Annotated in this window: 60 protein-coding genes (1 of these 60 running past the window's edge); 52 read left to right on the forward strand and 8 right to left on the reverse strand. The window is 69.6% G+C overall.

The features are described 5' to 3' along the window. Position 1: 1 nt before the first annotated feature. The 30 genes from tuf (at position 2) to G545_RS0109340 (ending at position 17,443) form a co-directional block, all read left to right on the forward strand. Positions 2 to 1,192, forward strand: a complete 1,191-nt coding sequence (gene tuf, locus G545_RS0109195) for an elongation factor Tu (RefSeq protein WP_027070118.1) — start codon at positions 2 to 4, stop codon at positions 1,190 to 1,192. A gap of 325 nt (positions 1,193 to 1,517) precedes the next feature. Next, positions 1,518 to 1,829: a 30S ribosomal protein S10 gene (rpsJ, locus tag G545_RS0109200; protein ID WP_027070119.1), complete on the forward strand. Its 312-nt coding sequence runs from the start codon at positions 1,518 to 1,520 to the stop codon at positions 1,827 to 1,829. An 11-nt stretch (positions 1,830 to 1,840) separates the two neighbouring features. Continuing rightward, entirely contained in the window at positions 1,841 to 2,497 is a 657-nt protein-coding gene (gene rplC, locus G545_RS0109205; RefSeq protein ID WP_027070120.1) for a 50S ribosomal protein L3, read from the forward strand. Then, on the forward strand, positions 2,494 to 3,105 hold the full coding sequence (gene rplD, locus G545_RS0109210; RefSeq protein WP_425477185.1) for a 50S ribosomal protein L4: 612 nt from the start codon (positions 2,494 to 2,496) through the stop codon (positions 3,103 to 3,105). Before rplC ends, rplD begins: the two co-directional genes overlap by 4 nt. Beyond that, positions 3,102 to 3,398, forward strand: a complete 297-nt coding sequence (gene rplW, locus G545_RS0109215; RefSeq protein ID WP_027070122.1) for a 50S ribosomal protein L23 — start codon at positions 3,102 to 3,104, stop codon at positions 3,396 to 3,398. Before rplD ends, rplW begins: the two co-directional genes overlap by 4 nt. Before the next feature lie 10 nt (positions 3,399 to 3,408). Then, on the forward strand, positions 3,409 to 4,236 hold the full coding sequence (gene rplB / locus G545_RS0109220) for a 50S ribosomal protein L2 (RefSeq protein ID WP_027070123.1): 828 nt from the start codon (positions 3,409 to 3,411) through the stop codon (positions 4,234 to 4,236). A 6-nt stretch (positions 4,237 to 4,242) separates the two neighbouring features. After that, positions 4,243 to 4,509: a 30S ribosomal protein S19 gene (gene rpsS / locus G545_RS0109225; RefSeq protein WP_027070124.1), complete on the forward strand. Its 267-nt coding sequence runs from the start codon at positions 4,243 to 4,245 to the stop codon at positions 4,507 to 4,509. 13 nt (positions 4,510 to 4,522) lie between these two features. After that, on the forward strand, positions 4,523 to 4,870 hold the full coding sequence (gene rplV / locus G545_RS0109230) for a 50S ribosomal protein L22 (RefSeq protein WP_027070125.1): 348 nt from the start codon (positions 4,523 to 4,525) through the stop codon (positions 4,868 to 4,870). A 15-nt stretch (positions 4,871 to 4,885) separates the two neighbouring features. Next, the gene (gene rpsC, locus G545_RS0109235) at positions 4,886 to 5,611 is read left to right on the forward strand and encodes a 30S ribosomal protein S3 (protein ID WP_027070126.1); all 726 of its coding nucleotides are present in this window, start codon (positions 4,886 to 4,888) and stop codon (positions 5,609 to 5,611) included. A 6-nt stretch (positions 5,612 to 5,617) separates the two neighbouring features. Next, positions 5,618 to 6,031, forward strand: coding sequence for a 50S ribosomal protein L16 (gene rplP, locus G545_RS0109240; RefSeq protein ID WP_027070127.1), 414 nt, complete (start codon positions 5,618 to 5,620; stop codon positions 6,029 to 6,031). Beyond that, on the forward strand, positions 6,031 to 6,216 hold the full coding sequence (rpmC, locus tag G545_RS0109245; RefSeq protein WP_027070128.1) for a 50S ribosomal protein L29: 186 nt from the start codon (positions 6,031 to 6,033) through the stop codon (positions 6,214 to 6,216). Before rplP ends, rpmC begins: the two co-directional genes overlap by 1 nt. Positions 6,217 to 6,226: 10 nt before the next feature. Continuing rightward, positions 6,227 to 6,496 carry a 30S ribosomal protein S17 gene (gene rpsQ, locus G545_RS0109250; RefSeq protein WP_027070129.1) on the forward strand — a complete coding sequence of 90 codons (270 nt, stop codon included), beginning with the start codon at positions 6,227 to 6,229 and terminating at the stop codon, positions 6,494 to 6,496. 14 nt (positions 6,497 to 6,510) lie between these two features. Next, a complete protein-coding gene (gene rplN, locus G545_RS0109255) occupies positions 6,511 to 6,879 on the forward strand; it encodes a 50S ribosomal protein L14 (RefSeq protein WP_027070130.1) in 369 nt (122 codons plus the stop codon). Between the two features lie 17 nt (positions 6,880 to 6,896). Continuing rightward, on the forward strand, positions 6,897 to 7,211 hold the full coding sequence (gene rplX, locus G545_RS0109260; protein WP_027070131.1) for a 50S ribosomal protein L24: 315 nt from the start codon (positions 6,897 to 6,899) through the stop codon (positions 7,209 to 7,211). A gap of 11 nt (positions 7,212 to 7,222) precedes the next feature. Then, positions 7,223 to 7,765, forward strand: coding sequence for a 50S ribosomal protein L5 (gene rplE / locus G545_RS0109265; protein ID WP_027070132.1), 543 nt, complete (start codon positions 7,223 to 7,225; stop codon positions 7,763 to 7,765). A 17-nt stretch (positions 7,766 to 7,782) separates the two neighbouring features. Beyond that, positions 7,783 to 8,088 (forward strand): 30S ribosomal protein S14, encoded by a 306-nt coding sequence (gene rpsN, locus G545_RS0109270; RefSeq protein ID WP_027070133.1) that lies wholly within the window; start codon positions 7,783 to 7,785, stop codon positions 8,086 to 8,088. 133 nt (positions 8,089 to 8,221) lie between these two features. Next, positions 8,222 to 8,620 (forward strand): 30S ribosomal protein S8, encoded by a 399-nt coding sequence (gene rpsH, locus G545_RS0109275; RefSeq protein ID WP_027070134.1) that lies wholly within the window; start codon positions 8,222 to 8,224, stop codon positions 8,618 to 8,620. A gap of 16 nt (positions 8,621 to 8,636) precedes the next feature. Beyond that, complete coding sequence (gene rplF / locus G545_RS0109280; protein ID WP_027070135.1) at positions 8,637 to 9,164, forward strand: 50S ribosomal protein L6; 528 nt, start codon at positions 8,637 to 8,639, stop codon at positions 9,162 to 9,164. 32 nt (positions 9,165 to 9,196) lie between these two features. Continuing rightward, positions 9,197 to 9,550, forward strand: coding sequence for a 50S ribosomal protein L18 (gene rplR, locus G545_RS0109285; RefSeq protein ID WP_027070136.1), 354 nt, complete (start codon positions 9,197 to 9,199; stop codon positions 9,548 to 9,550). A 62-nt stretch (positions 9,551 to 9,612) separates the two neighbouring features. Then, positions 9,613 to 10,143 (forward strand): 30S ribosomal protein S5, encoded by a 531-nt coding sequence (gene rpsE / locus G545_RS0109290; RefSeq protein WP_036136373.1) that lies wholly within the window; start codon positions 9,613 to 9,615, stop codon positions 10,141 to 10,143. Next, positions 10,136 to 10,330 carry a 50S ribosomal protein L30 gene (gene rpmD, locus G545_RS0109295; RefSeq protein ID WP_027070138.1) on the forward strand — a complete coding sequence of 65 codons (195 nt, stop codon included), beginning with the start codon at positions 10,136 to 10,138 and terminating at the stop codon, positions 10,328 to 10,330. Before rpsE ends, rpmD begins: the two co-directional genes overlap by 8 nt. A gap of 6 nt (positions 10,331 to 10,336) precedes the next feature. Further along, a complete protein-coding gene (gene rplO, locus G545_RS0109300) occupies positions 10,337 to 10,774 on the forward strand; it encodes a 50S ribosomal protein L15 (protein WP_027070139.1) in 438 nt (145 codons plus the stop codon). Between the two features lie 7 nt (positions 10,775 to 10,781). Continuing rightward, a complete protein-coding gene (secY, locus tag G545_RS0109305; protein ID WP_027070140.1) occupies positions 10,782 to 12,140 on the forward strand; it encodes a preprotein translocase subunit SecY in 1,359 nt (452 codons plus the stop codon). 332 nt (positions 12,141 to 12,472) lie between these two features. Continuing rightward, on the forward strand, positions 12,473 to 12,829 hold the full coding sequence (rpsM, locus tag G545_RS0109310) for a 30S ribosomal protein S13 (RefSeq protein ID WP_027070141.1): 357 nt from the start codon (positions 12,473 to 12,475) through the stop codon (positions 12,827 to 12,829). A gap of 12 nt (positions 12,830 to 12,841) precedes the next feature. Next, positions 12,842 to 13,234 carry a 30S ribosomal protein S11 gene (gene rpsK, locus G545_RS0109315; RefSeq protein ID WP_027070142.1) on the forward strand — a complete coding sequence of 131 codons (393 nt, stop codon included), beginning with the start codon at positions 12,842 to 12,844 and terminating at the stop codon, positions 13,232 to 13,234. Positions 13,235 to 13,248: 14 nt separating this feature from the next. Next, on the forward strand, positions 13,249 to 13,878 hold the full coding sequence (rpsD, locus tag G545_RS0109320) for a 30S ribosomal protein S4 (protein ID WP_027070143.1): 630 nt from the start codon (positions 13,249 to 13,251) through the stop codon (positions 13,876 to 13,878). Positions 13,879 to 13,938: 60 nt separating this feature from the next. Continuing rightward, the gene (locus G545_RS0109325; RefSeq protein WP_027070144.1) at positions 13,939 to 14,937 is read left to right on the forward strand and encodes a DNA-directed RNA polymerase subunit alpha; all 999 of its coding nucleotides are present in this window, start codon (positions 13,939 to 13,941) and stop codon (positions 14,935 to 14,937) included. Positions 14,938 to 14,952: 15 nt separating this feature from the next. Next, positions 14,953 to 15,327 (forward strand): 50S ribosomal protein L17, encoded by a 375-nt coding sequence (rplQ, locus tag G545_RS0109330; protein ID WP_027070145.1) that lies wholly within the window; start codon positions 14,953 to 14,955, stop codon positions 15,325 to 15,327. Between the two features lie 141 nt (positions 15,328 to 15,468). Beyond that, complete coding sequence (locus G545_RS0109335; RefSeq protein WP_027070146.1) at positions 15,469 to 15,972, forward strand: disulfide bond formation protein B; 504 nt, start codon at positions 15,469 to 15,471, stop codon at positions 15,970 to 15,972. Positions 15,973 to 16,063: 91 nt separating this feature from the next. Then, entirely contained in the window at positions 16,064 to 17,443 is a 1,380-nt protein-coding gene (locus G545_RS0109340) for a class II 3-deoxy-7-phosphoheptulonate synthase (protein WP_052106590.1), read from the forward strand. Positions 17,444 to 17,482: 39 nt separating this feature from the next. Here the strand turns inward: G545_RS0109340 and typA are convergent, their stop codons facing one another. Beyond that, positions 17,483 to 19,342, reverse strand: a complete 1,860-nt coding sequence (gene typA / locus G545_RS0109345; RefSeq protein ID WP_027070148.1) for a translational GTPase TypA — start codon at positions 19,340 to 19,342, stop codon at positions 17,483 to 17,485. Positions 19,343 to 19,464: 122 nt separating this feature from the next. Here typA and G545_RS0109350 point away from each other — a divergent pair, with 122 nt between their 5' ends. From G545_RS0109350 to prpC, 5 genes are all read left to right on the forward strand, one after another. Continuing rightward, positions 19,465 to 19,959, forward strand: a complete 495-nt coding sequence (locus G545_RS0109350) for a peptidylprolyl isomerase (RefSeq protein ID WP_027070149.1) — start codon at positions 19,465 to 19,467, stop codon at positions 19,957 to 19,959. A gap of 126 nt (positions 19,960 to 20,085) precedes the next feature. After that, positions 20,086 to 21,291 carry an aminotransferase class I/II-fold pyridoxal phosphate-dependent enzyme gene (locus G545_RS0109355; protein WP_027070150.1) on the forward strand — a complete coding sequence of 402 codons (1,206 nt, stop codon included), beginning with the start codon at positions 20,086 to 20,088 and terminating at the stop codon, positions 21,289 to 21,291. A 16-nt stretch (positions 21,292 to 21,307) separates the two neighbouring features. Further along, positions 21,308 to 22,291, forward strand: a complete 984-nt coding sequence (locus G545_RS0109360; RefSeq protein ID WP_027070151.1) for a malate dehydrogenase — start codon at positions 21,308 to 21,310, stop codon at positions 22,289 to 22,291. A gap of 143 nt (positions 22,292 to 22,434) precedes the next feature. Further along, on the forward strand, positions 22,435 to 23,322 hold the full coding sequence (gene prpB / locus G545_RS0109365; protein WP_027070152.1) for a methylisocitrate lyase: 888 nt from the start codon (positions 22,435 to 22,437) through the stop codon (positions 23,320 to 23,322). A gap of 293 nt (positions 23,323 to 23,615) precedes the next feature. Beyond that, on the forward strand, positions 23,616 to 24,764 hold the full coding sequence (prpC, locus tag G545_RS0109370) for a bifunctional 2-methylcitrate synthase/citrate synthase (RefSeq protein WP_027070153.1): 1,149 nt from the start codon (positions 23,616 to 23,618) through the stop codon (positions 24,762 to 24,764). 112 nt (positions 24,765 to 24,876) lie between these two features. Here the strand turns inward: prpC and G545_RS0109375 are convergent, their stop codons facing one another. Next, positions 24,877 to 25,335 carry a cell wall hydrolase gene (locus G545_RS0109375; protein WP_027070154.1) on the reverse strand — a complete coding sequence of 153 codons (459 nt, stop codon included), beginning with the start codon at positions 25,333 to 25,335 and terminating at the stop codon, positions 24,877 to 24,879. Positions 25,336 to 25,766: 431 nt separating this feature from the next. On the opposite strand from G545_RS0109375, the gene G545_RS0109380 reads away from it, so the two are divergent. From G545_RS0109380 to G545_RS0109390, 3 genes are all read left to right on the forward strand, one after another. Further along, positions 25,767 to 26,903, forward strand: coding sequence for an OmpA family protein (locus G545_RS0109380; protein ID WP_027070155.1), 1,137 nt, complete (start codon positions 25,767 to 25,769; stop codon positions 26,901 to 26,903). Between the two features lie 177 nt (positions 26,904 to 27,080). Then, complete coding sequence (locus G545_RS0109385; protein WP_027070156.1) at positions 27,081 to 28,166, forward strand: OmpA family protein; 1,086 nt, start codon at positions 27,081 to 27,083, stop codon at positions 28,164 to 28,166. A gap of 187 nt (positions 28,167 to 28,353) precedes the next feature. Continuing rightward, positions 28,354 to 28,971, forward strand: a complete 618-nt coding sequence (locus tag G545_RS0109390) for a hypothetical protein (RefSeq protein WP_027070157.1) — start codon at positions 28,354 to 28,356, stop codon at positions 28,969 to 28,971. Positions 28,972 to 29,073: 102 nt separating this feature from the next. On the opposite strand, the gene kbl is transcribed toward G545_RS0109390, so the two are convergent. Genes kbl through tdh form a run of 3 tightly spaced genes read right to left on the reverse strand, consistent with a single transcriptional unit; the run spans position 29,074 to position 32,366 of the window. After that, positions 29,074 to 30,267 carry a glycine C-acetyltransferase gene (kbl, locus tag G545_RS0109395; RefSeq protein ID WP_027070158.1) on the reverse strand — a complete coding sequence of 398 codons (1,194 nt, stop codon included), beginning with the start codon at positions 30,265 to 30,267 and terminating at the stop codon, positions 29,074 to 29,076. 25 nt (positions 30,268 to 30,292) lie between these two features. Further along, positions 30,293 to 31,285 (reverse strand): hypothetical protein, encoded by a 993-nt coding sequence (locus G545_RS0109400; RefSeq protein WP_027070159.1) that lies wholly within the window; start codon positions 31,283 to 31,285, stop codon positions 30,293 to 30,295. A 46-nt stretch (positions 31,286 to 31,331) separates the two neighbouring features. Beyond that, positions 31,332 to 32,366 carry an L-threonine 3-dehydrogenase gene (tdh, locus tag G545_RS0109405; protein WP_197050204.1) on the reverse strand — a complete coding sequence of 345 codons (1,035 nt, stop codon included), beginning with the start codon at positions 32,364 to 32,366 and terminating at the stop codon, positions 31,332 to 31,334. Positions 32,367 to 32,536: 170 nt separating this feature from the next. On the opposite strand from tdh, the gene G545_RS0109410 reads away from it, so the two are divergent. The 10 genes from G545_RS0109410 (at position 32,537) to G545_RS0109455 (ending at position 46,938) form a co-directional block, all read left to right on the forward strand. After that, positions 32,537 to 34,732, forward strand: coding sequence for a S46 family peptidase (locus G545_RS0109410; RefSeq protein WP_027070161.1), 2,196 nt, complete (start codon positions 32,537 to 32,539; stop codon positions 34,730 to 34,732). Beyond that, positions 34,725 to 36,896 (forward strand): S46 family peptidase, encoded by a 2,172-nt coding sequence (locus tag G545_RS0109415; RefSeq protein ID WP_043711624.1) that lies wholly within the window; start codon positions 34,725 to 34,727, stop codon positions 36,894 to 36,896. Before G545_RS0109410 ends, G545_RS0109415 begins: the two co-directional genes overlap by 8 nt. Positions 36,897 to 37,007: 111 nt before the next feature. Beyond that, on the forward strand, positions 37,008 to 39,167 hold the full coding sequence (locus G545_RS0109420; protein WP_027070163.1) for a S46 family peptidase: 2,160 nt from the start codon (positions 37,008 to 37,010) through the stop codon (positions 39,165 to 39,167). Positions 39,168 to 39,410: 243 nt separating this feature from the next. Beyond that, entirely contained in the window at positions 39,411 to 40,973 is a 1,563-nt protein-coding gene (serA, locus tag G545_RS0109425) for a phosphoglycerate dehydrogenase (RefSeq protein ID WP_052106676.1), read from the forward strand. Between the two features lie 8 nt (positions 40,974 to 40,981). After that, positions 40,982 to 41,623: a histidine phosphatase family protein gene (locus G545_RS0109430; RefSeq protein ID WP_027070165.1), complete on the forward strand. Its 642-nt coding sequence runs from the start codon at positions 40,982 to 40,984 to the stop codon at positions 41,621 to 41,623. Between the two features lie 39 nt (positions 41,624 to 41,662). Continuing rightward, entirely contained in the window at positions 41,663 to 42,952 is a 1,290-nt protein-coding gene (gene folC / locus G545_RS0109435) for a bifunctional tetrahydrofolate synthase/dihydrofolate synthase (protein WP_043711627.1), read from the forward strand. 76 nt (positions 42,953 to 43,028) lie between these two features. Further along, the gene (locus tag G545_RS0109440; RefSeq protein WP_027070167.1) at positions 43,029 to 44,018 is read left to right on the forward strand and encodes an SPOR domain-containing protein; all 990 of its coding nucleotides are present in this window, start codon (positions 43,029 to 43,031) and stop codon (positions 44,016 to 44,018) included. 16 nt (positions 44,019 to 44,034) lie between these two features. Beyond that, on the forward strand, positions 44,035 to 44,580 hold the full coding sequence (locus tag G545_RS14305; protein WP_052106700.1) for a CvpA family protein: 546 nt from the start codon (positions 44,035 to 44,037) through the stop codon (positions 44,578 to 44,580). Positions 44,581 to 44,617: 37 nt separating this feature from the next. Continuing rightward, on the forward strand, positions 44,618 to 46,090 hold the full coding sequence (gene purF, locus G545_RS0109450) for an amidophosphoribosyltransferase (protein WP_027070168.1): 1,473 nt from the start codon (positions 44,618 to 44,620) through the stop codon (positions 46,088 to 46,090). A 32-nt stretch (positions 46,091 to 46,122) separates the two neighbouring features. Then, positions 46,123 to 46,938, forward strand: a complete 816-nt coding sequence (locus G545_RS0109455) for a ferritin-like domain-containing protein (RefSeq protein ID WP_036136852.1) — start codon at positions 46,123 to 46,125, stop codon at positions 46,936 to 46,938. A 7-nt stretch (positions 46,939 to 46,945) separates the two neighbouring features. Here G545_RS0109455 and lpxH read toward each other — a convergent pair whose 3' ends face one another. Then, complete coding sequence (gene lpxH / locus G545_RS0109460) at positions 46,946 to 47,680, reverse strand: UDP-2,3-diacylglucosamine diphosphatase (RefSeq protein WP_027070170.1); 735 nt, start codon at positions 47,678 to 47,680, stop codon at positions 46,946 to 46,948. A 74-nt stretch (positions 47,681 to 47,754) separates the two neighbouring features. On the opposite strand from lpxH, the gene gltX reads away from it, so the two are divergent. Both gltX and G545_RS0109470 read left to right on the forward strand, forming a co-directional pair. Further along, positions 47,755 to 49,158: a glutamate--tRNA ligase gene (gene gltX / locus G545_RS0109465; RefSeq protein ID WP_027070171.1), complete on the forward strand. Its 1,404-nt coding sequence runs from the start codon at positions 47,755 to 47,757 to the stop codon at positions 49,156 to 49,158. 104 nt (positions 49,159 to 49,262) lie between these two features. Then, entirely contained in the window at positions 49,263 to 49,751 is a 489-nt protein-coding gene (locus tag G545_RS0109470; protein ID WP_027070172.1) for a transcriptional repressor, read from the forward strand. Between the two features lie 18 nt (positions 49,752 to 49,769). Here G545_RS0109470 and G545_RS0109475 read toward each other — a convergent pair whose 3' ends face one another. Further along, the gene (locus G545_RS0109475) at positions 49,770 to 52,004 is read right to left on the reverse strand and encodes a TonB-dependent receptor (RefSeq protein ID WP_231553188.1); all 2,235 of its coding nucleotides are present in this window, start codon (positions 52,002 to 52,004) and stop codon (positions 49,770 to 49,772) included. A gap of 45 nt (positions 52,005 to 52,049) precedes the next feature. On the opposite strand from G545_RS0109475, the gene G545_RS14310 reads away from it, so the two are divergent. After that, on the forward strand, positions 52,050 to 52,460 hold the full coding sequence (locus tag G545_RS14310) for a MerC domain-containing protein (protein ID WP_036136851.1): 411 nt from the start codon (positions 52,050 to 52,052) through the stop codon (positions 52,458 to 52,460). A gap of 119 nt (positions 52,461 to 52,579) precedes the next feature. Further along, the gene (locus G545_RS15385; protein ID WP_081677832.1) at positions 52,580 to 52,756 is read left to right on the forward strand and encodes a 30S ribosomal protein THX; all 177 of its coding nucleotides are present in this window, start codon (positions 52,580 to 52,582) and stop codon (positions 52,754 to 52,756) included. Between the two features lie 77 nt (positions 52,757 to 52,833). Here G545_RS15385 and hutI read toward each other — a convergent pair whose 3' ends face one another. Beyond that, positions 52,834 to 54,059: the 3' portion of an imidazolonepropionase gene (gene hutI / locus G545_RS0109490; protein ID WP_027070174.1), read on the reverse strand. The gene runs 10 nt beyond the window's last position; only the last 1,226 of its 1,236 coding nucleotides appear in the window; its start codon lies off the right edge, out of view; the stop codon is at positions 52,834 to 52,836.

Here is a 54,059-nt window from a genome sequence, read left to right on the forward strand (position 1 = left end):
CATGGCCAAGGGTAAGTTCGAGCGCACCAAGCCGCACGTGAACGTGGGCACCATCGGTCACGTCGACCACGGCAAGACCACGCTGACCGCGGCGCTGACCAAGGTGGGCGCGGAGCGTTTCGGCGGCGAGTTCAGCGCCTACGACGCGATCGACCGTGCGCCGGAAGAGAAGGCGCGTGGCATCACGATCTCGACCTCGCACGTGGAGTACGAGTCCGAGACCCGCCACTATGCGCACGTGGACTGCCCGGGCCACGCCGACTACGTGAAGAACATGATCACCGGTGCGGCACAGATGGACGGCGCGATCCTGGTGTGCTCGGCCGCGGACGGCCCGATGCCGCAGACGCGCGAGCACATCCTGCTGGCGCGCCAGGTCGGTGTCCCGTACATCGTGGTGTTCCTCAACAAGGCCGACATGGTCGACGACGAGGAGCTGCTGGAGCTGGTGGAGATGGAAGTGCGCGAGCTTCTGTCCAAGTACGAGTTCCCGGGCGACGACACCCCGATCATCAAGGGCTCGGCGCTGAAGGCGCTGGAAGGCGACCAGAGCGACATCGGCGTGCCGGCGATCATGAAGCTGGTGGACGCGCTCGACGAGTGGATCCCGACCCCGGAGCGCGACGTCGACAAGACCTTCCTGATGCCGGTCGAGGACGTGTTCTCGATCTCCGGCCGCGGGACCGTTGTGACCGGCCGCATCGAGCGCGGGATCATCAAGGTGGGTGACGAGGTGGAGATCGTCGGCATCCGTCCGACCACCAAGACCACGGTCACCGGCGTGGAGATGTTCCGCAAGCTGCTGGACCAGGGCCAGGCGGGCGACAACGCGGGCCTGCTGCTGCGCGGCACCAAGCGTGACGACGTGGAGCGCGGCCAGGTGCTGGCCAAGCCCGGTTCGATCACCCCGCACACCCAGTTCGAGGCCGAGGTGTACGTGCTGAGCAAGGACGAGGGCGGCCGCCACACCCCGTTCTTCAAGGGCTACCGTCCGCAGTTCTACTTCCGCACCACCGACATCACCGGCGCGGTGACGCTGCCGGAGGGCGTGGAGATGGTGATGCCGGGCGACAACGTGAAGATGGCCGTCGAGCTGATCAACCCGATCGCGATGGACGAGGGCCTGCGCTTCGCGATCCGCGAGGGTGGCCGCACCGTCGGCGCCGGCGTGGTGGCGAAGATCATCAAGTAATACCCCGGTTGCGCATTCCGGCGGAAACCCGTTAGAATGCGCGACCACCGCGGCAGGCGCACGTCGCCTGCCGCCACCAGCGAAATGAGGGGCAGGACGCACCTCGTATTCGCCAGACAGGGACAGGTCGCATGGTGTCGCCCGCCCGGGATTCCCGGACGAGGCCGGCGCATGCGTTCACGCGTTTCCGTCTGGGGCGGGCCGGCAACAACCGGCCTGCCTTAGTTTTTGCAGTACACATGTGGCCCCGCGAGGGGCCGCGGACCACCGGGGTCCGGCGCATGACGCCGCCGTACCCGTCGCTCTTTAACCAGGGAATACCGTCATGGCGGACCAGAAGATCCGGATTCGGCTCAAGGCGTACGATCACCGTCTGATCGACCGCTCGGCCAGCGAGATCGTCGAAACGGCCAAGAGGACCGGCGCGCAGGTGCGCGGCCCGATCCCGCTGCCGACCAAGATCGAGCGCTACACCATCCTCGTCTCCCCGCACGTCGACAAGGACGCGCGTGACCAGTACGAGACCCGCACGCACAAGCGCGTGCTCGACATCGTCGACCCCAACGACAAGACCGTGGACGCGCTCATGAAGCTCGAACTCGCGGCTGGCGTCGACGTCCAGATCAAGCTGACCTGAGGGCCCGGGCCATGACGACGAAGAAGCACTCGTTGGGCATCGTCGGCCGCAAGGCCGGCATGAGCCGGTACTTCACCGAGGACGGCAAGTCCATCCCGGTGACGCTGATCGAGGCGACCCCCAACCGCATCACCCAGATCAAGACCGTCGAGACCGACGGCTACTCCGCGGTCCAGGTGACCGCCGGCGTGCGCCGCGCCTCGCTGCTCAACAAGCCGCAGGCCGGGCACCTGGCCAAGGCCAAGGTCGAGGCCGGCCGTGGGCTGTGGGAGTTCCGCGTCGACGACGGCAAGGTCGGCGACTTCGAGCTGGGCGGCGAGATCCGCGCCGACATCTTCGAGGTCGGCCAGAAGGTCGACGTCCAGGGCGTGACCAAGGGCAAGGGCTTCCAGGGCACGATCAAGCGCTGGAACTTCACCATGGGCGACGCGACGCACGGCAACTCGCTGTCGCACCGTTCGCCGGGTTCGCTGGGCCAGCGCCAGACGCCGGGCCGCGTGTTCCCGGGCAAGAAGATGGCGGGCCACATGGGTGCCGTCCGCCAGAGCACCCAGGGCCTGGAGATCGTGAAGGTCGACGCCGAGCGCGGCCTGATCGCCGTCCGCGGCGCAGTGCCGGGTGCGCCGGGTGGCGACGTGATCGTCCGCCCGACGAGCAAGGGAGCATGACGATGGAACTGGCCATCAACAACAGCAGCAAGACCGTGTCGGTCTCCGAAGAGATCTTCGGGCGCGAGTTCAACCAGGACCTGGTCCACCAGGTCGTGGTCGCCTACCGCAATGCCGGCCGTGCCGGCACCAAGGCGCAGAAGACCCGCTCGGAAGTCGCCGGCACCACCAAGAAGTCCAAGAAGCAGAAGGGTGGTGGCGCCCGCCACGGCGCGCTGACCGCCCCGATCTTCACCGGCGGTGGCGTGACCTTCGCGGCCAAGCCGCGCAGCTTCGAGCAGAAGGTCAACCGCAAGATGTACCGCGCCGCGGTCTCGGCGATCCTGTCCGAGCTCAACCGCCAGGGCCGCCTGACCGTGGTCGAGAGCCTGGACGCCGACGCGCCCAAGACCTCCGCCATGGTCGCGCGCCTGAAGGAGCTCGGCTGCGGGCGCCGCCCGCTGCTGGTGACCGAGGACGCGTCCGAAAACCTGTACCTGTCGGCCCGCAACCTGCCCTACGTCGAGGTCCGTGACGTCCAGGGCCTGGACCCGGTGTCGCTGGTCGGCGCCGACTCGGTGGTGATCACCGCCGATGCGGTCAAGAAGATCGAGGAGTGGCTGGCATGAACGACGCCAAGCTCTACAACGTGATCCGTGCGCCGCGCGTGTCCGAGAAGACCGCGCGCCTGCAGGAAGTCTCCAACCAATACGTCTTCGAAGTGGCGACGACCGCGACCAAGGCCGACATCAAGGCCGCCGTCGAGAAGGTCTTCGACGTCAAGGTCGAGGCGGTCAACGTGGTGAACGTGAAGGGCAAGTCCAAGGCCTTCCGTTTCCGCATGGGCCGTCGTCCCGACTGGCGCAAGGCGTACGTGACGCTGGCCGATGGCCAGTCGATCGACGTGATGGCCACGGCCTGAGGATCGATCCATGCCTTTGATGACTTTCAAGCCCACCACCCCCGGCCGCCGCAACGCGGTCCGCGTGGTCCATCCGGACCTGCACAAGGGTGCCCCGCACGCCGCCCTGGTCGAGAAGAAGACCAAGACCGGCGGCCGCAACCACCATGGCCGGATCACCACCCGGCACATCGGTGGCGGCCACAAGCAGCACTACCGCATCATCGACTTCAAGCGCAACAAGGAGGGCATCCCCGCCCGCGTGGAGCGGATCGAGTACGACCCGAACCGCACCGCCCACATCGCGCTGCTGGTGTACGTCGACGGCGAGCGTCGCTACATCATCGCCCCCAAGGGGCTGAAGACCGGTGACCAGGTGATCGCCGGCCGCGATGCGCCCATCCGCACCGGCAACACGCTGCCGCTGACCAACATCCCGGTCGGCTCCACCGTGCACTGCATCGAGATGAAGCCGGGCAAGGGTGCCCAGCTGGCCCGCGCCGCCGGCGCCGGCGTGCAGCTGGTCGCCCGCGACCAGGGCTACGCCACCCTGCGCCTGCGCTCGGGCGAGATGCGCCGCGTCCCGGCCGAGTGCCGCGCGACCATCGGCGAGGTCGGCAACGTCGAGCACAACCTGCAGAAGCTGGGCAAGGCCGGTGCCAAGCGCTGGCGCGGCATCAAGCCGACCGTCCGCGGCGCCGCCATGAACCCGGTGGACCACCCGCACGGCGGTGGTGAGGGCAAGGCCGGGCAGGGCAACCCGCACCCGGTTACCCCGTGGGGCGTCCCGACCAAGGGTTACAAGACCCGCCACAACAAGCGTACGCAGCACTTCATCGTGCGCGACCGCAGGAGCTAAACGGCCATGGCACGTTCACTCAAGAAGGGCCCGTTCGTCGACCACCACCTGCTCAAGAAGGTGGAAGCGGCGGCCAACAACAAGAAGCCGATCAAGACCTGGTCCCGCCGCTCGATGGTGCTGCCGGAGATGGTTGGCTACACCATCGCCGTGCACAACGGCCGCAACCACATCCCCGTGCTGGTCAACGAGAACATGGTTGGCCACAAGCTCGGCGAGTTCGCCCTGACCCGCACCTTCAAGGGTCACGTGGCCGACAAGAAGAGCCGCTAAGGAGATGGCCACCATGTCCAGCACCAACGAGGCGAAAGCCATCCTGCGCAGTGCGCGCATCTCGCCGCAGAAGGCGCGCCTGGTCGCGGACCAGGTCCGCGGCCTGACTGCCGAGCGCGCCGTGAACCTGCTCAAGTTCTCCGACAAGAAGGCCGCCGCGCTGATCCGCAAGGTCGTCGAGTCGGCCATCGCCAACGCGGAGAACAACCAGGGCGCCGACATCGACGAGCTCAAGGTCACCACCATCATGGTGGACGAGGGCCCGACGCTGAAGCGTTTCATGGCCCGTGCCAAGGGCCGCGGCACCCGGATCCTCAAGCGCACCAGCCACATCACCGTGGTCGTGGGCGCGGGCAAGTAAAGGCGGAGTCAGACTATGGGTCATAAAGTTCATCCGACCGGCATTCGCCTGGGGATCTCCAAGGACTGGAATTCCAAGTGGTACGCCGGCAAGAAGCAGTACGGCGAGTACCTGGTTGCCGACCTGAAGGTCCGCGACATGCTTCGCAAGAAGCTGGCGCAGGCCGGCGTGTCGAAGATCTTCATCGAGCGCCCGGCGAACAACGCCCGCGTGACGATCCACACCGCCCGCCCGGGCGTGGTGATCGGCAAGCGCGGCGAGGACATCGAGAAGCTGCGCCAGCAGGTCAGCAAGATGATGGGCGTCCCGGCGCACATCAACGTGACCGAGGTCCGCAAGCCCGAGCTCGACGCGCAGCTGGTCGCCGAGTCGATCGCGCAGCAGCTCGAGCGCCGCATCATGTTCCGCCGCGCGATGAAGCGCGCGGTCGGCAACGCGATGCGCCTGGGCGCGCTGGGCATCAAGGTCCACGTGTCCGGCCGCCTCAACGGCGCCGAGATCGCGCGCTCGGAGTGGTACCGCGAAGGCCGCGTGCCGCTGCATACCCTCCGCGCAGACATCGACTACGGCTTCGCCGAGGCCCGCACGACGTACGGGATCATCGGCATCAAGGCCTGGGTGTACAAGGGCGAGATCTTCGATTTCTCCCAGGTCGGCCAGGAGAAGCAGGACGACAGCCCGCGTGGCGATCGTGGCGAGCGGCGCGAGCGCCGCGAGCGCCAGCCGCGTGAATCGAGGTAACCGACCATGTTGCAACCAAAGCGAACCAAGTATCGCAAGATGCACAAGGGCCGCAATGACGGCCTGGCCTGGAGCGGCAACGCCGTCAGCTTCGGCGAGTTCGGCCTGAAGGCCAACGTGCACGGGCAGATCACCGCCCGGCAGATCGAGGCCGGCCGCCGGTCCATCAGCCGCTACGTCAAGCGTGGCGGGAAGATGTGGATCCGCGTGTTCCCCGACAAGCCCGTCACCAAGAAGCCCATCGAGGTCCGCATGGGCAAGGGCAAGGGCAACGTCGAGTACTGGGTCGCGCAGATCCAGCCCGGCCGCATGATCTACGAGATCGAGGGCGTCAGCGAGGAGGTGGCCCGCGAGGCCTTCCGCCTGGCCGCCGCCAAGCTCTCGGTCACCACCCAATTCGTGACCCGGACGGTGCGCTGATGGACCTCAAGCAGATGCGTGAAAAGTCGGCCGAAGAGCTGCAGGCCCACCTGGTCGAGCTGCACAAGGAGCAGTTCGCCCTGCGCATGCAGCAGGCCACCGGCCAGCTGGCCAAGACCCACGAGGCGCGCCGAGTGCGCCGCGAGATCGCCCGGGCGAACACGCTCCTGGGCGAGAAGAAGTAAGGATCACGCCATGACCGACAACAATACAGAGAAGGCGCTGCGCACGGTCGAAGGACGCGTGGTCAGCAACAAGATGGACAAGACCGTGACCGTGCTGGTGGAACGCCAGGTCAAGCACGCGCTGTACGGCAAGTACATCCGCCGCTCGACCAAGCTCCACGCCCATGACGCCGACAACTCCTGCAACGAGGGCGACGTCGTCCGCGTGAAGGAAGTCGCCCCGATGTCCAAGACCAAGAACTGGAGCGTGGTTGAGATCGTCAGCCGCGCGGCCGAGTAAGAGGAGGCTCAATCATGATCCAGATGCAGAGCTACCTCGACGTGGCCGACAACTCCGGTGCCAAGGAAGTGATGTGCATCAAGGTGCTCGGCGGCTCCAAGCGCCGGTACGCCGCGATCGGCGACATCATCAAGGTCACCGTGAAGGATGCGATCCCCCGCGGCAAGGTGAAGAAGGGCGACGTGTACGACGCCGTGGTGGTGCGTACCCGCAAGGGCGTGCGCCGTCCCGACGGCTCGCTGATCCGCTTCGACGGCAACGCCGCCGTGCTGCTCAACAACAAGCATGAGCCCATCGGCACCCGCATCTTCGGGCCAGTGACCCGCGAGCTGCGCTCCGAGAAGTTCATGAAGATCGTCTCGCTCGCACCCGAAGTGCTCTGAGCGGCGGAGGAACCGACATGAACCGAATCAAGAAGGGCGACCAGGTCGTCGTCACCGCCGGCAAGGACAAGGGCAAGAAGGGCGACGTGATCCGCGTGATGGGCGACAAGGTGGTCGTCTCGAACGTCAACATCGTCAAGCGCCATACCAAGCCGAACCCGCAGGCCGGCGTGGCTGGCGGAGTGGTCGAGCGCGAGGCGCCGATCCACGTTTCCAACGTGATGCTGTTCAACCCGGCCACCGGCAAGGGCGAGCGCATCGGATTCAAGGTGCTGGAGGATGGACGCAAACTGCGTGTGTTCCGCTCCAGCGGTGAGGCGGTCGACGCCTGAGGAATGCACAGATGACCACCCGGCTCGAAAAGTTCTACAAGGAAGAAGTCGTTCCCGCGCTGACCGCGAAGTTCGGCTACAAGAACCCGATGGAGGTGCCGCGCATCACCAAGATCACCCTGAACATGGGTGTGGGTGAGGCCGCCACCAACAAGAAGGTCCTGGAAAACGCCGTCGCCGACATGGCCAAGATCACCGGCCAGCAGCCGGTGGTGACCAAGAGCCGCGTCTCCGTCGCCTCGTTCAAGATCCGCGACGGCTGGCCGATCGGCTGCAAGGTGACGCTGCGCCGCACGCGGATGTTCGAGTTCCTGGACCGCCTGGTCAACGTCGCCCTGCCGCGCGTGCGCGACTTCCGCGGCGTGTCGGGCAAGGCCTTCGACGGCCGCGGCAACTACAACATGGGCGTGAAGGAACAGATCATCTTCCCGGAGATCGATTTCGACCAGGTCGACGCCGTTCGTGGCATGGACATCGCGATCACCACGACCGCGAAGACCGACGCCGAGGCGCGCGCCCTCCTGGAAGCGTTCCGCTTCCCGTTCCGCAACTGATACCCGAGGACAGATAGATGGCCAAGATCTCGATGGTCAACCGCGAGCTGAAGCGGGCCAAGCTGGCCGCCAAGTACGCCGAGCGCCGTGCGGAGCTGAAGAAGATCATCTCCAGCCCGACCGCCTCGTACGAGGAGAAGGAAGAGGCTGCGATCAAGCTGCAGAAGCTGCCCCGCGACTCCTCGCCGTCGCGCCAGACCACCCGCTGCGCCCTGACCGGGCGTCCGCGCGGCGTCTACCAGAAGTTCAACCTGGGCCGCAACATGCTGCGCAAGGCCACCATGAACGGCGACGTTCCGGGCCTGCGCAAGGCCAGCTGGTAAACGGCTTCACAAACTGGCAACAAGGGCCGGCGGTCTGCTAGACTTGCCGGCTCGCCTCGCCGTCGGCTCCCGCTGCCGGCCCAACAACTGAATTCGCAGCAGCGGATATCGGTGCACTCATAGGTACTCACGCATGAGCATGACTGATCCCATTGCCGACATGTTCGTCCGCATCCGGAATGCGGCCGCGGTCGGCAAGCCGACGGTAAAGATGCCGTCATCCAAGATGAAGGTCTCGATCGCGAAGGTCCTGGAAGACGAGGGCTACATCCTCGGCTCCCGGGTGACCGAAACCGGTCCGGGCAAGAAGGAGCTCGAGGTCGAGCTCAAGTATTACGAAGGCAAGCCGGTGATCGAGCAGCTGCACCGCTACTCGCGCTCGAGCCTGCGCCAGTACCGCGGCAAGAACGACCTCCCGAAGGTCATGGGCGGGCTGGGCATCGCCATCATCTCCACCTCCAAGGGCATCATGACCGATGCGCAGGCGCGCGAGCAGGGCGTCGGCGGTGAAGTCCTGTGCTTCGTGGCCTGACCGAGGAGATTACGAAATGTCCCGAGTTGCCAAGAAGCCCATCGCCCTGCCGAAGGGCGTCGAGCTGACCGTCCAGGACGGCACCGCCACCGTGAAGGGGCCCAAGGGCACCCTGTCGACCGCCATGCCGGACGACATCAAGGTCTCCATCGAGGATGGCCAGGCCGTGCTGTCGACCGAGGATCCGGGCAAGGTTCCGCTCAACGGCACCCTGCGCTCGATCGTCGCCAACATGGTGCACGGCGTTTCCACCGGGTTCGAGCGGAAGCTCGAGCTGGTCGGCGTCGGCTACCGCGCCTCCATGCAGGGTCGTGACCTGAACCTGCAGCTGGGCTATTCGCACCCGATCCTGTTCCCGGTCCCCGAGGGGATCACCGTCGCCACCCCGACCCAGACCGAGGTGGTGGTGCAGGGCGCCGACAAGCAGCTGGTCGGCCAGGTCGCGGCCAAGATCCGTGGTTTCCGTCCGCCGGAGCCCTACAAGGGCAAGGGCGTGAAGTACTCCGACGAAACCATCATCCGCAAGGAAGCAAAGAAGGCGTAACCGCGCCTTCGGCTTCTGGAGACGACAAGACCATGAACAAGAACATCGCCCGCCTGCGCCGCGCCAAGGCCACCCGTGCCCGCATCCGCGAGCTCGGCGTGCCGCGCCTGTCGGTGCTGCGCACCGGCCAGCACCTGTACGCCCAGGTCTTCACCGCCGACGGCTCGAAGGTCCTGGCCGCCGCCTCGACCACCCAGTCCGACGTGGCCGAGGGCCTGAAGAGCCGCACCAACATCGAAGCCGCCGCCCGCGTGGGCAAGGCAATCGCCGAGAAGGCGAAGGCCGCCGGCGTGGAGCAGGTTGCCTTCGACCGCTCCGGCTACCGTTACCACGGCCGCGTCAAGGCGCTGGCCGATGCCGCCCGCGAGGGTGGCCTGCAGTTCTGATCCCAAGCAGCACACAACGATAAGCGGCCAGCGGCCGTAAGAAACCGGAAGGTAAAGCAACCATGGCTAACGAACGCGATTCGCGGGGCCGCGGCAACCGCGAGGAAATCGACGACGGGATGATCGAGAAGCTGATCTCGGTCAACCGCGTCAGCAAGACCGTCAAGGGTGGTCGCCAGTTCACCTTCACCGCGCTGACGGTGGTGGGCGACGGCAACGGCAAGGTCGGCTTCGGCTACGGCAAGGCACGCGAGGTGCCGGTCGCCATCCAGAAGTCGATGGAGCAGGCCCGCAAGAACATGAACACCGTCGACCTCAACGGCGGCACCCTGTGGCACTCGGTGAAGTCCGGCCACGGCGCGGCGCGCGTGTACATGCAGCCGGCCTCCGAGGGTACCGGCGTGATCGCCGGCGGTGCCATGCGCGCCGTGCTCGAGGCGGTGGGCGTGCGCGACGTGCTGGCAAAGGCCGTCGGCTCGCGCAACCCGATCAACCTGGTGCGCGCCACCCTGCGTGGCCTGACGGAGATGCACTCCCCGTCGCGCATCGCGGCCAAGCGTGGCAAGAAGGTCGAGGAACTGATCAATGGCTAAGACCGAGAACAACGGCACCGTGAAGGTGCGGCTGGTCAAGGGCCTGCGCGGCAGCCAGGCCAAGCACCGGCTGTCGGTGCGCGCGCTGGGCCTGAACAAGCTCAACGACGTGCGTGAACTGAAGGACAGCCCGCAGGTCCGCGGCCTTATCAACAAGGTCCACTACCTGGTCCGGGTCGAGGAGTAAGCAACCATGCGTCTGAACACTCTTTCGCCCGCCGAGGGCGCACGCACCGAGCGCAAGCGCGTCGGCCGCGGCATCGGCTCCGGCCTGGGCAAGACCGCGGGCCGCGGCCACAAGGGCTCCTTCGCCCGTTCGGGCAAGGGCAAGATCAAGGCCGGCTTCGAAGGCGGCCAGATGCCCATGCACATGCGCCTGCCGAAGATCGGTTTCCGCAGCCGCACCGCGGGCGACACCGCCGAGGTCAAGCTGTACCAGCTGGAGCTGCTGGAGGCCGGCGAGGTCGATTTCGCCGCGCTGCGCGCGGCCGGCCTGGTGCCGTCCACCGCGAAGCAGGCCAAGGTCATCGCCAAGGGCGAGCTGACCAAGGCCTTCACCCTGAAGGGTCTGCTGGCTACTGCCGGCGCCAAGGCGGCCATCGAAAAGGCCGGCGGCAAGGTCGGGGAGTAAGCCGGGCATGGCGCGAAGCGGCAACGCAATGGCCGGCATGGCGGGCGGGCTCGGGAAGTTCACCGAGCTCCGCCAGCGCCTGCTGTTCGTCGTCGGCGCACTGCTGGTGTACCGGATCGGCTCCTACATCCCGGTCCCCGGGGTGAACCCGGACGCGATGCTGCGCCTGATGGAAAGCCAGCAGGGCACCATCGTGGACATGTTCAACATGTTCTCCGGTGGTGCGCTGGAGCGCTTCAGCCTTTTCGCGCTGAACGTGATGCCGTACATCTCGTCCTCGATCATCATGCAGCTGCTGGTGCAGATCGTGCCCAGCCTGAAGGCGATCCAGAAGGAGGGCGAGTCCGGCCGCCGGAAGATCAACCAGTGGTCGCGCCTGGGCGCCATCCCGCTGGCGGTGTTCCAGGCCTGGGGCATCGCCACCGCGCTGCAGGCCGGCGGCGCCAGCCAGGGCCTGTCGGTGGTTTACAACCCGGGCCCGGGCTTCGTGATGACCGCGGTGATCGCGTTGACCGCCGGCACGATGTTCCTGATGTGGCTGGGCGAGCAGGTCACCGAGCGCGGGATCGGCAACGGCGTGTCGCTCATCATCTTCGCCGGCATCGTCGCCGGGCTGCCGTCCGCGGTGATCGGCATGTTCGAGCAGGTCCGCAATGGCGAGATGAGCACCCTGATGGCGATCGGCATCGTGGTGCTGGTGGCCGCGGTGACCTACTTCGTCGTGTTCGTCGAGCGCGGGCAGCGAAGGATCACGGTCAACTACGCGCGGCGCCAGGGCGGCCGCAACGCGTACCAGAACCAGTCCTCGTTCCTGCCGCTCAAGCTCAACATGTCGGGCGTGATCCCGCCGATCTTCGCCTCCTCGATCGTCATGTTCCCGGCGACCGCGGCGGCTTGGTTCGGGCAGGGCAGCTCCTCGGGCTTCATGCTGCAGCTCAGCCAGTGGCTGAACCCGGGCGAGCCGCTGCACATGCTGCTGTATGGCGGGATGATCGCCGGGTTCACGTTCTTCTATACGGCCCTGGTCTTCAACTCGCAGGAAACCGCCGACAACCTCAAGAAGTCGGGTGCCCTGATCCCGGGGATCCGTCCCGGCAAGGCCACCGCCAACTACGTCGACGGGGTCCTGACCCGGCTGACGGCGGCGGGTGCGGCCTACCTGGTCGCGGTCTGCCTGCTGCCCGAGTTCATGCGGGCCGAGATGGGCACCTCGTTCTACTTCGGCGGCACGTCGCTGCTGATCACGGTGGTGGTGGTGATGGACTTCATCTCCCAGATCCAGGCCCACCTGATGTCGCACCAGTACGAGAGCCTGTTGAAGAAGGCGAACCTCAAGGGTTCGCGTGGCGGCACGGGCCGCCGCTGACAACCAGTCTTCAGGACCGCGGCCTCCTCGCCGCGGTCACCAGAGGGCGACCCGCGCGACGTCCCGCGCGCGGGTGGATCCACGGCCTGCCCGCGCGCCAGAGTAGCGCGCGGCGCCGGAGCCAGGGCGGCTGACACCGCCGGGGTTCCAGGCAGTCGGGATCCGTCGCCGGAGCATGGGCACACTCCCCATGCCGGGGTTCAGCCACCGCGGGTGGCCGGGCTTCCTATGACATCCGGGACATTGCTACAATTGCTGATTCACTCTTTCGAGTGCTCATCTTTGAGCCGGGTTGTCAGGCCCCGGCACGCCAACCAGTTGGAGATCGCGTTATGGCGCGTATTGCGGGCGTCAACCTGCCTGCCCAGAAGCACGTCTGGGTCGGGCTGCAAAGCATCTACGGCATCGGCCGTACCCGTTCCAAGAAGATCTGCGAATCGGCCGGCGTCGACTCGTCGACCAAGATCCGCGACCTGTCCGAGCCGGAAGTCGAGGCGCTGCGCGCCGAGGTCGGCAAGTTCGTGGTCGAGGGCGACCTGCGCCGCGAGATCGGCATGTCGATCAAGCGCCTGATGGACCTGGGCGGCTATCGCGGCCTGCGCCACCGTCGCGGCCTGCCGCTGCGTGGCCAGCGGACCAAGACCAACGCACGTACCCGGAAGGGTCCGCGCAAGCCGATTCGCAAGTAAGGGGGCAGCACGATGGCCAAGCCAACCGCCACCAAGACGAAGAAGAAGATCAAGCGCGTCGTCACCGACGGCATCGCGCACGTCCACGCTTCGTTCAACAACACCATCATCACGATCACCGACCGCCAGGGCAACGCCCTGAGCTGGGCCACCTCCGGTGGTGCCGGCTTCCGCGGCTCGCGCAAGTCGACCCCGTTCGCTGCCCAGGTCGCCGCCGAGAAGGCCGGCCGTGCCGCGCTCGACTACGGCGTGAAGTCGCTGGAAGTGCACATCAAGGGCCCGGGTCCGGGTCGGGAGTCCGCCGTTCGTTCGCTGAACAACGTCGGCTACAAGATCACCAACATCATCGACGTGACGCCGATCCCGCACAACGGGTGCCGTCCGCCGAAGAAGCGTCGCGTCTGAGGAGCTGAACAACCATGGCTCGTTACATTGGTCCCAAGTGCAAGCTCTCCCGTCGCGAAGGCGCCGACCTCGGCCTGAAGTCGCCGGCCCGTGCCCTCGACTCCAAGTGCAAGCTGGAGCAGAAGCCCGGCCAGCACGGCCCGACGGCCCGCCGTGGCAAGCTGTCCGACTACGCCAACCAGCTGCGTGAGAAGCAGAAGGTCAAGCGCATCTACGGCCTGCTGGAGCGCCAGTTCCGCAATTACTACAAGAAGGCGGCCGCCAAGCGCGGCAACACCGGCGAGATCCTCCTGCAGCTGCTGGAGACCCGCCTCGACAACGTCGTCTACCGCATGGGCTTCGCGGTGACCCGGCCGGCCGCGCGCCAGCTGGTCAGCCACCGTGGCGTCACCGTCAACGGCCAGCCGGTCAACCTGCCGTCCTACCAGGTCAAGGCGGGCGATGCGATCGCGCTGTCGGAGAAGGCCCAGAAGCAGCTGCGCGTGCAGGAGTCGATGACCGTCGCGCAGCAGATGGACCTGTCGCCTTCGTGGGTTGAGGTTGACTCGAAGAAGTTCGCCGGCGTGTTCAAGGCGGTCCCCGACCGGGCCGACCTGCCTGCCGACATCAACGAAGCGTTGATCATCGAGCTGTACTCGAAGTAATCCACCCGTTCGCGGGCCCGTGGCCACCACCGGCCACGGACCCACAGGAGACCCCCCAACATGACGGTTACCGCCAACCAGGTACTGCGTCCCCGCGGTCCCCAGATCGAGCGCCTCAACGGCAACCGGGGCAAGGTCGTGATCGAGCCGCTGGAGCGCGGCTACGGCCACACCCTCGGCAATGCCCTGCGCCGGGTGCTGCTGTCCTCGATCCCCGGCTTCGCGATCACCGAGGTCGAGATCGACGGCGTGCTGCACGAGTACACCACGGTCGAGGGCCTGCAGGAAGACGTGCTCGAGGTGCTGCTCAACCTCAAGGACGTGGCCGTGCGCCTGCACAGCGGCGAGTCGGCCACCGTGACCCTGAGCAAGCAGGGCCCGGGCACGGTCACCGCCGGTGACATCAAGACCGACCACAACGTCGAGGTGATCAACCCCGACCACGTGATCGCGCACCTCACCAAGGACACCTCGCTGGAAATGCGCATGAAGGTGGAGCACGGTTTCGGCTACCAGCCGGCCGCCGCCCGCGTGCGTCCCGACGAGGAGACCCGCGCCATCGGCCGCCTGATGCTGGATGCCAGCTTCAGCCCGATCCGCCGGGTCGCGTACTCGGTCGAGGCCGCGCGCGTCGAGCAGCGGACCGACCTGGACAAGCTGATCCTCGACATCGAGACCAACGGCACCATCGACTGCGAGGAGGCCGTGCGCACCGCCGCCGACATCCTCACCGACCAGCTGTCGGTGTTCGGCGACTTCACCCAGCGTGAGCGCGGCCCGGCCAAGCAGGCCAGCGCCGGCGTCGATCCGATCCTGCTGCGTCCGATCGACGATCTGGAGCTGACCGTGCGCTCGGCCAATTGCCTCAAGGCCGAGAGCATCTACTACGTCGGCGACCTGATCCAGAAGACCGAGGTCGAGCTGCTGAAGACCCCGAACCTCGGCAAGAAGTCGCTCACCGAGATCAAGGAAGTGCTGGCACAGCGCGGCCTGTCCCTCGGCATGAAGCTTGAGAATTGGCCGCCCGCCGGTATTGCCACGCACGGCATGATGGGCTAACCAGGAACCACGACCATGCGCCACCAGAAAGCCGGACGGAAGTTCAGCCGCACCAGCGCCCATCGCGATGCGATGTTCAGCAACATGGCTGCCTCCCTCATCAAGCACGGAGCAATCCGTACCACCCTGCCCAAGGCCAAGGAGCTGCGCCGCGTCGCGGAGCCGCTGATCACCCTGGCCAAGAACGACGGCGTCGCCAACCGCCGGCTCGCCTTCTCGCGCCTGCGCGACAAGGAAGCCGTCGGCACGCTGTTCGTCGAGCTCGGCCCGCGCTACGCGCAGCGCCCGGGCGGCTACCTGCGCATCCTCAAGTGCGGGTTCCGCGCCGGCGACAATGCGCCGATGGCGTACGTCGAGCTGGTCGACCGCCCGGAAGCGGCTGCCGAGTAAGCGGCACGCTTTGCGGCGATCGCCACGGCGATGACCCGAGACCCCGGCCCCGGCCGGGGTTTCTTTTTTGGCGGCCCAGCCCGCGGGCCGGGGTGATCCGGCGCTAGGCACGGGCCGCGACACCCCGTAATGTTGCCGCCCATGAACACGCATGCCGGTCCCACCTTCCGCACCAGCTTCCTGCTGGGTTTCCTCGCCTGCGCCGGCCTGATCGGGTTCGCGCTGTTCAGCCAGTTCCAGTGGGGGCTGGAGCCGTGCCCGCTGTGTATCTTCCAGCGCGTGGCCTTCGCCGCGCTGGGCGTGGTGTTCCTGCTCGGGGCGCTGCACGCGCCGCGTGGCCGGGCAGGGCGGATCGCCTGGGGCGTGCTCGCGCTCGCCGCGGCGCTGACGGGCATTGCTGTCGCCGGCAACCACGTCCGGCTGCAGATGCTCCCGGCCGACCAGGTGCCGGCCTGCGGGCCCGGGCTCGACTACATGATGGAGATGCTTCCGGTCACCGGGGTGATCCAGAAGGTGATGACCGGCTCGGGCGAGTGCGCGGACGTGGACTGGTCGTTCCTCGGTCTTTCCATGCCCGCCTGGAGCCTGGCCTGGTTCCTGCTCCTGGCCGCCTGGGCGGCCTGGGCGGCATTCCGCCGGCGCTGACCGCCGCCGCGACGGCCGCTCGCGCCGATTGCGCCCCCGGCCCGGGGGGCGGATGATGTGCGGTTCCCCGCCGCACTGGAAGTAGCGCCTGATGGCCAGCCCCGACCCCGACCTGCAGCCCGTGAACCTGGCCGAAGGGTGGACCCCGGGTTCGTGGCGTACGCGCGAGGCGCTGCAGTTGCCGCGCTACCCGGATCCGCGCGAGCTGGCGGCGGTCGAGGAAGAACTGCGTGCGTTGCCGCCGCTGGTGACGTCCTGGGAGATCCTGGCGCTGCGCCAGCGCATCGCCGAAGCGCAGGAGGGCCGGTGCTTCCTGCTGCAGGGCGGCGACTGTGCCGAAGCCTTCGATGGCTGCACCCCGGAGGTGATCTCCAACCGGCTCAAGGTGCTGCTGCAGATGAGCCTGGTGCTCGTGCACGGCCTTCGCAAGCCGGTGGTGCGGGTCGGCCGCTTCGCCGGCCAGTACGCCAAGCCGCGTTCGGCGGACACTGAGACCATCGACGGGGTGACCCTGCCCAGCTACCGCGGGGACATGGTCAATGCACCCGCGTTCACCGCCGCTGCCCGGACGCCGGACCCGCGCCGGATGATCAAGGCGCATGCCCGCTCGGCGATGACGATGAACTTCGTGCGTGCGCTGATCGACGGCGGCTTCGCGGACCTGCACCACCCCGAGTACTGGGACCTGGCGTGGGTCGGGCACTCGCCGCTCGCGGCAGAGTACCGGCGCATGGTGGAGCAGGTGGCCGACTCCGTGCACTTCATGGAGACGCTTTCCGGCGAGGCGGTGCACAACCTGCGCCGGGTCGACTTCTATACCTCCCACGAGGCGCTGCTGCTGCCGTACGAGGAGCCGCTCACGCGCCAGGTGCCCAGGCACTGGGGCTGGTTCAACCTCAGCACCCATTTCCCGTGGATCGGCATGCGCACGGCCGGGCTGGACGGCGCGCACGTGGAATACTTCCGCGGCATCCGCAACCCGGTGGCGGTGAAGGTCGGTCCGTCGGTCACGCCCGACGCGCTGCTGCGCCTCGTGGAGGTGCTCAACCCCGGCAACGAGCCGGGGCGCCTGACCCTGGTCCACCGGATGGGGGCGGGACGGATCGGCGAGTGCCTGCCACCGCTGCTCAAGGCGGTGCAGCGCGAAGGCGCCCGGGTGCTGTGGGTGTGCGACCCGATGCACGGCAACACCGAGAACACCTCCAACGGCTACAAGACCCGGCGCTTCGCCAACATCGCCAGCGAACTCGAGCAGGCGGCGGAGATCCACGCCGCCGCCGGCACCCGGCTGGGCGGCGTGCACCTGGAGCTGACCGGGGAGGACGTCACCGAATGCCTGGGTGGCGCGCGCGAGCTGACCGAACGCGACCTCGAGCGCGCCTACCGCTCCAGCGTCGATCCGCGCCTGAACTACGAGCAGGCGCTCGAACTGTCGATGCGGATCGTCCGCAGCCAGGGCGGGGCGCCATAGCCGCACGCGGCGGCACGGCGCGCCCGCCCGGGTGGCGGGTCAGCCCGCCGCGCGCGAGGCGCGCTTGCGGTCCACCTCGGTGCGGTGCTTCTTGCGCAGGCGGATCGCCTTCGGGGTGACCTCGACCAGCTCGTCGTCGTCGATGAACTCCAGCGCCTGCTCCAGCGAGAACTTCACCGGCGGCACCAGGCCCTCGTCGTCGTCCTTGCCCGAGGCGCGGAAGTTGGTCAGCTGCTTGCCCCGCAGTGCGTTGACGGTCAGGTCGTTGTCCTTGGCGTGGATGCCGACGATCTGCCCTTCGTAGATCTCCTGGCCGGGCTCGATCATCAGCCGGCCGCGCTCCTGCATCGCGATCTGGGCGTAGGCCGGGGAGGGGCCGGTGGCGTTGGAGATCAGCACCCCGTTCTGGCGCTGGCCCACCTCGCCGGTGGTGCGGGGGCCGAAGTGGTCGAACACGTGGAACATCATGCCGGTGCCGGCGGTCAGGGTCTTGAACTCGGTCTGGAAGCCGATCAGCCCGCGGGCGGGGATGATGAACTCCAGGCGCACGCGGCCCTTCCCGTCGGACTCCATGTTCTGGAGGATCGCCTTGCGCTCGCCCAGCCGGCCCATGACGTTGCCCTGGAACTGCTCGTCCAGGTCGACCACCAGCGCCTCGTAGGGCTCCTGCAGCACGCCGTCGATCTCGCGCATGATCACTTCCGGGCGCGACACGGCGAGCTCGTAGCCCTCGCGGCGCATGTTCTCGATCAGGATCGACAGGTGCAGCTCGCCGCGGCCGGAGACCTTGAACTTGTCGGCGTCGGCGGTGTCCTCCACGCGCAGCGCCACGTTGTGCGCGGTCTCGCGCACGAGCCGGTCGCGCAGCTGGCGGCTGGTCAGGAACTTGCCGCCGCTGTGGTCCTTGGAGCCGGCGAACGGGGAATCGTTGACCTGGAAGGTCATCGAGATGGTCGGCTCGTCGACGGTGAGCACCGGCAGCTGCTCGACCGCGGCCGGGTCGCACAGGGTGTCGGAGATGCCCAGCGGGTCGATGCCGGAGAAGGCGATGATGTCGCCTGCGCTGGCCTGCTCGACCTCCACCCGCTCCAGGCCCATGAAGCCCAGCACCTGCAGCACCTTGCCGCTGCGGGTATTGCCCTCGCGGTCGACCACGGTGACCGCCTGGTTCGGGCGGACCTTGCCGCGCTGGATGCGGCCCACGCCGATCATGCCGACGTAGCTGTTGTGGTCCAGGCTCGACACGCGCATCTGGAACGGGCCGTCGGGGTCGACGTCGGGCGCCGGGACGTGCCTGCAGATGGCCTCGAACAGCGGCGTCATGTCGCCACTGCGCGCCTCTTCGTCCAGGCTCGCGAAGCCCTGCAGGCCGGACGCGTAGACGACCGGGAAGTCGAGCTGGTCCTCGTTGGCGCCGAGGCGGTCGAACAGGTCGAAGGTCTGGTCCAGCACCCAGCCCGGGCGGGCGCCGGGCCGGTCGACCTTGTTGATGACGACGATCGGCTTGAAGCCCATCGCGAACGCCTTCTGGGTGACGAAGCGGGTCTGCGGCATGGGGCCATCCATCGCGTCGACCAGCACCAGCACCGAGTCGACCATCGACAGCACCCGCTCGACCTCACCGCCGAAGTCGGCGTGCCCCGGGGTGTCGACGATGTTGATCCGCCACTGCTCGCCCTGCGGGTCGGTCCAGCGGATCGCGGTGTTCTTGGACAGGATGGTGATCCCGCGCTCCTTTTCGATGTCACCGCTGTCCATCACCCGGTCGGGGACGGCCGAGCGCTCGTTGAGGGTCCCGGAGGACTTGAGCAGCTGGTCGACGAGGGTGGTCTTGCCATGGTCGACGTGGGCGACGATGGCAATGTTGCGCAGGCGCTGTACGGTGGGATGCGAGGACATTGGAGGAACAGCCGGGGCCGTTTTTCGGGGACAGTCGGCCAGTATATCGATGCGCGCGCCCGTCAAGTGGCGGGGCGGTGCTGCGTTATGCTTTCCGGTCACCTTCCCCACCGGAGTGTTCCATGAGCCTCACCGCCACCTTCGACACCGACCGCGGCCCGATCCGCGTCCAGCTCGAGCCCGAAAAGGCCCCGCTGACGGTCGCCAACTTCGCCAACCTGGCCGAGCGCGGCTTCTACGATGGCCTGAACTTCCACCGCGTCATCAACGACTTCATGGTCCAGGGCGGCTGCCCGCAAGGCACCGGCACCGGTGGCCCCGGCTACCGCTTCGAGGACGAGACCGACAACGGCCTGCGCCACGAGCGCGGCGTGCTCTCCATGGCCAACGCGGGCCCGGGGACCAACGGCAGCCAGTTCTTCATCACCCATGTCCCGTGCCCGTGGCTGGACGGCAAGCACACCGTGTTCGGCAAGGTCACCGACGGCATGGAAGTGGTCGACTCCATCAAGCAGGGCGACAAGATCAAGTCCGTCAAGCTGGAAGGCGACGTCGACGCGGCGCTGGCGGCGAAGGCCGACCGCGTGGCCGACTGGAACAAGACCCTCGACGCCTGACGGGGCGGGGCAGGGCGCCGCCCGCGGCGCCCGCGCCCTCCGGGCCGCAAGGGTCCGCGTGGTAGAATCGGCGGTCTTCCCGGCCGGGTTTCCCGGCCGTCCGTCACTCCCCACACGAGGTCCAAGATGCCCCAGCTTTCCCGGCGGATCGGCCGCGCCAAGCCCAGTGCGATCATGGTGATCGCCGAGAAGGCCAAGCGCCTGAAGGCCGAAGGCCGCGACGTCATCAGCTTCTCGATCGGCGTCCCGAACTTCCTTCCCGGCGAGCACGTCTACCAGGCGGTGCGCGAGGCGCTCGACAACGACAGCGGCCAGTACGGCAGCAACCGCGGCGCCGACGCGATGCTGGACGCCTTCCTGGGGCACCTCGAGGGCCTGGGGCTGACCGGGTACACCAAGGCGAACCTGGCGACGGGCGTCGGTGCCAAGCAGGTGCTGTACAACCTGGCCGAGGCGCTGCTGGACGACGGCGACACCATCGCCTTCCCGACCCCGTACTGGACCAGCTACCTGGACATCGCCGAGATCGTCGACGCGAAGGTCGAGCTGCTGCCGTGCCCGCCCGAGCAGGACTACAAGCTGACGCCGGCCCAGCTGGACGCGGCGCTGGCGAAGAAGCCGCGCGTTCTGCTGTTCAACAACCCGTCCAACCCGACCGGCATGGTCTACACCCGGGACGAGATCAGCGCGCTGGCCGACGTGATCGCGAAGTACCCGGACACCTGGGTGATCACCGACGACATCTACAACAAGATGGTGTTCGACGGCGTGGGCTACCACAACTTCGTGCACGCCCGGCCGGAGCTGCGCGACCGGGTGATCTTCGTCGACTCGCTGTCCAAGACCTACGGCATGCCGGGCTGGCGCGTCGGCTTCATGGCCGGTCCGGAGGAGGTCGCCAGGGCGGTCGTGACCCTCAACTCCAACCACATCACCAGCCTGCCGGAGATGACCAGCGCCGCCGCCGCCGCCGCGCTTGCCGGCCCGCAGGACGTGCCGGAGGCCAAGTGCGCCGAGTTCCAGGCCAAGCGCGACCAGGTCATGGACGTGCTGGCCTCGATCGAGGGCGTGGTCTGCCCGCGGCCCCAGGGCGCGTTCTACGTGTTCCCGGACGTCAGCTGCGCCTTCGGCAGGACCCATGGCCCGAGCGGCAAGGCGATCGGCAACGACGTGGAGCTGTGCAGCGTGCTGCTGGAGGAAAAGGGCGTGGCCTGCGTGCCGGGCTCGGCCTTCGGCGAGCCGCGCTCGCTGCGCATCAGCTACACCTGCCCGACGCCGCAGCTGATGCCGGGCATGGAGCGAATCCGCGAATTCTTCAACGAACTGAGCTGACAGGAGCATCCCCCGCATGAAATCCCCCGTCCGCGTTGCCGTGACCGGTGCTGCCGGCCAGATCGGATATTCCCTGCTGTTCCGCATCGCCTCCGGCGAGATGCTGGGCAAGGACCAGCCGGTGATCCTGCAGATGCTCGAACTGCCCATGGAGAAGGCGCAGGCCGCCCTCAAGGGCGTGATGATGGAGCTCGAGGACTGTGCCTTCCCGCTCCTGGCCGGCATGGTCGGCACCGACGATGCCGAGGTCGCGTTCAAGGATGCCGACATCGCGCTGCTGGTCGGTGCCCGCCCGCGCGGGCCGGGCATGGAGCGCAAGGACCTGCTGCTGGAGAACGCCAAGATCTTCACCGCCCAGGGCGCCGCGCTGAACAAGGTCGCCAGCCGCGACGTCAAGGTGCTGGTGGTCGGCAACCCGGCCAACACCAATGCCTACATCGCCATGAAGTCCGCGCCGGACCTGCCGGCGAAGAACTTCACCGCGATGCTGCGCCTGGACCACAACCGCGCCCTGAGCCAGCTGGCCAGCAAGGCCGGCGTGCCGATCGGGGACATCCGCAAGCTGGTGGTGTGGGGCAACCACAGCCCGACGATGTACCCGGACTACCGCTTCGCCACCGCCAACGGCGAGTCGCTGAAGGACAAGGTCAACGACGCGGACTGGAACGCCAACGAGTTCATCCCGCAGGTTGGCAAGCGCGGCGCGGCGATCATCGAGGCGCGTGGCCTGTCGTCGGCCGCCTCGGCGGCCAACGCCGCCATCGACCACATCCGCGACTGGGTGCTGGGCAGCAACGGTGAGTGGGTGACCATGGGCGTGCCGTCGGACGGCAGCTACGGGATCCCCGAGGGCATCATCTATGGCGTGCCGGTGATCACCGAGGGCGGTGAGTACAAGCGGGTCGAGGGCCTGGAGATCGACGCCTTCTCCCGCGAGCGCATGGACAGGACCCTGGCCGAGCTGGAAGAAGAGCGCGAGGGCGTGGCCCACCTGCTCTGACCCGCGGCCGCATCGGTCCACCGGAAGGGCGCACGCAAGTGCGCCCTTTTCGTTTTTCCTGCACCCGTCGCGGGCGGGGCCCGGCAGGGTCGGCGTGGCTGCTCGGCTAGAATGGCGGCCTTTCCCGCAACACCGGAGAACGCATGTCGATGCAACCGTCCGCCGGGGCGCGCTACCGCGCCGCCCTGGCCGAGGAGTCCCCGCTGCAGGTGGTGGGCGCCATCACCGCCTACGCCGGCCTGATGGCGCGGCGGGTGGGCTACAAGGCCCTGTACCTGTCGGGCGGGGGCGTGGCCGCCAACTCGCTGGGCATGCCCGACCTGGGCATCTCCACCATGGAGGACGTGCTCACCGACGCCCGCCGCATCGTCGACGCCACCGGGCTGCCGCTGCTGGTCGACATCGACACCGGCTGGGGCGGCGCGTTCAACATCGCCCGCACGATCCGCAGCTTCGAGCGCGTCGGGGTCGCCGCGGTGCACATGGAGGACCAGGTCGGCCAGAAGCGCTGTGGCCACCGGCCGGGCAAGGAAGTGGTCTCGAAGGCCGAGATGGTCGACCGGGTGAAGGCGGCGGTGGACGCGCGCACCGACCCGGGCTTCGTGGTGATGGCCCGCACCGACGCCGCCGCCGCCGAGGGCATCGACTCGGCGATCGAGCGTGCGGTCGCCTATGTCGAGGCGGGCGCCGACATGATCTTCCCCGAGGCGATGAAGACCCTCGACGACTACCGCAAGTTCAAGGACGCGGTGAAGGTGCCGATCCTGGCCAACCTGACCGAGTTCGGCTCCACCCCGTTCTTCACCACCGACGAGCTGCGCGGCGCCGGCGTCGACATCGCGCTGTACTGCTGCGGCGCCTACCGCGCCATGAACAAGGCGGCGTTGGGCTTCTACGAGACCGTGCGCCGCGAGGGCACCCAGGAACGCTACGTCGACCGCATGCAGACCCGGGCGGAGCTGTACGACTTCCTGGGCTACCACGAGTACGAGGACAAGCTCGACGCACTGTTTGCCGCGTCGAAGGACTGATCCCCGCCACCATCCCTTCTCCCATCCCGTCCCTGCTCCCGCGCCTCCCTTCTCCCGCTTGCGGGAGACAAATCGGCAGGACTGCCGATTTGGACGGCGAAGCCGCCCGAAGGGCGGGCCACATGGATGTGGCGAGTCCACGTGCCCGAAGGGCGGATGAGGGCCGCTTTTCATCGGGATCAGAACCAACAGCAGAAGCAAAAGCAAAAGCCCCTCACCCCAACCCTCTCCCGCAAGCGGGAGAGGGGGCTGGAAAGCGGGAGAGGGGGCCAGATATCGAGGACCGAGGAAACATGACCGAGACCACCCAGACCCCCAAGCCCAAGAAGTCCGTCGCCCTGTCCGGCACCGCGGCCGGCAACACCGCGCTGTGCACGGTCGGCCGCAGCGGCAACGACCTGCATTACCGCGGCTATGACATCAAGGACCTGGCGACGCGCTCCAGCTTCGAGGAGGTCGCGCACCTGCTGGTGCACGGCGAGCTGCCCAGCGCCGGGCGCCTCCAGGCGTACCGGACCAAGCTGCGCCGCCTGCGCGGGCTCCCCGCGATCGTCGCCGAGGCGCTCGAGCTGGTGCCGGCCAGCGCCCATCCCATGGACGTGCTGCGCACCGGCTGTTCCGTCCTGGGCACGGTGCTGCCCGAGCGCGAAGGGCATCCGGCCGCGGAGGCGCGCGACATCGCCGACCGGCTGATCGCCTCCTTCGGCTCGATGCTGCTGTACTGGTGGCACTTCACCCGCAACGGCCGCCGCATCGAGACCGAGACCGACGACGAGACCGTCGCCGGCCACTTCCTGCACCTGCTGCACGGGGAGCCGCCCAGCCAGCTGCACGCGGACGCGCTCGACAAGTCGCTGATCCTGTACGCCGAGCACGAGTTCAACGCCTCGACCTTCACTGCGCGCGTGATCGCCGGGACCGGCTCGGACCTGTTCTCGTGCATCACCGGCGCAATCGGCGCGCTGCGCGGGCCCAAGCACGGCGGGGCCAACGAAGTGGCGATGGACATCATCAGCCGCTACGGCTCGGCCGACGAAGCCGAGGCCGACATCCGCGCACGCATGGAGCGCAAGGAGATCGTCATCGGCTTCGGCCACCCGGTCTACACCATCGGCGACCCGCGCAACCCGATCATCAAGGAGATCAGCCGCAAGCTGTGCGCGAAGGGGAACAACCAGGTCCTGTTCGACGTGTCCGAGCGCATCGAGAACCTGATGATGGACACCAAGAAGATGTTCCCGAACCTGGACTGGTACAGCGCCAGTGCCTACCACATGATGGGGATCCCGACGCCGATGTTCACCCCGCTGTTCGTGATCGCCCGCACCACCGGCTGGAGCGCGCACGTCATCGAGCAGCGCGAGGACGGCAAGATCATCCGCCCGAGCGCGAACTACACCGGCCCGGAGAACCGCGAGTATCCGCCCCTGGAAACGCGCTGAGGCAGCTGCGCTCCGCCGGGAACGTACCTGCTGCAGAAGGAAAAGGCCGCGTCACGGGACGCGGCCTTTTTCGTGAGGTGCCGCCAGAAGGGCGACGCGGGGACGGCCCGGATCAGGACTTGCGCGGCGGCAGGCTCTGTACCCGCAGGAACGTATGGTCGCCGATGGTGGCGACGCGGTGGGCGTCCTGCCAGCTCGGGCTGGCGATCGCCAGCGCGGCGAAATGGCTCGCGCCGGGGACGATCTCGTTGCGCTCCTCCGGCGGCAACTCCCAGTTGCGCTGCGCGTCCAGGGCCACGGTCACCGCGCGCGCCCAGGCCTCGGTGTTGTGGAGCCGGTAATTGGGCGAGACCAGGGTGGGCGCGAACTGCTTGCGCGCGGTCACCACCTCGCAGACGCTGTCGCCCCACAGCCCGCTGTCGCGCCGGCGCAGGGCGACTTCCGCGACTGCCTGCTGGCCCTGGATGGACTGGTCGCGTGCTTCCAGGTACAGCGTCGTGCTCAGGCACAGCGAGTCGGCGCTTTGTGGCGGCAGGATGGAAGCCAGCCACAGGATCCATGCCAGTTTCATTCGTTCTCTCCTTGCTCCGTGGCCGTGCAGGCTTGGCCCGCGGAAACCCGCAAGGCGATCGCCAACGGCATTACGTACTGGGGAGGGCGGCGGCTCTAGTCGGCGCGCTTGGCCCGGCATCCGCTGCCGGCTGAAGGGGGCGGCGGGCTAGGGAACCGCCACGCGGGGGCGGTGAAAAGATGCGGCACGGTAACGACCGCAAAATAAACGGGGCGTGAACGGAGGTGGCGCCGATGGCGCTCATTTGCGTGACCAAGGAGATGCGGCCATGGAGAAGAAGCCCCGGGGTTGTTAGTTACGGGTTAACACCGCTTTCACAAGTGCGCACCTAACCTGCGCCGCGATGGCGTCGCCAGGCGGCCGTCCGACTCAATCACGAGAACCGCGAGTTACCGGGTTCGATATCTGGACCGAACGTTAAGGAGAAACATATGAACAAGAAGCTCCTCTGTGCCGCTCTTGTCGGCGGCCTGGGTGTGGCCGGAGCTGCCGGCGCGCAGGAATTCGATGATCGCTGGTACCTCACCGGCTCAGTCGGAATGAATATCCAGGACAACGACCGCGATACCAGTGACGCGCCGTTCGGTGCGATCGGCGTCGGCAAGTTCATCAACCCGAACTGGTCGATCGATGCCGAGCTCAACTACCAGAACCCGAACGCGGAACGGAACCGCGACCTCAACTGGAGCCAGTACGGCATCTCGTTCGACGCACGCCGGCACTTCGTCGTGGAGGGCCGCAGCTGGAATCCGTACATCGTGATGGGCCTGGGCTACCAGCGTGCCGAGGAGGAGTTTGATCCCTCCAACCCCGTTCTTCCTGCACGCTTCGAGCGCAATGGCGCGCCCAGCGAGCGGGACGAGGGCAACATCGCCGGCAAGATCGGGTTCGGTGCGCAGGGCGACGTCGGCCGGGTGAAGATCCGTACCGAGCTGGCCTACCGCATCGACGCCGATGACGACAGCGTCGGCGCCTTCATGACGGACGACGTCCCGCGCGATGACGGGGCGGACTGGTTCGGCGACGTGCTGGCGTCGGTCGGCGTCGTCGTCCCGCTGGGCCCGGAGCCGGTCGCACCGGTTGCTCCCGCGCCGGCCCCGGCGGCCCCGAGCTGCGCCGACCTGGACGACGACGGTGACGGCGTCAACAACTGCGACGACAAGTGCCCGAACTCGCAGCCCGGCCAGACCATTGGTCCGGACGGTTGCCCGGTCCCGGTGTCGATCGACCTGCGCGGCGTGAACTTCGACTTCGACAAGTCGACCCTGCGTCCGGACGCGGTGGCCGTGCTGAACGAGGCCGTGCAGATCCTGCAGCGCTACCCCGACCTGCGCGTCGAGGTGGCCGGCCACACCGACCTGTGCGGCACCGATGCGTACAACCAGTCGCTGTCGGAGCGTCGTGCGACCGCGGTGTACGACTACCTGACCAGCAACGGCATCGCGGCCTCGCGCCTGGTGGGCCCGAACGGCTTCGGCGAGAGCCGTCCGCTCGAGAACACCCCGCAGACCCTGCCGGAGTGCAAGAGCGAGACCAACCGCCGCACCGAGCTGAACGTCCAGAACTGACGATCCGGACGGTCGTACCACGGGTGGAACCTGGCCACCCGCGCAAAGCCCGGCCCCGTGGCCGGGCTTTGCATTGTCTGTAAAGCCACGTGCCCCGCGCGGGTATACAGGTTCCTGAATGTGTATCATCCGCCCGTTGGACCGCGTTCCACACAATCCCCCAAAGGAGCAACAACGATGAAGACCCGCCTGCTTGGTATGGCGCTTCTCGCAGGCCTGGCCGCAATGGCCACGGCCGATGCGCAGGAGTTCGACGATCGCTGGTACGTCACCGGTTCCGCCGGCATGAACATCCAGGACGGTGACCGCGGCACCCGCGATACGCCGTTCGGGACGCTGGGCATGGGCAAGTTCATCAGCCCCGAGTGGTCGCTCGACGGCGAGCTGAACTACCAGAATGCGAACCTCGACGAGAACCGCGATCTGAACTGGAGCCAGTACGGCATTTCGCTCGACCTGCGCCGCCACTTCATCAACGAAGGCCGCGGCTGGAACCCGTACCTGCTGGTGGGCCTGGGGTACCAGCGCTCCGAGGAAGAGTACGACGCCTTCCCGAGCCCCGACTCGCCCGGCGAGCGCGAGGACGGCAACCTGGCGGCGAAGGTCGGCGTGGGCGCACTGGCCGATGCCGGCCGGGTCAAGATCCGCACCGAGCTCGCCTATCGTGCGGACTTCGACGACCAGAGCGTCCATGCCTCTGGGGAAGACTGGTTCGGCGACGTCCTGGCGTCGGTCGGCGTGGTCGTCCCGCTGGGCCCCGAGCCGGTCGCCCCGGTCGCTCCCGCCCCGGCCCCGGCGGCGCCGAGCTGCGCCGACCTGGACGACGACGGCGACGGCGTCAACAACTGCGACGACAAGTGCCCGAACTCGCAGCCCGGCCAGACCATCGGTCCGGACGGTTGCCCGGTCCCGGTGTCGATCGACCTGCGCGGCGTGAACTTCGACTTCGACAAGTCGACCCTGCGTCCGGACGCGGTGGCCGTGCTGAACGAGGCCGTGCAGATCCTGCAGCGCTACCCCGACCTGCGCGTCGAGGTGGCCGGCCACACCGACCTGTGCGGCACCGATGCGTACAACCAGTCGCTGTCGGAGCGTCGTGCGACCGCGGTGTACGACTACCTGACCAGCAACGGCATCGCGGCCTCGCGCCTGGTGGGCCCGAACGGCTTCGGCGAGAGCCGTCCGCTCGAGAACACCCCGCAGACCCTGCCGGAGTGCAAGAGCGAGACCAACCGCCGCACCGAGCTCAACGTCCAGAACTGATCGAGCCCGCTGCACGGAGAAGCCTCTCCAGCAGTACCAGGAAGCCCGGCCCCGTGCCGGGCTTCCGCTTTTTGCGGCGGGCGGTCACGCAACGGACGCTGAATGCTTGAGGCAGGGCGATCGCGGGGCCTACACTTCAGCGGTCGCGCGGCCCGGTGGGCTGCCGGTCCACCAGCAGGAGAGTCCCATGCAACGCCTGATCGCGGCCGCCGCCCTGATGTCCCTGTCCAGCCTCGCTCTCGCCGAGCCCTCCATCGATTGCAGCGGACTTTCCGCACCGCAGGTGATCCAGTCCGCGACGGCCGTGGCGCCGGTCGCCGGCGAGCTGGGGACGCCGGAGCAGCCGCTCGGCGTTGCCGGGGGCGTGCTGGACCAGCCGGCAACCGACGCCTTGTCCGCAGAGCAGGTCCTGTACCGCCAGCAGCTGGAGCGGTGCGCGCAGGTGGCGACCGCTACCGCGCCGGCCGTGCCTGGGGTCGTACCGGCCGCCGACGCCATGCCCGCCGCCCCCGTGGCGGAGGGGATGGTCGCCAGCACCATGCCCGCGGCCACGCCGGCGCCGGAGGTGATCGACGCGGCGACGTACAAGCCGCGCACCGAGTTCGACAACACCCCGTGGCGCTTCAACATGAACCAGAACGGCGAGCGCATGACCGCCGATGCCTTCGCCGCGTGGATGGAAGCCAAGGGCGTGCGCGTGGCGAAGGGCCGTGCGCCAGCCGCCGTCCCGGCCGAAGCCGAGGCTGCGGCGCAGGCGCCAGAGGGCGCCGCGGACGCGCCGCGGGAGCAGGGCGACGACGAATAGACCTTCCGGCGACCCACGGCCCCGGGCTGCGGGGCAGGGAAAAGGAAACGGCCGCGATTTCGCGGCCGTTCCTGTTTTCCGGGGTGGCGCCGGCTGGCCGGTTCAGCCCTTGAGCACGCCCAGCTCGTGCCCGATCCGGGTGAAGGCGTCGATCGCCCGGTCCAGGTGCTCGCGGGTGTGCGCGGCCGAGACCTGGGTGCGGATGCGTGCCTCGCCCTTGGGCACCACCGGGAAGAAGAAGCCGATCGCATAGATCCCTTCCTCCAGCAGCCGCTCGGCGAAACGCTGCGCCAGCGGCGCGTCGTACAGCATCACCGGCACGATCGGGTGCACGCCGGGCTTGAGGTCGAAGCCGGCCGCCTCCATCCGCCCCCGGAAGTACGCGGTGTTCTCCGCCAGCCGCTCGCGAAGCTCCCCGGCCTGGTCGAGCATCTGGAAGGCCTTGATCCCGGCGGCCACCACGTGCGGCGGCAGGGAGTTGGAGAACAGGTACGGCCGCGAGCGCTGGCGCAGCATCTCGATCACCTCGGCCTTCGCGGTGGTGAAGCCGCCCACCGCGCCGCCCATGGCCTTGCCCAGCGTGCCGGTGAAGATGTCGATCTTCTCCATCACGCCCTTGACCTCGGCCGAGCCGCGGCCGGTGGCACCGATGAAGCCGGTGGCGTGGCACTCGTCGATGTGGACCAGGGCGCCGTACTTCTCCGCAAGCGCGGTGATCTCGTCCAGCGGGGCGATGAAGCCGTCCATCGAGAACACGCCGTCGCTGGTGATCATGATGGTGCGCGCGCCGTCCTCGCGCGCCTGCTTCAGCTGCTTCTCCAGGTCCGCCATGTCGCAGTTGGCGTAGCGGTAGCGCCTGGCCTTGCACAGGCGCACGCCGTCGATGATCGAGGCGTGGTTGAGCGAGTCGGAGATGATCGCGTCCTCCGGCCCCAGCAGCGGCTCGAACAGCCCGCCGTTGGCGTCGAAGCAGGCCGCGTAGAGGATGGTGTCCTCGGTGCCGAAGAAGTCCGCGATGGTCTTCTCCAGCTCCTTGTGCAGGTCCTGGGTGCCGCAGATGAAACGAACCGAGGCCATCCCGAACCCGTGGGTGTCCAGCGCCTCGCGCGCGGCCTGGATCATCGCCGGATGGTCGGCCAGCCCCAGGTAGTTGTTGGCGCAGAAGTTGAGCACCGTGCGCCCGTCTTCCAGCGTGATCTCCGCCGCCTGCGGGCTCGTGATGATCCGCTCGGCCTTGAACAGGCCCTGCCCGCGGATCTCGTCGAGGGTGTGTTCGTAACGTTCGGTCAGGGACATGGAAGGTGCCTCCGGTAATGGGTTTCTATTGGGTGGCCTTGGCGCGGTCGGGAAGTGCCCTGCTCCACTTTTCCCACGCTGCCTCTAGGGCGGCGAGTTCGGCAGGGAGGCCATGCGACGGCCCGTTCTCGGCAAGCCAGTCGGGAAACGGCGTGCCTGCGGCGATGGCGCTGCTGATCGGCGCGAGGATGCGCGGGTTGCCGCTCGTTTCCATGAGGAACATGCCCGCGAGGAGCGACTGGCCGTAAAAAACCGCGGCGCCCGGCACCGTGGTGTCGGCGGAGATCATCATCTGCACGCCGGAGTCGGACTTCTCGCCCCGCGCAAGCTCTCGTGCAAGTGCTGGCGTACGGATCGGATGCTCCATGTCCAGGAACTCGGCCAGCGGGGGAATGCTCCCTGGTGCGAGCCTCATGACGTTCAGAAACTCTCCGGCGCGTTGCCCCTGCGACTCCACGGGTTCCATGAGGATGGCGGCCGCCTCGTCCAGCCAGTCGGGCGCCGGGCTGCCGTAACGGGGTTCCGGCGCCTCCGCCGCATCCGGCCAGAAAGTCGCGGCATACATCGCATGGCCAAGTTCGTGGCGAAGCGTATTCCCGTGCTGGTCGGCCATTGCGGCGGCGGCTCTCCTGACGCGGGCGCGATCCGCGCCTGCTTTGCGCAGCGCCCGTGCAGCCATTGCCTGGAGCTCCCGGCCGGGTAGCCAGACCTGCGCGTAAGCGAGGCCATGCGCCTTCGCGAACTCCTGTGCGGCCAGCGGATCGAGGGAGCTGCTGAGGACCAGCACTCCGGCAGGAGCCTCGCCAAAGTAGGCCGCGAACCGCCCTGCGGCCCCGGCCTGCGCCCGGGCCGCGTGTTCCGCTTCCTCGCCGGTGTCCGCGTAGGCAAGGCCCGAGGGTGACGCAACGCACACGGGCGCGGGAGGGTGGGCAACATCCGGACACGCGGACCCACCGGCGTCCGCCTGCACGCTTGCAGCCAGCAGGCCGCAACACAGCAGGCCGAGGTGGAACTTCATAGGTGCCTCCCTGTCGACCCATGGCAGGTGGGGATGGGGCGTGCGCTCATCCCCAGCTGAGCACCACCTTCCCGGACTTGCCGCCTTCCATCAGGTCGAACCCCTGCTGGAACTCCTCCACGGGCAGCTGGTGCGTCAGCACCTTGCCCAGAGGGAAGCCGCTCTGTACCAGCTGGGTCATCTTGTACCAGGTCTCGTACATCTTCCGGCCGTAGATGCCCTGCACCGTCAGGCCCTTGAAGATGATGCGGTCCCAGTCGATCCCCGCGCCCTTGGGCAGGATCCCGAGGAGGGCCACCTTGCCGCCGTGGTACATGCAGTCGAGCATGTCGTTGAAGGCGCGCGGGTTGCCGCTCATCTCCAGGCCGACGTCGAAGCCTTCCATGTGCAGTTCGGCCATGACGTCCTTCACCGAGGTGTTGGCGACGTTGACCACCCGGGTCGCGCCCATGTCGGCGGCCAGCTTGAGCCGGTAGTCGTTGACGTCGGTCACCACCACGTTGCGCGCGCCGATGTGCTTGCAGATGCCGGCGGCGATGATGCCGATCGGGCCGGCACCGGTGATCAGCACGTCCTCGCCGACCACGTCGAACTCCAGCGCGCAGTGCGCGGCGTTGCCGTACGGGTCGAAGAAGGCGGCCAGCTCCGACGGGACCTGGTCCGGGATCGGCCACAGGTTGGTGGCCGGCATGACGATGTACTCGGCGAAGGCGCCGTCGCGATTCACGCCGATGCCGACGGTGTTCGGGCACAGGTGCTGGCGCCCGGCGCGGCAGTTGCGGCAGTGGCCGCAGACGATGTGGCCCTCGGCCGAGACCCGCTGGCCGACGTGGTAGCCGGTCACGCCCGGGCCGACCTGGGCCACGCGCCCGACGAATTCGTGGCCGATCACCAGGCCCGGCTTGATGGTGCGCTGGCTCCACTCGTCCCACAGGTAGATGTGCAGGTCGGTGCCGCAGATGGCGGTCTTCTCGACCTTCACCAGCACCTCGTTGGCGCCGGGGGAGGGGACGGGAACCTCCTCCATCCAGATGCCCCGGGCGGCCTCGCGCTTGACCAGCGCGCGCATGGTGGTGGGCAGCTCGGGAGTGTTGGCGTGGGGCATGGACGGCCTGCAGGGAAGGAATCGGGAAACCGCGCATTGTAACGGCGCACCGGTGAATGCCGGACCCGGCGCGGCATGACCGCCGGGCCTTGCGGTGCGCGCCTCCGCCTGCCTATGTTGGCCGGTCGACCCACCCGGGAATCCCCATGAAGATCCGCCTCCTCCCCGCGGCGCTGGCGCTTGCGCTGCTGCCCGCCGCCGTTCTGAACGCCCCCGCCGCCCACGCCGACGAGGGCATGTGGCAGCCCTCGCAGATGCCCGAACTGGGCGACCGGCTCCGGGAGCTCGGCCTGCGGATGGATCCGGCCTCGCTGTCGGACCTCGCCTCCAAGCCGCTGGACGCGGTGATCAGCCTGGGCGGCTGCACCGCAAGCTTCGTGTCCCCGCAGGGCCTGGTGGTGACCAACCACCACTGCGCCTACGGGAACATCCAGTACAACTCCACCCCGGAGCGCGACCTGCTGGCCGAAGGCTTCGTCGCCGCCACCCTGGCGGACGAGCTGCCGGCCGCGCCGACCTCGCGCATCTACGTGACGCAGGACATCCGCGACGTCACCGGGCAGGTGACGCAGGGGCTGGAGTCGATGGATGGCAAGGCGCGCTACGACGCCATCGACGCCCGGAGCAAGGCCCTGGTCGCGGAGTGCGAGGCGCCCGGCGGACTGCGCTGCAACGTCTACGACTTCCACGGCGGGCTGCAGTTCTCGCTGATTCGCCAGCTGGAAATCCAGGACGTGCGGCTGGTCTATGCCCCGTCCGGAATGATCGGCAAGTTCGGCGGCGACGAGGACAACTTCGAGTGGCCCCGCCACACCGGCGACTGGGCCTTCCTGCGCGCCTACGTCGCCCCGGACGGCACCCCGGCGCCGTACTCGGAGGACAACGTGCCGTACCAGCCGGCGAGCTGGCTGACGGTCTCGCAGCAGCCCCTGGCCGAGGGCGACTACGTCATGGTCACCGGCTACCCGGGCCGCACCAACCGGTACCGCCTGCCCGGCGAGGTAGCCGAGACGATCGAGTGGCGTTACCCGGTGCTGGTGCGGTACTTCCAGGACTCGCTGGACGTGATCGAGCGCACCACCGCGGACGACCCGGCGGCCGCGCTCAAGTACGCCTCGACCGTGGCCGGGTACAACAACGTGCTCAAGCTCTACCAGGGCAACCTGGACGGCTTCGCGCGGATGGACGATCCGGTGGGCATGAAGCAGGCCCGCGAGGACGAACTGGAGGCGTGGCTGTCCGCACAGGGCGACGGTGGCGCGGGCGCGCTCGAGGCGATCGCGGCGCTGGAGCAGGAACTGGCCGAGGCACGCCAGACCCGCGAGCGCGACCTGTGGTTCGGCAACGTGGTGGGCGGCGGCCTGGCCGGGACGGCGATGCAGCTGTACCGCAACGCCATCGAGAAGGAGAAGCCGGACGCCGAACGCGAGTCCGGGTACCAGGAGCGCGATGCCGCCCGCATCCGCGGCGCCATGGAGGCACTGGACAAGCGCTTCGACCCGGTCGTCGACAAGGCCCTGATGGCGCTGCGGCTGCAGCGTTACGCCAGCCAGGTGCCGGCGGGCCAGCGCGTGGCGGAGCTGGATGCCTGGCTGGGCATCGACGCCTCCGACAACACCATCCCCGGCCTGGAGGCCAAGCTGGATGCGCTGTACGCCGGAACCTCCCTGGAGGACGCCGCGGCGCGGCTGGGCTGGCTGGAAGCCGACCGCGTTGCCATCGAAGCCTCCGACGATCCGGCGCTGCGACTGGCGGTCGCGATGATGCCGGTGGTGCTCGCCGAGGAAGCGGAGGAGAAGGCCCGAGCCGGTCGCATCGCCGCGCTCCGGCCCCGCTACATGCAGGCCATGATCGACTTCAACGCCAGCCAGGGCCGGCCGGTCTACCCGGATGCCAATTCCTCGTTGCGGATCACCTTCGGCACGGTGCGCGGCTACTCCCCGCGCGACGGCGTGCGGACGGTGCCGTTCACCACGCTGGAGGGGCTGGTCGACAAGGTCACCGGGGAAGAGCCGTTCGCCTCGCCGCAGTCGCAGCTGGACGCGATTGCCGACGGGCGCGGCGAGCGCTACCGGATGGCGTCGCTGGGGGACGTGCCGGTGAACTTCCTGAGCGACGTCGACACCACCGGCGGCAACTCCGGCTCGCCGACCCTCAACGCCGACGGGGAGCTGGTCGGCCTGCTGTTCGACGGCAACTACGAAAGCCTCAACGCAGGCTGGATCTTCAACCCGGAACTCACCCGCTCGATCCACGTCGATACCCGCTACATGCGCTGGGTGATGGACGAGGTCGACCATGCCGAGCACCTGCTCGAGGAGATGGGACTGCCCCATGACTGATCGCAACGCACCACGGCGCGGCCCGCGGCTGGCCGCGCTCGCACTTGCCGCCGGCACCGCCTTCGCCGCCCACGCCGACGAGGGGATGTGGCTGCCCGCGCAGCTTCCGGAGATCGCCGCGCAGCTGCGCGAGGCCGGTTTCGAGGGTGATCCGGCCGAACTTGCCGACCTCACCCGGCCGCCGCTCAACGCGGTGGTCCGGGTCGGCGGGGGCACCGGTGCCTTCGTCTCCGGCGATGGGCTGCTGCTGACCAACCACCACGTCGCCTTCGGCGTGATCCAGTACAACTCCAGCGCCGAGCGCGACCTGATCGCCAACGGCTACACCGCCACGCGCGCCGACGAACTGCCCGCCAACCCGGACTACCGGGTGCGGGTGACCACCGGCTTCGACCGCGTCACCGACGAGGTGCTCGAGGGCGCCCGTGGCAAGACCGGCCGGGACTACCATGATGCGGTGGAGTCCGCGCGCAAGGCGCTGGTCGCCGAATGCGAGCAGGTGCCGGGCAACCGCTGCAGCGTGGTCGACGTGCACTACGGCATGGACTTCTACCTGGTCACCCAGCTGGAGCTGCGCGACATCCGGCTGGCGTACGCGCCGCCGGATGCGATCGGCGGCTACGGCGGCGAGATCGACAACTTCATGTGGCCGCGCCACAGCGGCGACTTCACCCTGCTGCGTGCCTACGTGGGGCCGGACGGGCGGCCGGCGGATCATTCGCCCGAGAACGTGCCCTACACCCCGCCGGCGCACCTGCAGGTGTCCACCGCGGCCGTGGCCGAGGGTGACTTCGCGATGCTCGCCGGCTACCCGGGCCGGACCTTCCGCCACCGCACGGCCTCCGAGTTCAAGCAGCAGGTCGAGTGGCAGCTGCCCTCGCGCGTGGCGCTCTACGACGGTCTGCTCGACACCATCGCCGCCCGGACGGACGGCCAGCCGGAGCTGAAGGTCCGCTACGCCTCGACGGTGGCCAGCCTGGAGAACGGGCTCAAGCGCGCCCGGGGCGAGCTGGAAGGGCTGGAGCGCAGCAACGCGGTCGAGGTCCGTGCCGCGGAAGAGGCGGCGATGCTGGCCTGGCTGCGCCAGCAGGGGGATGCGGCGCCGATCCTCGCCGACATCGAGGCGGCACAGGCGGTGCTCGCCGAAGCCACCGCGACCCGGGAGCGTGACCAGCTCGTCGCCACCCTCGGCCGCACCGAGGTCTTCGACGCCGCCCTGCGCCTGCAGCGCCTGGCGCTGGAGCGCGGCAAGCCGGACGCCGAGCGTGAGTCCGGCTACCAGTTGCGCGACGAACCGCTGATCCGCGCCGGCCTGGAGCGCGTGCAGCGCCGCTATGCCGAGCCGGTCGAGAAGGCCCTGCTGGCCAACCTGGTGCGCCAGTACCAGGCACTCCCGGCGGACCAGCACCTGCCGGAGTTCGACCGCGTGTTCGGTACCGACCCGGCGGCGGTGGAGCAGCGCATCGACGCGCTCTATGCCGGCAGCACCCTGGACGAGGCACCGGTGCGCCTGGGCTGGATGGAAGCCGACCCCGCGGCGCTCGCCGGCAGCGGGGACACCCTGCTGCAGGCCGCCGCGACCTTGCTGCCGGCGCTCCTGCGCATCGAGGACGAGGCCAAGGCACGCGAGGGCGAGCTGCTACGCCTGCGCCCGTCCTACATGCGCGCGCTGGTGGACTACACGCATTCGCAGGGCAGGGCGTTCTACCCGGACGCCAACTCCACCCTGCGGGTGAGCTACGGCCGCGTCAGCACGCTGCAGCCGCGCGACGGCGTGGTCTACGAGCCGCTGACCACCGTCGCCGGCATCGTCGAGAAGCACACCGGCGAGGCGCCCTTCGATGCCCCGGAGCGCCTGCTTCAAGCGATCGCCGCGGGTGACTTCGGCAACACCGCCGATGCCGTGCTCGGCACCCAGACGGTCAACATGCTGACCAACCTGGACACCACCGGCGGCAACTCCGGCTCGCCGGTGCTGGACGCGAATGGCCGGATCATCGGCCTGAACTTCGACAGCAACTGGGAGTCGGTCAGCGCCAGCTGGATGTACGACCCGCGCTACAAGCGCGCGATCCACGTCGACATGCGCTACATGCGTTGGCTGATGGACAAGGTCTACCCGGCGCACCACCTGCTGGCCGAGATGGGCCTGCCGGTCGACTGACGCCCCGGCGCCTCCCCCGCGTCGTGCGGGGGAGGCCTCGCCGCCGGAACTGCCGGCGGCATCGCGGCGCGGCTACACTCGGCGGGTTGACCAATTCGAGGAGCCGTACGCATGCGTCATTCGATCCTGGCCGTCGCCGTCGCGCTGGCGGCCACCGGTACCGCCGCCGCCGGAGAGGGCATGTGGGTGCCCCAGCAGCTGCCGGAAATCGCCGGCCCGCTGAAGCAGGCCGGCCTGGAACTGCCGCCGGAGCAGCTCACCGACCTGACCGGCGACCCGATGGGCGCGGTGGTCTCACTGGGCGGCTGCACCGCCAGCTTCGTCTCCCCGCAGGGCCTGGTGGTCACCAACCACCACTGCGCCTATGGCGCGATCCAGCTCAACTCGACCGCCGACAACAACCTCATCGACCTGGGCTTCAACGCCGCCACCAAGGGCGACGAGCTTTCCGCGGGCCCGAACGCGCGCATCTACGTCCTGGACGAGATCACCGACGTGACCGCGCAGGTGCGTGGCGCGCTGGAGGCGGCCAGCGACGGCCATGCCCGTGCCCACGCGCTGGAGGACCTGGAGAAGCAGCTGGTCGCCGACTGCGAGGCCGGGGAGGGCTACCGCTGCCACCTCTACAGCTTCCTGGGCGGCAACGACTACCGCCTGTTCCGGAACCTGGAGATCCGCGACGTGCGCCTGGTGCACGCCCCGCCGAACAGCATCGGCAGCTACGGCGGCGACATCGACAACTGGATGTGGCCGCGCCACACCGGCGACTTCGCCTTCTACCGCGCCTACGTCGGTCCGGACGGCGAGCCGGCGCCGTACAGCGAGGACAACGTCCCCTACCAGCCGAAGCAGTGGCTGAAGGTCGCCAGCCAGCCGCTGGGCGCCGGTGACTTCGTGATGGTGGCCGGCTACCCGGGCCGTACCTTCCGCTGGGCGCTGGCCGACGAGTTCGACGCCACCACCGGGTGGAGCTACCCGACCGTCAAGCGCCACTACGAGAACCTGGTCGAGCTGGTCGAAACCGCCGGCGCCGCCGACGAGGACATCAAGGTCAAGTACGCCAGCACCGTGCGCGGCTGGCACAACGTGATGAAGAACTACGGCGGCCAGCTCGAGGGCTTCGAGCGCATGGACGCCAGCGCCATCAAGCACCGCGACGAGCAGGCCGTGCTCGAGTGGCTGCGCGGGCAGGGCGCCGAAGGGCAGGCCGCCCTCGATGCCCACGCGACCCTGGTCGAGCTGCTGGAGCAGGGCAATGCCACCCGCGAGCGCGACCTGGTCGTCTCGCAGCTGTTCCGCACCGGTGCGCTCGGCGCCGCCCGTACCCTGCACCGCCTGTCCATGGAGCGGGCCAAGCCCGACGCCGAGCGCCACGCCGGCTATCAGGAGCGCGACCTGCCGGGCATCGAGGGCGCGATGAAGCAGATGGACCGCCGCTACCACTCGGAGATGGACCGCCAGCTGCAGGAGTACTGGCTGCGCCAGTACGTCGCCCTGCCGCAGGAGCAGCGCATCCCGGCCCTGGACCAGTGGCTGGGCGGCGACGACGAGGCGGCGGTGCAGGCCGCGCTGGACCGGCTGGCGGGCACCTCCCTGGGCGAGCTGGACACCCGCCTGGCGCTGCTGGAGGCCGACCAGGCGACCATCGAGGCCAGTGAGGATCCGGCGGTCGCGCTGGCGGTCGCGATGGCACCGCACTTCATCGTCCAGGAGGAGATCGAGGAGGACCGCGAGGGCGAGGAACTGCTGGCGCGCCCGATCTGGACCAGGGCCGCGGCCGACTACCGCCGCAGCCAGGGTGGCCATGTCTACCCGGACGCCAACTCCTCGCTGCGCATCACCTTCGGCAACGTGCAGGGCTACACCCGCCCGGACGGCGTCGAGCTGCCGCCGTTCACCACCCTGGAGCAGATCGCGGAGAAGCACACCGGCGAGGAGCCCTTCGACGCCCCGCAGGTCCAGCTGGAGAAGATCGCCGCGGGCGAGTACTCCGGCCTGGCCAGCGAGGAGCTGGGCACCGTCCCGGTGAACTTCACCGCCGACCTGGACATCACCGGCGGCAACTCCGGCTCGCCGGTGCTGGACGCCCGGGGCGAGCTGGTCGGCCTGGTGTTCGACATGAACTGGGAGTCGGTCGCCTCCAACTGGGTGTTCAACCCGGAGCTCACCCGCGTGATCGCCGTCGACGAGCGCTACATGCGCTGGGTCATGAAGGAGGTCTTCCCGGCGCCGCAGGTGCTGGAGGAGATGGGGCTGGCCGGGGAGGACTGATCCGCCCTGCCGTCCCGACATGGAAAGCCGCCGGCCCGTGCCGGCGGTTTTTCTTTGCGACGGCCGCGCATCCGCCGGCGGGTTTGCTACGCTGCGGCTCGTTCGCGGATTCCCATGCCAGCCGGCCCCGTTTCCCCGACCCCGCCACATCGTCGACGCCTTGCCGATCCACCTGCAGCCACGCTGCAGCGCCTTGCCCGCCGGCTCGCTGTGTTCCGCATGTCTCCACCGGAGGAGTGTGCGATGAAGGTACTGGCGTGCGATGGGATCCACGAGGACGGCCTGGCCCTGCTGCGCGGGGCGGGATGGGAGGTGGTCGTCTCCGATCCGATCAAAGAGCCGGCCGCGCTCGCGGCCGCGCTGGCCGACGTGGACGTGCTGCTGGTGCGCTCTGCGACCCGGGTGACCGCCGGGGCACTGGACGCCGCGGAGCGCCTGCGGGTGATCGGCCGCGCCGGAGCGGGGGTCGACACCATCGATGTCGAGGCGGCTACCGCGCGGGGCATCGCGGTAATGAACGCGCCCGACGGCAATACGCTGGCGGCGGCCGAGCACGCGATCTCGCTCCTGTTCGCCCTGGCGCGGCACGTGCCGCGGGCGGATGCCGGGATGAAGGCGGGGCAGTGGCCCAAGGCCGGCCTGACCGGGTTCGAGCTGGAGGGCAAGAAGCTGGGCGTGATCGGCCTGGGGCGGATCGGGGGCACGGTGGCGCGCAAGGCGGTCGGCATCGGCATGGAGGTTGCCGCGTTCGACCCGTTCCTGCCGCCCGGGGCCGCGGGGAAGGGCAGCGTCGAGCTGAAACCGCTCGATGAGCTGCTGGACTGGGCCGACATCGTGACCCTGCACGTGCCGCGGACGAAGGAGACCACGCACCTGCTGTCGGAGGCGCGCATGCGCTCGATGAAACCCGGTGCCTACGTGGTCAACGCGGCCCGCGGCGGGCTGCTCGACGAGGAGGCGCTGCTGCGCCTGCTGGACGAGGGCCACCTGGCCGGCGCCGCGCTGGACACCTTCGCCACCGAGCCGCTGCCGGAGGACTCGCCGCTGCGCCGGCACCCCAAGCTCGTGCTGACTCCGCACCTGGGCGCCTCCACGGGCGAGGCGCAGCAGGCGGTCAGCACCATCCTGGCCCGGCAGGTCATCGACTTCATCCAGACCGGGGCCGTCGCAGGCTGCGTGAACCTGCCGCCGCTGACGGCGGAGGCGGCGCGCGAGGTCGGCCCGTGGATGCCGCTGATGTCGGCGCTGGGGCGGATGGCCGCGCGGCTGGTACCCGCGCCGACCCGGCTGCACGTCACCTACGCCGGCCGGACCGGGTCGCTGGACACCCGCCCGCTGACCCGGCTGCTGGTGGCCGCGCTGCTCGGGCCGGCATCCGGCCGGGTGACCCCGGTCAACGCGCTGACCGAAGCCGCGGCGCGTGGACTGCAGGTCGCGGAAACCGTCGGTGGAGACGGGGACGGATTCGAGCGCCTGCTGCGGGTCAGGGTGGAAGGCGGCGGTGCCACCCGCGAGATCGAGGCCACCCTTCACCGCGGCCCGCGCGTGGTCCGGCTGGACGGGGTGGAGATCGAGTTCGACCCGCTGGCGCACGTACTGCTGATGCGCAACGAGGACCGTCCCGGCATCATCGGTGCGGTCGGGTCGAGCCTGGGTGCCTCGGGCATCAACATCATCAACTTCTCGCTCGGGGCGGGTGGGGATGGCGAGGCACGGGCCGCCATCACCGTAGACCGCGAAGTCGGCGAGGCCGGGCTCGCCGCCGCCCGCCAGCTGCCCGGCGTGCTGTCCCTGAAAGCCCTCTGAGGCGCGCGATGAAGATCCTGCTTGCCCGCCACGGGGAAACCGCGTGGAACGCCGAAGGCCGCTACCAGGGCCAGTCCGACATCCCGCTGTCACCGGTCGGCGAGGCGCAGGCGCGCGCGCTGGGCGGCCGGCTGCGCGACGTGGCGATCGCCCGGGCGGTTGCATCGCCGCTGGCCCGCGCCCGCCGCACCGCCGAGCTGGCGCTGGGCGGGCGCGCCGGCCTGCTCTCCACGGACCCCGGGTTGCTGGAGATCGCGCACGGCAGCTGGGAGGGCCTGCTGGCAAGCGAGATCGGCGCCCGCGATCCGGACCGCCTGCGGGCCTGGCGCGAGACCCCGCACGAGGTGCTGATGCCGGGCGGCGAATCGCTGCAGCAGGTGTTCGACCGGGCCTGGGCGGCGCTGCTGCGCGCCGCCGACGGACTCGATGCCGACGCGACGCTGCTGCTGGTGGCCCACGACGCGGTCAACCGGGTGCTGCTGTGCCACGTGCTCGGCATCCCGTTCGGCCGCCTGTGGAGCTTCCGCCAGGCGCCGACCACGCTGAACCTGCTGGAAGGCCCGGATCCGTCGCGCCTGGAGGTGGTGCGCCTCAACGATTGCAGCCACCACACGCCACTGTTCGGCGAGGCCGTGCATCGGGCGCTGTAAGCGCGGATCATTGTCCCAGCCCCCGACGCCGTGACCTGCATGACCCTCGCCGAATGGCTCGAGTACATCGAGCGGCAGCATCTGAAATCGATCGACATGGGCCTGGAGCGCGTCCGCGAAGTGGCCGCGCGAATGGGGCTCGCCCGTCCGGCGGAGCGGGTGGTCACCGTGGGCGGGACCAACGGCAAGGGCTCGACCGTCGCCTTCCTCGAGGCGATCGCGCGCGAAGCCGGCTGGCGGGTCGGCTGCTACACCTCGCCGCACCTGCTGGCCTACAACGAGCGGGTGCGGATCGACGGCCACCAGGCGGGTGACCAGGAGCTGGTGGGGGCCTTCGAGGCGGTGGAGGCGGCGCGCGGCGACACTGCGCTGACCTACTTCGAGTACGGCACGCTGGCGGCCCTGTGGCTGTTCGAGCGCGCCGGGCTCGACCTGGCGGTGCTGGAGGTCGGCCTCGGCGGACGCCTGGACGCGACCAACCTGGTCGATGCCGACGTCGCGGTGATCACCACCGTCGACCTGGACCACCAGGACTGGCTCGGCAGCGACCGCGAGGCGATCGGGCGCGAGAAGGCCGGCATCGCCCGTGCCTGGCGTCCGCTGGTGCTCGGTGACGACGATCCGCCCTCGAGCGTGCTTGGCCACGCCTACGCGATCGGTGCCTCGGCTGTGCGGATCGGCTGCGACTTCTTTTTCGACGCCGCCCCCGGCGATGCGGCACCGGGACACTGGCGCTGGCGGGAGGTCGGCTACGAGGTGGACCTGCCCCGGCCGGGGCTGGAGGCGCCGACGCAACTGCGCAACGCGGCCGTGGCGATCGCCGCGCTGCGCGCGCTGGACTGGCCGGAAGGCAAGGCGATCAGCGACGCGGCACTCGCCCGTGGCGTGGCGGGGGCCCGGCTGGCGGGCCGCTTGCAGCGCTTCGCACTGGACGAGGTGGAAGTAGTGGTCGACGTCGGCCACAACCCGCAGGCGGCAACGGCGTTGGCGCAGTGGCTGGCCGGCAACCCGGTCCCGGGGCGTACCCGCGCCGTGTATGCGGCCCTTGCCGACAAGGACGCCGCAGGCGTGGTGGGCGCGCTCGCCGAAACGGTCGACGACTGGTACCTGGCCGGCCTGGAAGACGGGGGCGAGCGGGCCTGCGACGCCGCCACGCTGCTGTCGCGGCTCGCGGATACGGCGGCCGCGAAGGCGAGCACGCACGCCGACGTCGCCGCGGCAGTGCAGGCGGCGAGGGCCGGCGCGGGGCCGGGCGACCGGATCCTGGTGTTCGGCTCGTTCCTGGCCGCCGCCGGGGCGCTGCGGCTGCTCCACTCTTCGGGCGGCTGAACGCGCCGGTGCCGCGCGGCGGGCCGGTCCGGGCACCCGGCTATAATCGCCCGGCCTCCTCCCGCATCGAGCCCCGATGGAACCTGCCCTGAAACAGCGCCTGGTCGGCGCCGCCGTGCTGGTAGCGCTCGCCGTCATCTTCCTGCCGATGCTGATCAAGGGGCCCGCGCCGGAAAGCGGCGTGGGCGACGTGCCGCTGGAGGTGCCGCCGGCGCCGACCGGCGAGTTCGAGACCCGCGAATTGCCCCTGCTGCCCCCGCGTACGCCAGCGTCCGGTGCCGACGAGGCCACGGAGACCGCCGCAGCGGGCGCGCTGCCCACCGTGGATACGGCGGCCGAGCGCGAACGCGATGCCGCGGCCGACCCGGACGCCGCGGAGGCAGCGGACGGGCAGCCGGAGATGTTCCCGCCGCCGACCGCCGGCGGAGGATACGCGGTCACCTTCGGCAGCTACGCCAGCCAGGCCGACGCCCAGCGGGTGGTCGACGCCCTGGCGGGCTCGCAGCTGGCCGGCTACCAGGAGCCCGAGACCCGCGACGGCCGGACCCTGCACCGGGTGCTGATCGGGCCGTTCGACTCGCGCGCGACCGCCGAGGCCGCGCGCTTGCGCGCTGCGCACGTCCGGGACGATGTCGGCTCCCGGGTCCTCGTGCTCGATGCCAGCCCGGACGCAGCCGAGCTCGCCGAAGAGCCGGAAACACCCGCCGCCGCACCAGCGCAACCGGAGCGTCCTGTTGCCCGCGCCGAACCCGAGCCCCAACCCGCGCCGGCGCCTCCGGCGCGGCAGCAGCCCGATCCTCCCGCCGCGCCCGAACCGGCGGCTGCGTCCGGGGTCGGCTTCGCCGTGCAGGTCGGCTCCTTCAGCAGCGAGGCCTCGGCGATCGCGCTGCGCGACCGCGCCCGCGCACAGGGGCTGAGTTCGTTCGTGGAGTCGGTCCAGACCGACAGCGGGCGGGTGCACCGGGTCAAGGTCGGGCCGGTCGCCGATCGCGCCGCCGCCGAGCAGCTCAAGGCCCAGGTGAAGGCACGGCTGCAGATGGACGGCCTGGTGCGCTCGCACCCGTGATTTTCCGGGCGCCGCGATGACCGCCATCGACCTGGTGCTGCTCGCGATCGTGGCCGTGTCGGCCCTGTTCGGGGCGTTCCGCGGCCTGATCGGCGTGCTGGCCTCGCTGGCGGCGTGGATCCTGGCCGGCTGGGCCGCGTTCCGCTTCGGCGGCGGGGTCGCCCTGCTGCTGGCGGGGGACGCGCAGCCCGGGGCGGCGCACCTGTTCGGCGGCTACGCGCTGGCCTTCATCGGCGTGCTGCTGGTCGTCGGCACCGCCGGCTGGCTGTTGCGCCGGCTAGTGCACGGCATCGGCCTGTCGGCGATGGACCGCTTCCTCGGCCTGCTGCTGGGGCTGGTGCGCGGGGTGCTGGTCGCCTGCGTGCTGGTGCTGTTGCTGGGCCTCAGCGAGCTCCCGCGGGAGCCGGCCTGGCAGCAGTCCCGGCTGCTGCCGCTTTTCATCCCCGGGGCCGAGTGGCTGGCCGGCCTGCTGCCGGACTGGGTCGCCGCCGAGCTGGACCTGTCCGGCCAGCGCAGCGGACCGGCGCTGATCGCCCCGCTCCCGGTGCCCCAGGGCACCTGAGTTTTCTCCTTTCCGCAACGAAGCAGGACACCACACCATGTGCGGCATCATCGGAATCGTCGCCCGCCACGACGTCGCGGCGCAGCTCTACGACGGCCTCATGGTGCTCCAGCACCGTGGCCAGGATGCCGCCGGCATCGCCACCGCGGATGAGCGCAAGCTGCTCGTGCACAAGGGCAACGGGCTGGTCAGCGAGGTCTTCGACGCGGCCGCCATGCGCAAGCTGGTCGGGAGCATGGGCATCGGCCACTGCCGGTACCCCACCGCCGGCAGCGAGGGCCACGAGGAGGCGCAGCCGTTCTACGTCAACTCGCCGTACGGCATCGCGCTCGCGCACAACGGGAACCTGGTCAACACCGAGACGCTGCGGGCGGAGGTGTTCCAGCAGGACCGGCGCAACATCAACACCGAGTCGGACTCGGAGGTGCTGCTCAACGTCTTCGCCCACGAGCTCGACAACCAGCGCGAACTCGGGCCCGACGCGGCGCTGCGCGCGATGGAGAACGTCTACCGGCGCTGCACCGGCGGCTTCGCCGCGGTGGCGATGGTGCTGGGGCTGGGCCTGGTCGCCTTCCGCGACCCCAACGGCATCCGCCCGCTGGTGCTCGGAAAGCGCAGCGGCCCGGACGGGGACGAGTGGGCGGTGGCGTCCGAATCGGTGGCGTTCGACCTGATCGGTTTCGAGCGCGTGCGCGACATCGCCCCCGGCGAGGCGGTCGTGGTCACCGGCGACGGCACGCTGCACGCCCGCCAGTGCGTGGAGCCGCGCGAGCACACCCCCTGCATCTTCGAGTACGTCTACCTGGCGCGCCCGGACTCGATGATCGACGACGTGTCGGTGCACAAGGCGCGCATGCGCATGGGGCAGAAGCTCGGCGAGAAGATCCTGCGCCTGTTCCCCGACCATGACATCGACACCGTCATCCCGATCCCGGACTCCTCCCGCGATGCCGCGCTCGAGGTGGCCCACGTGTTGGGGGTGAAGTACCGGGAGGGCTTCGTCAAGAACCGCTACGTCGGCCGCACCTTCATCATGCCGGGGCAGGAACAGCGCACGAAGTCGGTGCGCCGCAAGCTCAACCCGATCCCGCTGGAGTTCCGCAACCGGGTGGTGCTGCTGGTGGACGACTCGATCGTGCGCGGCACCACCTCGCGGCAGATCGTGCAGATGGTCCGCGACGTGGGCGCGCGCAAGGTCTACCTGGCCTCGGCCGCGCCGCCGGTGCGCTACCCCAACATCTACGGCATCGACATGCCCGCGCCGGAGGAGTTCATCGCCCACGGCCGCAGCGAGGAGGAGATCCAGGAGCTGCTGGGGGTGGACTGGCTGGTCTACCAGGACCTGGCCGACCTGGAGGACTCGGTGACCAGCCCCAAGGGCGGGCCGACCCGCTTCGACTGCTCCTGCTTCAACGGCGAGTACGTCACCGGTCCGGGCGAGGACTACTTCGAGCGCATCCGCCAGCTGCGCTCGGATGCCGCCAAGTCCACCCGCCGCCAGCCCGCGTAGGCGTGGCTCCCGCCGACACCATCGACCGGGACATGCAAGGTTCCCTGATCCAGGCCGCCCATGCGTGCCTGGCCGCCGCCAGCGTGGAGGCCAAGCTCGAATCCACGTTCGCCGCGGCCGCCGCCTTCCGCCGCGGCGAACTGGTGGTGCCCGCCGACGCACCCGCACCGGAGCCGATCGGCATGCCCGGCCGGCCGGCGCGGCCGCGACTGGTGCACCCGCGCGAGCTGCCCAGGCGTGGCCTAGGCAGCGAAGCGGGGCGCGCGGCCTTCATCCACGCCATCGCCCACATCGAGTTCAACGCCATCGACCTGGCCTGGGACGCGGTCTACCGCTTCCGCGGCATGCCGGAGGAGTACTACGCCGACTGGGTGTCCTGCGCCGAGGACGAGGCGCGGCACTTCGGGATGCTGCAGGCGCGGCTGCAGGCCATGGGGCACGGCTACGGCGACTTCGACGCGCACAACGGCCTGTGGGAGATGGCCGAGAAGACCGCCCACGATGGCCTGGCCCGGATGGCGCTGGTGCCGCGGGTGCTGGAGGCGCGCGGGCTGGACGTCACCCCGGGGATGATCCGGCGCCTGCAGGACGTCGACGACGTGGAGACCGTGCGGATCCTTGAGGTGATCCTGCGCGAGGAGGTGGCCCACGTCGCCGCGGGCTCGCGCTGGTTCCGCTGGCACTGCGAGCGCGCCGGCGTCGAACCGCTGCCGACCTTCCGGCGGCTGCTCGCCGAGTACGCCCGCGCGGTACTGCACGGCCCGTTCAACCACGAAGCGCGCAGCCGCGCCGGGTTCGGCGAGGACGAGTTGCGGATGCTCGAAGAGGGGCTCGCCGCGGCAGGCTGAGCGCCGCTCAGGCCAGTGCCTCCAGGCGGCTCCCGCGGCGGTCGACCCGCAGCACCGACCCCTGCTCGTACCAGTCCCCCAGCACGATGCGCTGGCGACCACGGCCGTCCACCACCAGCTCGTGGACGGCGGGGCGGTGGGTGTGGCCGTGGATCATCAGGTCGACGCCATAGAGGGCGAAGGTGGCCGCGACCGCGCCCGGGGCGACGTCGGTGATCGTCTCCATCGTGCCCTGGCCCGCGAGGCCCTCCTGGTGCGCACGGCTCGCCTCGCGTGCCTTGCGCGCAAAGGCCAGCCGTGCCTCCAGCGGCTGCGCCAGGAACGCCGCCTGCCATGCCGGGTCGTGCGTCTGCGCGCGGAACTGCTGGTAGGCGACGTCCCCGGTGCACAGCGTGTCGCCGTGCGAGAGCAGCGCCGGGCGCCCGTACAGCAGCACCACGCTCGGTTCGGCCAGCAGCGACATGCCGGCGCGCGCGGCGTACTCGCGGCCGAGCAGGAAGTCGCGGTTGCCGTGGATGAAATACGTGGGCGTGCCGGCCGCGACCACCGCGCGCACGGACCCGGCCACCAGCGCGCCGGTATCCGACGGATCGTCATCGCCGACCCAGGCTTCGAAGAGGTCGCCGAGGATGTACAGCGCATCCGCGCCCCGGGCCTCCTCTTGCAGGAAACGGGCGAACAGCGCGGTGATGTGCGGGCGCTCCGGATCCAGGTGCAGGTCGGAGATGAAGAGGGTGGTCATCGCGCCATTGTAGGGCCCGGGCCCGCCGGGGCACGGGCTAGAATGGCGCGCCCCCGCTGACCGAGCCTTCGCGCATGACCTGCCGCACCCGCTTCGCCCCGAGTCCCACCGGCTACCTGCACATCGGCGGTGCCCGCACCGCGCTGTATTGCTGGCTGGAGGCGCGGCGCCGCGGCGGGCAGTTCGTCCTGCGCATCGAGGACACCGACCGCGAGCGCAGCACCCAGGCGGCGATCGACGCGATCCTGGAGGCGATGGACTGGCTCGGCCTGGACTACGACGAAGGCCCCGTCTACCAGACCCATCGGCTGGAGCGGTACCGGGAGGTGGCCGAGCAGCTGCTCGCCTCCGGCCACGCGTACTACGCCTACGAGAGCCGGGAAGAGCTGGAGCGGATGCGCGAGGAGGCGATGGCCGCCGGCGGCAAGCCGCGCTACAACGGCGCCGCCCGCGAGGCCGGCCTGCCGTACCGCGAGGACCCGAACCGGGTGCTGCGCTTCAAGAACCCGCTCGACGGCACGGTGGCCTGGGACGACAAGGTCAAGGGCCGCATCGAGATCGCCAACAGCGAGCTCGACGACCTGGTGATCCTGCGCTCCGACGGCCACCCGACCTACAACTTCGCGGTCGTGGTCGACGACATGGACATGGGCATCACCGACGTGGTGCGCGGCGACGACCACGTCAACAACACCCCGCGGCAGATCAATATCTACCAGGCGCTGGGGGCGCCGGTGCCCGCCTTCGCGCACCTGCCGATGATCCTCGACGAGCAGGGCGCCAAGCTGTCCAAGCGCACCGGCGCGGCGGACGTCATGCAGTACCGCGACGCCGGCTACCTGCCGCACGCGCTGCTCAACTACCTGGTGCGGCTGGGCTGGTCGCACGGCGACCAGGAGATCTTCTCGATCGGCGAGATGCAGCAACTGTTCGACCTCAAGGACGTCAACGCCAAGGCCGCGCGGCTGGACCAGGCCAAGCTCGGCTGGCTCAACCAGCAGTACCTCAAGTCCGACGCACCGCAGGACGTGGCGCCGCACCTGGAATGGCACCTGCGCCAGGCCGGGTACGACCTGGACAAGGGGCCCGCCGCGGCGGACGTGGTCGTTGCGCTGCGCGACCGGGTGCAGACCTTGGCCGAGATGGCCGAGCGTGCCGCGGCCTGGTTCGGCCCGGTGACCGCCTACGACGAGAAGGCCGTGGCCAAGCACCTCAAGGCGGCCGCCCGTGCGCCGCTGGAGGACGCCCGCAGCCGCCTTGCCGCGCTGGCGGACTGGACCCCGGAGGCGATCAACGCCGCCCTACAGGAAACTGCCGCATCGCTGGAGCTGGGCATGGGCAAGGTCGCCCAGCCACTGCGGGTGGCGATCACCGGCACCCAGGTCAGCCCGGACATCGGCCACACCGTGTACCTGGCCGGCCGCGATGAGGCGCTGGCGCGCATCGACGCCGCCGTCGCCATGTGCCCGGAGGCGTAGAGCGGCTCCAGCCGCGACCGGGCCCGGTCCGCACCCCTCCGGTCCGTTGTCGCCCACCCCGGCACGGTTCGCCCCCGCCGCGCACGGGCGGTACAGTTGCCCCCGTGCCCAGCCATCCCTGCACCGACCCGAACCACCACGTCGAAGGTGCCGACGCCTACGTCCAGGAAGTCGAGCGCGCCTGCCGCGCCCGTGGCCTTCGCCTGACCCCGATCCGGGCCCAGGTGCTGCGGCTGATCGCCGACGCGGGCGGCCCGGTGAAGGCCTACGAGCTGCTGGACCGGATGAAGGAAACCCACGAGTCGGCGGCCCCGCCGACCGTGTACCGCGCGCTCGATTTCCTGTTCGAGAACGGCTTCATCCACAAGCTGGCGTCGATCAACGCCTTCGTCGCCTGCCACCACCCGGGTGCGGAGGCGCACGCGGTCCCGTTCCTGATCTGCGATGCCTGCCAGCGTGCCTGGGAGCTCGAGGACCAGGACGTGGTCTCGACCCTGGAGCTGCGCGCCCGCGCCCACGGCTTCACGCCGCGGGCGCAGACGCTGGAAGTGCACGGCCTGTGCGCCGACTGCGCGGCCCGGCCCACGCCCTGACCACTCCCCACCGCCGGCTCAGAAGAACGCCCGCACCCCGAACGACACGCCGCGGCCCGGCATCGGCGCCAGGTCCTTGAGCGGGGAGGTGTGCACGCGCGCCTCCTCGTCGAGCAGGTTGCGACCCTCGACGAACAGCTCCAGCGCGCTGCCGCCGCGGGTGTCCATGTGCCACGCCAGGCTTGCGTCGACCAGGGTGTAGGCGTCGCTGGGCGTCTCGTGGCGGGCCACGTCGTCCTGGGCGTCGTAGCGGATCGCGCCCACTGACGCGCGCCACGCACCGTGCATCCAGCCCAGCTCGGTACCCAGGCGGCGCGGCGCGATGCGCGGCAGGTTGCCGTGGCCGGGCAGGGTGGCCTGGTGCAGGTGCGCGTGGTCGCCGTGGGGCACCGGAACCTGGATCGTGCGGTCGGGCCCGCCCGCCAGCTTCGCCCGCACCACGTCGCCGAACAGCCGCAGGTTCCAGGCACCGGTGTGGTTGTCGGCGATCTCCCAGTCCAGGCTGGCCTCGCCGCCGTTGAAGCGCGCATCGGCCTGGTTCCAGGCATGGACCGGACCGCCGTCGTCGATGCCGGTGGCCGACAGGTGGATGAAGTCGTCGTAGCGCACGTGGAAGGCTGCCAGCTGCAGCGCCAGCGGCCCGTGGTGCCAGTGCAGGCCGAGCTCGAGCCGGTTGGCGGTCTCGCTGTCCAGGCCCGGGTCGCCGATCTCCATCGAGGCGGTGGCCACGTGGTAGCCGGCCGAGTACAGCTCCTCGGCGGTGGGCGCGCGCTGGGCGCGGTCCAGGCCGAGCATGAGGTGGATCCCGTCGGTCACGTCCCAGCGCGCCGAGAGCGAGGCGCTGGTGTTGTCGAAGCTGCGCGACGGGCCGCTGGCCTGCGCCGGGTCCACGTCGATGTCGACATGGTCGTGGCGGACGCCGGCTTCCAGCTGCACGGGGCCGAAGCTGCGCTGGCCCAGCCAGAACACGCCCAGGTCGCTGCCCTCGGAGTCGGGGACGAAGGCCTCGTGCCCGGCGGCGTGGAACTCGCGCTCCGACCACTGCGCGCCCACCGCGCCTGCCCATCCCGCCACCGGCCGATGCACCAGTTCCACGCGCGCGTCCAGGCTGTCGTTGTCGAACACCGTGCCGACCGCGCGGCCCTCGAACTCGGTGTGGGTGTAGCGGGTATGGGCCGCGCTGGCGCGCAGCGACTCGAACCAGCCCAGGTCGTCCAGTCCGCCGCGCACCTCGGTCCGGCGCTGGTCCATCAGGATCGTCACCGCGTGGTCTCCGGCATCGCCGTGGCCGTGCCCGTCGCCGTCGCCGTGGTCGTGGTCGTGGTCGTGGCCATGATCGTGCGCGTGGTCGTCGCCGGGCGCGTGCACGTGACCGGGGACGCCGTAGCGGCTGTTGTACAGGGAGACCGCGCCACCGAGGAAGCCGCGCTCCCCCACCCAGGACAGCCCAAGCGCGGCGCTGTCGGTGCGCAGCGCGCTGTTGGGCAGCACGCCCCGGGCGTCCTCACCGTGGTCGTGGCCTTCGGCAGCCCGGAGCGCCGCGGACTCGGCATGGCCAGGAATGTCGTGGTCGCCGGTCTCCCGGTGCAGCGCATCGAGGTGGAACACCACGTTGCCCCCGGCGGTGGTGCCGTCCAGGCGCAGCATGCCGGTGCGCTCGTCATTGACGGTCCCGGCACGCAGCTCGGCGCGCCCCTCCAGCGGCTCGTGGGTCGTGCGCTCGGGCACGCGGCCATCGATCACGTTGACGGCGCCGCCGATCGCGCCGGAGCCGTACAGCAGCGTGGACGGTCCCTTCAGCACCTCGATCTGGTCGGCCAGGAAGGGCTCCAGGGAGACGGCATGGTCGACGCTGACGGTGGACACGTCGCCGGTGCCCAGCCCGTCGCTGAGCACCTGCACGCGCGCCGCGTCGAAGCCGCGGATCACCGGCCGGCCCACGCCGGGGCCGAACCACGACGACTGCACGCCGGGCAGGCGCGCGACGGTCTCGCCCAGGGTCGCGGACTTCACCGCGTCCAGGCGCTCGCCGGTGAGTACCTCCACCGGGCGGGAAAGCTGGTCGGCGGTGGCGCGGATCGGCGTGGCGCGCACCTGGACCGCGTCCAGGTCCACCGGGTCGTGCCGGTGGTCGTCGTGGGCCGCCTGTTGCGCGTGGGCATGGAGTGGCAGCGCGGCGGCGAGGGCGAGGAACAGGGGAAGGCGGGGGAGGGTGGACAGCATGCGCAGGTTCGGGGGGTTGGAGTGGATCATGGAATGTTATATTGTTTCAATCGACTGTCCACCGTGCCTTCCGTCATGTCGCCGAGCCGCCACCAACTGCTGGATCGCCTGGGAGCCTGGGGCTCGCTGCTGTGCGCGCTGCACTGTGCGCTCCTGCCGGCACTGCTGGCGCTGCTGCCGTCGCTGGGGATCGCGCTGCTGGCGGGGGATCGCATCGAGCTCGGGTTCGTGGTCTTCGCCACCGGCCTGGGGGTGTTCAGCCTCGCGTGGGGCTACCGGCGCCATGGCCATGTCCATGCGCTGGGGATGCTGGTTCCCGGGCTGGCCCTGCTGTGGGGCGCCGTGCTGTACCAGCCGCTACACCTGAGCGTTTGGCCGCATGCGCTGGCGATGACCGCGGGCGGCACGCTGGTGGGACTGGCGCACCTGGCCAACCTGCGGCTGCACCACCCCCGCAGCTGCCCGCACCACGGCTGCGCCCACTAGCCGGAAACACACGGCCGTGTGATAGCCTATGGCGCTTTCCGCCGGATCGCGGCCCTGCCTTGCAGACGGCCGCCGGCGGCATTTCCGACAGACACAGAACAGAATCCGGGAGCGACACGATGGGCAAGGGCGACCGCAAGACGGCCAAGGGCAAGCGTTACAACTCCAGCTACGGCAATGCCCGTCGCCAGGTGGCGAAGGCCGCCGCCGGCACCGGCGCCGCGCCGGTGGCGAAGAAGGCCAGCAAGGGCACGACCCGCAAGGTGGTCGCCAAGAAGACCATCGCCAAGGAGTAAGCACCCCGGCGGTGCTGTACAGGAAGGCCCTGCCGTGCTCGCGGCGGGGCCTTTTCCGTTTCGGTTCCCGTCTTCAGTCAGGGGGCCAGGCGGGTACCCGCGGCGTAGACCGCGCGTACCAGGCGTCCGCCCAGCCAGTAGCCCAGTTCGGCCGGGTGGGCGATGTCCCACAGCACGAAGTCCGCGCGCGCCCCGGTCCGCAGCACCCCGCGGTCGGGCAGCCCCAGGGCCTGGGCGGCGTGCACGGTGGCGCCGCGCAGGGCTTCTTCGGGCGTGAGACGGAAATGGGTGCAGGCCAGCTGCATTGCCTGGCGCATCGACTGCAGCGGGGACGTGCCCGGGTTGCAGTCCGTCGCCAGCGCCATCCGGACGCCGTGTTCGCGGAAGGCATCGAGCGGCGGCAGCTTCGTCTCGCGCAGCACGTGGAAGGCGCCCGGCAGCAGGACGGCCACGGCGCCTGCCTCGGCCATCGCGCGCACGCCGTCGAGGCTGCTGTGCTCGACGTGGTCGGCCGACAGGCCCCCGAATTCCGCCACCAGCCCCGCGCCGCCCAGGTCGCTGAGCTGGTCGGCATGCAGCTTGACCGGCAGGCCCAGCGCACGCGCGGCCTCGAACACGCGGCGGGTCTGGGCCGGGGAGAAGCCGATCCCTTCGCAGAACGCGTCCACGGCGTCGACCAGGCCCTCGGCATGCAGCACCGGCAGCCACTCGATCACCGCGTCGATGTAGGCGTCCGGCCGACCGGCGAACTCCGGGGGCAGTGCGTGCGCGGCCAGGTAGGTCGTGCGCACGGTGATGCCCAGCTCCGTGCCGATGCGCCGCGCCACGCGCAGCATCTTGCGCTCGTTCTCCAGGTCCAGGCCGTAGCCCGACTTGATCTCCAGCGTCGTCGCGCCGTCTGCGACCAAGGCGCGCGCACGGGCGACGGACTGTGCGAACAGGTCGTCCTCGACGGACTCGCGCACCGCGCGGACGCTGGAGACGATCCCCCCGCCGGAGCGGGCGATCTCCTCGTAGCTGGCGCCCTGCAGGCGCATCTCGAACTCGCGCGCGCGGTCACCGGCGAACACCAGGTGGGTATGGCAGTCGACCAGCCCCGGGGTGATCCAGCCGGAGGCCTCGATCACCTCGCGGGCCAGCTCCGCGGGCGCACCCGGCAGGTCGGCACGGGCGCCGACCCACGCCAGCGTGTCGCCGCGCCAGGCGAGCGCACCGTCATGGATCGCACCGTAGCCATCCTCGTCGAGGGTGGCGATCGAGGCACCCAGCACAAGGCCATCCCAGCGTTGCACCTGCGCGCGCG

This window comes from Lysobacter defluvii IMMIB APB-9 = DSM 18482 (assembly GCF_000423325.1).
Taxonomy (GTDB): domain Bacteria; phylum Pseudomonadota; class Gammaproteobacteria; order Xanthomonadales; family Xanthomonadaceae; genus Novilysobacter; species Novilysobacter defluvii.

What these genes read in the sequence shown, in the direction of transcription:
- rpsM (WP_027070141.1), top strand. Translation starts at nt 12,473, where the DNA reads ATGGCGCGTATTGCGGGCGTCAACCTGCCTGCCCAGAAGCACGTCTGG.
- rplR (WP_027070136.1), top strand. Translation starts at nt 9,197, where the DNA reads ATGAACAAGAACATCGCCCGCCTGCGCCGCGCCAAGGCCACCCGTGCC.
- G545_RS0109400 (WP_027070159.1), bottom strand. Translation starts at nt 31,285, where the DNA reads ATGAAGTTCCACCTCGGCCTGCTGTGTTGCGGCCTGCTGGCTGCAAGC.
- G545_RS14310 (WP_036136851.1), top strand. Translation starts at nt 52,050, where the DNA reads ATGTCGCCGAGCCGCCACCAACTGCTGGATCGCCTGGGAGCCTGGGGC.
- typA (WP_027070148.1), bottom strand. Translation starts at nt 19,342, where the DNA reads ATGTCCTCGCATCCCACCGTACAGCGCCTGCGCAACATTGCCATCGTC.
- G545_RS15385 (WP_081677832.1), top strand. Translation starts at nt 52,580, where the DNA reads ATGGGCAAGGGCGACCGCAAGACGGCCAAGGGCAAGCGTTACAACTCC.
- prpB (WP_027070152.1), top strand. Translation starts at nt 22,435, where the DNA reads ATGTCGATGCAACCGTCCGCCGGGGCGCGCTACCGCGCCGCCCTGGCC.
- rpsQ (WP_027070129.1), top strand. Translation starts at nt 6,227, where the DNA reads ATGACCGACAACAATACAGAGAAGGCGCTGCGCACGGTCGAAGGACGC.
- G545_RS0109410 (WP_027070161.1), top strand. Translation starts at nt 32,537, where the DNA reads ATGAAGATCCGCCTCCTCCCCGCGGCGCTGGCGCTTGCGCTGCTGCCC.
- gltX (WP_027070171.1), top strand. Translation starts at nt 47,755, where the DNA reads ATGACCTGCCGCACCCGCTTCGCCCCGAGTCCCACCGGCTACCTGCAC.
- rplN (WP_027070130.1), top strand. Translation starts at nt 6,511, where the DNA reads ATGATCCAGATGCAGAGCTACCTCGACGTGGCCGACAACTCCGGTGCC.
- serA (WP_052106676.1), top strand. Translation starts at nt 39,411, where the DNA reads ATGAAGGTACTGGCGTGCGATGGGATCCACGAGGACGGCCTGGCCCTG.
- G545_RS0109455 (WP_036136852.1), top strand. Translation starts at nt 46,123, where the DNA reads ATGCAAGGTTCCCTGATCCAGGCCGCCCATGCGTGCCTGGCCGCCGCC.
- G545_RS0109375 (WP_027070154.1), bottom strand. Translation starts at nt 25,335, where the DNA reads ATGAAACTGGCATGGATCCTGTGGCTGGCTTCCATCCTGCCGCCACAA.
- rplE (WP_027070132.1), top strand. Translation starts at nt 7,223, where the DNA reads ATGACCACCCGGCTCGAAAAGTTCTACAAGGAAGAAGTCGTTCCCGCG.
- rpsE (WP_036136373.1), top strand. Translation starts at nt 9,613, where the DNA reads ATGGCTAACGAACGCGATTCGCGGGGCCGCGGCAACCGCGAGGAAATC.
- G545_RS0109475 (WP_231553188.1), bottom strand. Translation starts at nt 52,004, where the DNA reads ATGATCCACTCCAACCCCCCGAACCTGCGCATGCTGTCCACCCTCCCC.
- G545_RS0109355 (WP_027070150.1), top strand. Translation starts at nt 20,086, where the DNA reads ATGCCCCAGCTTTCCCGGCGGATCGGCCGCGCCAAGCCCAGTGCGATC.
- G545_RS0109380 (WP_027070155.1), top strand. Translation starts at nt 25,767, where the DNA reads ATGAACAAGAAGCTCCTCTGTGCCGCTCTTGTCGGCGGCCTGGGTGTG.
- rplV (WP_027070125.1), top strand. Translation starts at nt 4,523, where the DNA reads ATGTCCAGCACCAACGAGGCGAAAGCCATCCTGCGCAGTGCGCGCATC.
- G545_RS0109420 (WP_027070163.1), top strand. Translation starts at nt 37,008, where the DNA reads ATGCGTCATTCGATCCTGGCCGTCGCCGTCGCGCTGGCGGCCACCGGT.
- rpsN (WP_027070133.1), top strand. Translation starts at nt 7,783, where the DNA reads ATGGCCAAGATCTCGATGGTCAACCGCGAGCTGAAGCGGGCCAAGCTG.
- rplC (WP_027070120.1), top strand. Translation starts at nt 1,841, where the DNA reads ATGACGACGAAGAAGCACTCGTTGGGCATCGTCGGCCGCAAGGCCGGC.
- G545_RS0109440 (WP_027070167.1), top strand. Translation starts at nt 43,029, where the DNA reads ATGGAACCTGCCCTGAAACAGCGCCTGGTCGGCGCCGCCGTGCTGGTA.
- purF (WP_027070168.1), top strand. Translation starts at nt 44,618, where the DNA reads ATGTGCGGCATCATCGGAATCGTCGCCCGCCACGACGTCGCGGCGCAG.
- G545_RS14305 (WP_052106700.1), top strand. Translation starts at nt 44,035, where the DNA reads ATGACCGCCATCGACCTGGTGCTGCTCGCGATCGTGGCCGTGTCGGCC.
- rpsS (WP_027070124.1), top strand. Translation starts at nt 4,243, where the DNA reads ATGGCACGTTCACTCAAGAAGGGCCCGTTCGTCGACCACCACCTGCTC.
- G545_RS0109335 (WP_027070146.1), top strand. Translation starts at nt 15,469, where the DNA reads ATGAACACGCATGCCGGTCCCACCTTCCGCACCAGCTTCCTGCTGGGT.
- rpsD (WP_027070143.1), top strand. Translation starts at nt 13,249, where the DNA reads ATGGCTCGTTACATTGGTCCCAAGTGCAAGCTCTCCCGTCGCGAAGGC.
- rplF (WP_027070135.1), top strand. Translation starts at nt 8,637, where the DNA reads ATGTCCCGAGTTGCCAAGAAGCCCATCGCCCTGCCGAAGGGCGTCGAG.
- rpsK (WP_027070142.1), top strand. Translation starts at nt 12,842, where the DNA reads ATGGCCAAGCCAACCGCCACCAAGACGAAGAAGAAGATCAAGCGCGTC.
- rpmC (WP_027070128.1), top strand. Translation starts at nt 6,031, where the DNA reads ATGGACCTCAAGCAGATGCGTGAAAAGTCGGCCGAAGAGCTGCAGGCC.
- rplO (WP_027070139.1), top strand. Translation starts at nt 10,337, where the DNA reads ATGCGTCTGAACACTCTTTCGCCCGCCGAGGGCGCACGCACCGAGCGC.
- G545_RS0109390 (WP_027070157.1), top strand. Translation starts at nt 28,354, where the DNA reads ATGCAACGCCTGATCGCGGCCGCCGCCCTGATGTCCCTGTCCAGCCTC.
- rplP (WP_027070127.1), top strand. Translation starts at nt 5,618, where the DNA reads ATGTTGCAACCAAAGCGAACCAAGTATCGCAAGATGCACAAGGGCCGC.
- G545_RS0109340 (WP_052106590.1), top strand. Translation starts at nt 16,064, where the DNA reads ATGGCCAGCCCCGACCCCGACCTGCAGCCCGTGAACCTGGCCGAAGGG.
- rplW (WP_027070122.1), top strand. Translation starts at nt 3,102, where the DNA reads ATGAACGACGCCAAGCTCTACAACGTGATCCGTGCGCCGCGCGTGTCC.
- kbl (WP_027070158.1), bottom strand. Translation starts at nt 30,267, where the DNA reads ATGTCCCTGACCGAACGTTACGAACACACCCTCGACGAGATCCGCGGG.
- lpxH (WP_027070170.1), bottom strand. Translation starts at nt 47,680, where the DNA reads ATGACCACCCTCTTCATCTCCGACCTGCACCTGGATCCGGAGCGCCCG.
- rplD (WP_425477185.1), top strand. Translation starts at nt 2,494, where the DNA reads ATGACGATGGAACTGGCCATCAACAACAGCAGCAAGACCGTGTCGGTC.
- prpC (WP_027070153.1), top strand. Translation starts at nt 23,616, where the DNA reads ATGACCGAGACCACCCAGACCCCCAAGCCCAAGAAGTCCGTCGCCCTG.
- rplX (WP_027070131.1), top strand. Translation starts at nt 6,897, where the DNA reads ATGAACCGAATCAAGAAGGGCGACCAGGTCGTCGTCACCGCCGGCAAG.
- tuf (WP_027070118.1), top strand. Translation starts at nt 2, where the DNA reads ATGGCCAAGGGTAAGTTCGAGCGCACCAAGCCGCACGTGAACGTGGGC.
- G545_RS0109325 (WP_027070144.1), top strand. Translation starts at nt 13,939, where the DNA reads ATGACGGTTACCGCCAACCAGGTACTGCGTCCCCGCGGTCCCCAGATC.
- rpsJ (WP_027070119.1), top strand. Translation starts at nt 1,518, where the DNA reads ATGGCGGACCAGAAGATCCGGATTCGGCTCAAGGCGTACGATCACCGT.
- rplB (WP_027070123.1), top strand. Translation starts at nt 3,409, where the DNA reads ATGCCTTTGATGACTTTCAAGCCCACCACCCCCGGCCGCCGCAACGCG.
- G545_RS0109350 (WP_027070149.1), top strand. Translation starts at nt 19,465, where the DNA reads ATGAGCCTCACCGCCACCTTCGACACCGACCGCGGCCCGATCCGCGTC.
- rpsC (WP_027070126.1), top strand. Translation starts at nt 4,886, where the DNA reads ATGGGTCATAAAGTTCATCCGACCGGCATTCGCCTGGGGATCTCCAAG.
- rpsH (WP_027070134.1), top strand. Translation starts at nt 8,222, where the DNA reads ATGAGCATGACTGATCCCATTGCCGACATGTTCGTCCGCATCCGGAAT.
- secY (WP_027070140.1), top strand. Translation starts at nt 10,782, where the DNA reads ATGGCGCGAAGCGGCAACGCAATGGCCGGCATGGCGGGCGGGCTCGGG.
- G545_RS0109415 (WP_043711624.1), top strand. Translation starts at nt 34,725, where the DNA reads ATGACTGATCGCAACGCACCACGGCGCGGCCCGCGGCTGGCCGCGCTC.
- G545_RS0109385 (WP_027070156.1), top strand. Translation starts at nt 27,081, where the DNA reads ATGAAGACCCGCCTGCTTGGTATGGCGCTTCTCGCAGGCCTGGCCGCA.
- rpmD (WP_027070138.1), top strand. Translation starts at nt 10,136, where the DNA reads ATGGCTAAGACCGAGAACAACGGCACCGTGAAGGTGCGGCTGGTCAAG.
- folC (WP_043711627.1), top strand. Translation starts at nt 41,663, where the DNA reads ATGACCCTCGCCGAATGGCTCGAGTACATCGAGCGGCAGCATCTGAAA.
- G545_RS0109360 (WP_027070151.1), top strand. Translation starts at nt 21,308, where the DNA reads ATGAAATCCCCCGTCCGCGTTGCCGTGACCGGTGCTGCCGGCCAGATC.
- G545_RS0109430 (WP_027070165.1), top strand. Translation starts at nt 40,982, where the DNA reads ATGAAGATCCTGCTTGCCCGCCACGGGGAAACCGCGTGGAACGCCGAA.
- rplQ (WP_027070145.1), top strand. Translation starts at nt 14,953, where the DNA reads ATGCGCCACCAGAAAGCCGGACGGAAGTTCAGCCGCACCAGCGCCCAT.